Below are 57,671 nucleotides of genomic sequence, written 5' to 3'. Positions count from 1 at the left end.
TAATGAATGAAAATATCAACATAAAGAAAAAAGTGCTTCTAGACGACATTACATTGTAAATTTTTGACATATTATTTATTTTTAGTTATTTGCGTTACAAATTTGTTTAAAATTGTTGTAAAAACCATCATGGAGTGACATGGAAAAAACAAAAAACTATAAGTTTTAACAATAGTTTATACGTCTAGTATATTTATTCTAAATAGAAAACCTCTTTTAAGGGGATTGAAATAGGTGAATTATCTGGATTTACCTCCATAATATCCGCCATAAAATCCCACCATTTTTTTACAACAGGGTTGTTTGCTAAATCTTGAGAGCCGCCTTTACCAGACACTTTTTGAAACGCAAAGAGTGTACTAGTTTCTTCATCTAAAAATATAGAATATTCACTAACTCCATTTTGTTTTAATAACTCTTTTAATTCTGGCCAAAGTTGATCATGACGTAATTTGTATGCTTCTTTTTGTCCTGGGTTTAATTTCATTTTAAAAGCTAATCTTTGCATTTTCTTTCTTTTTTATTACTTTTTAATATATTTTAACGCCTAAAAGCAAATTAGGTACATTTATTTGACGAGACCTTATAGTTAGGTTTTTCTTTTATTCTTGCTTGTTAAAATAAATTTATATCATCTAAATTTATGATCTATTTTTTACGCATAAAAAAGCCTGTTAAAAAACAGGCTTTTATTATAACTATTTTTTGTAAAAATTATTCTACAACAATCTTAGTGCTGAAAAAACCTTTATCAGTTCCTATTTTTACGATATACATACCTGTAGATAAAGAAGATGTATTCATATTAACAGAAGATAAAGAAATACCTGATTCAGATAAAACATTTTTACCTAAAATACTGTAAACAGCAACTTCATTAATTTGTAAAGCAGCACTACTGATATTTAACTGATCTCCAATATTAGAAATTGAAAAATCACTTGAAGTTAAAACATTTGATGCTGTACTTAAAGCTTCAACAGGAATAAAATCAAAAGCTACTGGAGAACCACCAGAAAGAGAAACTACTCTACCTAATTCAAAGTTTTGAATTCTTCTTTTAGCACCAGCAGTAAAACCTTGAGCTTCGCTAAAAATTTGAGTACCCATTCCTCTAGTTGGATTAAAAATATCTATTCTATTCTCTTGACCTACTGCGTTACCTCTAAAGACTATGCTTGAATTATTATTTGTAATATCTTCAACTTCCATAGCTCCTTGGTTTCCTGCAACAGCTTCAAAACTCCATAAATTTGGAACTAACTCTCCAGTCTCATCATCTACAATCTCAACTGGGCTTATTAAAAATACTTGGTTATTATTATTCAAATCTACTGCTTCATAAGTAAGAGCCCACACTCCATCTACTGCTTGACTAGCAATAGTTAAGGTTAAATCTTCTCCTTGTACTTGCACTCTGTAAAGACCTGGTGCTGCTTCAAAAGCTTGCGCACTAATTTGTGTTGTTGAAATTGCAAATAATACAAAAGCAATTAATTTTAAAGTAATTTTCTTCATAATTTTAGTTTAATTGATTAATAATTGTTAATTAATTGACTACATAATAGTCGATGATAAAAATATATGGAATGTAGGTTTTTAGCATCCTGTGCTATCCTGCACTTCTAATACAGATACAACATTTCCATTCATAAAGCTAGCAAAGTTTATTCAAATAGAAAAAAATATTACTATATATTTTTAAAAATTATAAAAATATTTCTAACCTGTTTTAAAGTCTCCTAATTTCTCAAAATTTAATAGCAACGCATTTCTTTCTCATTTTTTAACATGTAACTATACCTTTTACCACTTTGAGATACCAAAACTCAAAAACCGAGAGTACATCTATAGTATCTCTCGGTTTTTTCATCAAAACATATTAAAAGTAAAGTTTAGCGGTATCCATTATTAGTAGGATCTGACTCTAATAATGCTGGATTTAATTCTAATTCTTGTAACGGAATTGGTAATTTCACATGAAAAGGTCTAATATTTTCGTTAGGCTTCCAAAAACGATATTCTAAGTTTTGAACAACATCCAATAAAATACCCCATCTTATAAGATCATATCTTCTATGTGCTTCACCTGCTAACTCCCATTTACGTTCGTCATACATAGCTTCTCTAAAACCTTGCTGACTTACTCCTGTAATATCCCATTCTGCTTGCGTAGCATAGGCTCTGCTTCTTACAGCATGCATAAAATTTAAAGCTTTAGATGTTGGTCCATTTAATTCATTTTCACATTCTGCAGCCATCAAATAAACATCTGCTAAACGAAATACCATTCTATTATCTGAATGATTAAAACGTGGAGACATCTCTAAAGATAAGTTCCAAAATTTTGCCATGTAGGGAAAAACTAGATCAAAGCCCAAATAATTATTTACAATATTAATTTCTCTTCTTAAATCATTCAAAGGAAATTTTTCTGCAAAGTCTTGTGATGCAACCTGTAAGCCTGTTCCGTTAAATGCCTCTCCTCTTGCTGTTAAAGCATCTCTTAAAGCACCTCTTTCATCAGTGTTTAAAGGCTCATCTCTAAGTCTTGGATTAAACATACTTGGTCTCCAATTACTGTTTCCTGCAAATGCTCTTCCTGGAAAAGCTGGATCAAATTGACCTGTAATATCTCTTGCAAAGTCTAATGACCAAATAATTTCTGCATTATACTCATTAGAAGGATCAAAAACGTCATTATAATTTGGTAATAAACTATGAGGAGATTGATTTATAATTTCTTCTGATTTTGCCAAACCTTGCTGCCAATCTTGTTGCTTCATGTATATTTTTGCCATGATTATAGCTGCAGCCCATTTTGATGCTCTTCCTCTTTCTGCATCAGGATATACAGATGGTAGATTATCTTGAGCAAATTGTAAATCTTGTAAAGTACCTTCTATAATTGTTGCCTCTGCAGTTCTACCTAAAGCACTAATTTCTTCTAAAGTTAACACTTCTGTATAATAAGGAGCATCTCCCCAAAGATTAGTAATGTGCCAATAGCACAAACCTCTCATAAATCTAGCCTCAGCTATAATTTCTGTGCGAACACTTTCATTTCCAATTGCTTCATTTCCTGTAACTCTATCAATTAATACATTCACATTTAAAATTACTCTGTACAAATCTTTCCAAGTATCTGAAACACTCATTTTTTGCACAGAAACATCAGCTAAAGCTTCATTCATAGAATAATTACCTATAGGTTCAACAAAATTTGCTGCCCTGTTTGGCTCTATAATATCTGCACCATTATCGTAAAAATGATCTAACCCAACTTGACCATAAATTGAATTATTCTTTAAGATGGCATACATTCCTTGAATAGCTTGTCTTGCATCATTTTCTGAAGCAAAAAAGGTTTCAGGAGATACCAGAGATCTAGGATCTTCTTCTAAGAAACTCTCACAATTAAAGAAAGAGAGAGCAACGAAGAGATATAAATATATATATTTTGTTTTCATTTGATTGTTTTTAAAATGTTACGTTTAAACCTACTGTTAATACTCTTGGATTAGGGTATTGACCATCTGCATAACCTTGCGCAATATTTCCTAAACCATTTCTTCCAAATCTACTTCCTTCTGGATCTATTAATCTAAAGTTAGAGAACAACAATAAATTGTTTCCTGAAAAATAAAGAGATGCTTTTTTAACACCTTTTAAACCTAACTTATCTACTGGCATATTGTAGGCAATTCTTGCTGTTTTTAATCTTAAATGAGATCCATCTTCTACATATTCTGAATTACTTGGTGTATTTGTTACAGAGTCTGCTCCTGCTCTTGGAATGTTAGAAGTTGGGTTTTCTGGCGTCCAACGATTTGCTAATTCTGCAAATTTTGTAGTTTCTCCTCGATTAAAGAAATGATTACGAACTCTTAAGTTATACACCTCATTACCTAAAGTACCCTGAAAATAGAATGAGAAATCCCAGTTTTTGTAGGTAAATGAGTTTTCGAAACCAAAAATTAAATCTGGTAAAGGACTACCTAAAACAACATTATCTAATGTAGAAGCAATACCATCTCCATTTAAATCTTCAAATCTAGGTCCTCCAACTACTTGTGGATCTGTTCTACCAGAAGCATCTATTTCTTCTTGACTTTTCCAAGTACCTAAGTAATTTAAACCTGTAAATACAGGAACTGATTCTCCTACAATTAACCTTGTATTTCCAGAACCTATTATTGGATCTACGATTAAATCAATAAACTCTGCTCCTCCTAAGTCTAATATTTTATTTCTATTAGCTGATAAAGTTAAAGTAGAGTTCCATGTAAAATTATCTTTAATAATATTTTTAGTATTTAACAAGAATTCCCACCCTTTGTTTTCTAATGAACCTACATTTTGAAGTTGACTAGTAAAACCAGTTTGTCTAGGTATGGCTACGTCTAATAATAAATCGTTAGTTTGTTTATAGTAGTAGTTGAATTCAGTAAAAATTCTACCATTAAATAACGATGCCTCAAGGGCTATATCAAAAGAATTCGTAGTTTCCCATTGTAAGTTAGGGTTAGCTGGCCTACCAATTGTTAAACCTGGTACTTCTACCCCGTTTAAGGTTGTATTTGCCTGTACATAAGTCTCTAAAGTACTAAAAGCGTCTATGGCCTGATTACCAGATCTACCATAACTTGTTCTTAGCTTTAAATCTGAAAAAAGATCTTGATCTTGCATAAAAGGCTCTTCAGATATTTTCCAAGCTGCAGCTACAGAGGGGAAAAAAGCATACTTATTTCCTTCTGCAAAAACAGACGACCCATCAGTTCTACCTACCAAAGTGAATAAATATTTATCTTTAAAACTGTAATTTAATCTTCCAAAGAAAGATGCTATTTGAAAACTATTAAAATCGCTACTTACTTTAGCTCTAACCGGATTAGAGTTCTGTAATCTATTAAACCCTGTAGCATCACTTGTAATCCCTTCTGCTTCTGCCAATGTAGTTTCTGCTACTACTTTTTGAAAAGAAGCCCCCCCAAGAACAGTTATACTATGATTTTCTCCAAGATCTGATTGATATTGTACTGTGTTTTCATTATTCCAACTATTTCCAGCAACCGTTCTTACACTTGCAAGACCTCCATCTGTTACTCCTACAAAAAGGTTTCCTGGTAATTGACTAGAAGTGAATCTATTTTGTTTTACATTGTTTAACTCTGGACTAAACGTAGAGCGAATAAACCATTTAGAAGAAGGTTTATATTCTAAATACGCTGTACTTAATAAGTTGTTTGTAAATGTCTCATTAATATTTAAAAGTCTATTTGCAACTGGGTTAGAAAAAGGTGCACCTACAACATCATCAAAACCATTGAAAGAGCCATCTGCATTAAACACTGGCTGCGTTGGTAAAATTGAAAAGGCATTACCAAAAGAAGCCAAACCATTATCTTGTTTAATTCTAGAATAATTTATTCTAAAACCTGCTTTTACTTTTTCACTTAAATTGATATCTATATTAGATCTAAAAATAAATTTCTCTATTCCAGAACTCTCAATAATACCTCTTTGGTTAAAGTAATTTAAAGAATTGTAATAATTTACATTGTCTGAACCTCCAGAAATTGAAATGTCTGCATTATGAATTGGTGCTGGCCCCAAAATAATATCATACCAATCATTATTTGGATAGGTTGATGGTGCATCTGGAAAAGGCTCTGCCGCATTTCTAAATCTCGCACTTTCATTTGTAAATGCTATCTGCTCTTCTTGCGATAACAACTCTGGTAATTCTGGAACTAACTGAATACTGCTAAATAAATTAACACTAATTTGAGGTTTACCTCCTACAGCTCCTTTACCGCTTTTGGTAGTCACCAAAACTACACCGTTTGCTCCTCTAGAACCATAAATAGCAATAGATGAAGCATCTTTTAAAATTTCAATAGACTTAATATCATTACTATTGATATTGTTTAAGTTGAAATTAGTACCCACAATAATACCATCTATAACCCAAAGTGGTTCATTACTACCAGTAATAGAATTACCTCCTCTTACTCTAATTACAGTTCCTGCTCCTGGAGCACCACTTGTTTGTGTAACTTGAACACCTGTAGCTCTACCTTGTAATGCTTGGTCTACACGAGAAACTGGAACTTGAGTAATCTCTGCTGCTTTTACAGATGATACTGAACCTGTTAAATCTGATTTACGTTGAGTACCGTAACCAATAACAACAATTTCATCTAATTTGTTGTCTGAATCTAAAGTTATGTTAATAACCTTTTGATTACCAACTACAACCTCTTTAGATGCATAACCCACATAGGAAAAAACCAATGTACTGCCTGCATTTGCTTTAATGGAATATTTTCCATCAAAATCTGTACTTGTTCCTGTTGATGTTCCTTTTATAGAAACTGATGCCCCAGGAAGCAATTCTCCTTCTGCTGAAACTGTACCTGTTACAGTTTGTGCATGTGCCATTGCTATGGATGAAAAAAACATAATAGCAAGAAAGTAAGCTCCTCTCAAATTCGGAGGAATTTGCAGTAAAATTCTTAAATTCATAAAATTTTAAGTGTTTAGTTAATATATACGCAAAATATATCTTAAAAAAATACACACTATCCTGCTCTATCCTTTACCAATAAATAAAAAACAATTATTCAAACTTAAATAACTGATAATAAGATAGCTTATAAAGTTATATTTTTTAGGGATTTTATTAAAAACTACTAGAAAACCTAAATATATACGGAACAATTATTCCTTTATTATTAAAAAAACAATAAAAATAAATGTGTTTTTTTAGCATAAACAAAAAAACCATGTAATATTTTTACATATTACATGGTTTTACACTATATTAGATAAAGGAATTATTTTGTATTTTACTAGTATACTTTTCTAAGTTTTACACCACTCAATCTAGTACTCCCTTCTAAAACTTCAAAATCAATTGTGATTCCATTTTCATCGTCTACAGAAATTAAAAAACGTTTTGTTACAGCTCTATCTGCTCCGTATTCTTTTTTTAGATTAATGTTACTCCAAACTCTTTTCTCATTTACAGTAATATTCATATAATTGCTATCTCTTGTTTTTAATTCTGCCAACAATAATGTTAATTCATAAGTTCCTTTAGAAACATCAAATTTATACTGCTTTATTCCAACTCTTTGCGTTTGATAAATCGGATCATTCTCTGTACCTTTTACACTTACATCTGTTCCAATAGTATTTCTTCTTTTGCTAGGGTGCCTCAACAATTCTCCTCCTACATATCCAAAACTTCCTTTTTTATATTCTTGATCTGGCATCCACAAATACGATACATTATGCTCTTCAATAAAATAACATGTAGACCCTACGTTTATTGCAATTTCATTAAAGGGGTTTGTTTTGCTCTTTAAATTTTTAGGTTGTAAAGTAAAGTCTATAGTTGCAAAATCTTTTAAAATCTTACCTTCTTGAGTAGATAGTATTTCAATTAAATTTATGCCATTTTTAAAAGGTACATTATAGACTGCTGTTGCAAAATCAAAATCTTTTTTTCCTAGAGACACACCATTAATTATGAATTCTACATCTTTTGTATTACCTACAAGAGTAATGGGCTGCGTAGCTACTTTACCATTAATTTCATCTGCTACACCTGCTCGTTTTTCCCAAGCTTTAGATGGTATTGTAATAAACGGAGTTTTGTTTAAAATTGCTTGATATAAATAATAGGCATCTTTCTTTTTTCTAGTTGATGAAACTAAACCTTTACTATTTATATGAGGCACTGCATCTTTACGATGTTCTACTTGAAAGTCTGCAAAATTCCAAACATTAGCACCTACAATTTGCGGCATATCTAAAATGGTTTTTAAATAAGTTTTATGCAAAAGAAATTGATATTCTACACTAAAATCAAACCTTGTTGGATTATAAGATCTAATTCTAGGATCTGCACCACCACCGTATTCACTTAAAATAAAAGGTTTGTCTGAATCTAAAGCTAGAGACCTTTCTACCAAACTTCTTAAATTTTTATCTATATCTCCTAATTCTTGCACATACCATCCATAGTATTTATTATAACCTACTATATCTGTAAATCGTATTCCTAATTTGTCTTGATATGCTGGTTCTCTAAAAAATACGGTATAAGAATATCTTGTAGCATCTTCTTTTTTTATAGTTTCAGAAAGTATTTTATGAGTTTCTACAAAATGTTTAGTGTATTTTTCTCCTAATTTGTCAGGTGCTTTCATTGTGGTTTCGTTTCCTAGATTCCAAGCTACAATTGCAGGATTGTTGTAATGAAAACGAATAGCTTCTTTAAGCATTGTAACTGTGTTTTGTTTTCCTTTTTCATTGGCTGCAGCTTTATCTACAAAGGGAATTTCTAAGGTTGCAACAAAACCATATTTATTACACATTTCTAAAATTGCAGGGTCTTGAGGATAATGTGCGATTCTTAAAAAATTTATTCCCATTTCTTTTAGCAATTTCATATCATTCCTATGAATTTCATCGCTTACAGCATTTGCTTTTCCATAAAAATCTTGATGTCTATTTGTGCCTATCAATTTTGTTTGTTTTCCATTTATAGAAAACCCCTTTTTAGCATCAAAATGAAACCACCTAAACCCAACTGGATTTTCTACACGATCTAATACCAATCCGTTTTTATCTACAACCTCAGATACTAATGTGTATAGATAAGGGTTTTCTGGAGACCATAAATTTGGCGACTTTATTTGAAATTTTGAAAAAACATCTTCTTTAAAAGTTGTTTTTGTTTTTATTGTTTTGACGCTACTACGTTTTGCATCTAACAAAGTATGCTGCACATAAAATCTACCTTTAAGAGGTCTTTTTAATTTGGCCTGAATACTAACTTCTGCTAAAGATTCAGATACCTTTGGTGTTTTTATAAAAATTGCGTTAGCCCCCAAATTGGCCACCTCAAAATGTACAGGTTTGGTAATAATTAACTGAAGATCTCTGTAAATACCTCCATAGAACGAAAAATCTGCTGCTTGGGGTACAATTTCATCATTATGTGCATTATTTACCTTTATCATAATAGTATTATTTCCTTCTTTAACAGCAGATGTAATATCTCTTGTAAAAGAAGTATAGCCTCCTATATGAGCCTCATCAATTTCTTTACCATTTACATATAATGTTGTTACTTGATTTGCAGCTTCAAATAATAAAAAAATCTGTTGATTTTCATATATCTTAGGAAAAACCATTGTTTTTTGATACCAGCCATCTCCTCTGTAGTACCCATCTTCATCATCTAAAATATCTTGAGTATTCCAAGAATGAGGAAGAGTTACTTTTTCCCATTTTACAGACCTCTTTTTTGAAATTGGATTTTCTATACTTCCTTTATAAAAGTTCCAATTATCATTGATTGTTTCTACGTGTCTTACATGTTGGGCACACATTGTTCCAAAATGCGCTATCAATAAAAAAACTACTATTTTTTTCATTTTATAATTTTTGTTTACTTTCTGTTAACAGGACCACCTCATATTTTAAAAAAGAAAATACTGGTAATTTATTACTAAAAACTACTGAAGATTTATCTTCATCTTCCTTCAGAGTATATGTTTCTATCCAGTTAGACCAGACTACGTTATTTTTTATTTTGTTATATTCAGCTATTCTATACTTAACTTTTGTTCCTTTTTTTATATTTACAAATGCTTTTATTTTTATAGTTTCCATATTGTTAGCATCTGGATTTGCACTGTAATTGTAAACCAAAACATTGTATTTATTTTTAACAGCATCCTTTGTAAAAATTGCATCGATATAGTTATTTCCCTCCCGCTGTTTCCCTTCTTTTTTGCTTTCAAAATACGTATTGCCTTGCATTGTCAACAATAAGTTACTTGCGGGTAAATAAGAAGAACCATCTCCCCATTGAAATATGTTTTGCATATTATTTTGATAAAACATTTTCATCAACCCAATCATAAAACTGTTTTGATGCGCTTCTGGTGCTTTCTTAAAAGAATTGCCTGCTTTACTTAAACTTTTAATTAAAGAATACTCATGCATTTCTAGTTTTGCATTTTTATTCCATTCTGGAATATCTTTAATTACGGCAAAATCCTTATTGTATACCTTATCAAAGTCGGTTCGTTCTGATCTTTGATAAAATGGATAAAATGAAACTCCTACGAAATCATAATGTACGTTATTAGCATTTGCCCATTTTACAAAATCAGTTCCCCATGCATTTTTAGACGAACCCCAAAGAAAATGGGTTCCTACTTTTGCTTTTGGAAGTACCTTATGTATAGCTTTTGAAGAAATTTTATAAAATTCAAAAAACTGCTCTTTAGTTCCAGACCAATGCGAAGGTGTACCAATTTCTCTACCAATATTAAATTGAATTTCTCCTATTTTTTCTGAACCGTAAGTACTAACCATAAACTTTATTACTTCTTTTAAGTAGTTAGCCCAAGCTTTATTATCTGCTGGTGGCTCTGCGTTTCCATAAGTAGACACTTTTAAAGAATCTCCAACTAATTTTCCTTTTGAATTTCTCTGAAAAGCCCAAGACGGATTGTCTAATACTATTTGATGAATTTCTAACCCTTTATCTAATATTCCGTCCACTTGTTTTTTTAGCAAGGTAAAATCTGTGTAGAATTTTTTAGACTTGGCATCCCATTTATAAGAATCTTTGGTTATATCTGCAATCCCTTTTTTAGCGATACCTCCTAAAGGTCTAACGATACAAAACTTAGCATTTTTATTATCTCCTGCTGAATTTACGCCGTTTACAGGGGTAATTCTGTTGTACACATTTAAGTGATAAGGCATTACTTGCTTTGTATGTCTATTTTCTGTAAAGTCTGCTTTAAATATAATTTGAGCCTGTATAGTTCCTAAAAAGCTAAACCAAAACAGTAAAATTTTTAAAAAAAAATTTCTTTTTTTATTCATTCTCCTCTTTTTTTCAACTAAATTTTGATTTAGTTATCCTATGCAAGTTTTTAAGATTTAGAAATTTCGAATTCCTGGAACTATTTTGATATGGTAGGCTTTTTTATCTTGCCCCCATTTTAAGACAATCAATTGTTGAGATTTCGGGTCCCAAATAAAATCTGATGGATTGCTATTTTTAGTGGTCTTGTACACTTCTAATCCAACATTTTTGAGCGGATTATAATACATTATAAAATCTTTATTAATGATGATTGAAAATCCGTCTGGATAATGTCTATTTTGACCAATAAATATTTTTGAAGCCCCCTTTTTATTGTCTGATATAATATTGATATCTAACGCTCTTTTAGCAAAATTAAATAGAAAAGATTGAATATCTCCAGCAATAACTTGCGGAAAAGGTCTTGAAATTACATCTGTAATATATTTACGTTCTACAGTACCTGCATCTGTTTTATCACTAAAAATAGACCAAGTAGATGGTCCTCCTGGTAAAAAATTTTGCATAGTTCTATTTCCTAAAAACCAAGCTTTTATAGAACCCACCCCCATTTGATCAAAAACTTCTGCAGTTTTAATATATAACTCTTTGTATTTTAACTGTCCTAAATTTCCTTGCATTAAGGTATCTGTTTTTGCAAATGTAGGAAACCCCCACTCTCCAATAAGTATAGGTGCCTTAATCATATCTGATTCCCTATCAAAACGATCCATATTTTTTTTAATAAAATCGATATTGTTTTGATAAATATGAGGTGCAAAAATAATGTTTTCACGATCTATAATAGATGTAATTTCTGCATATTGATTGTTGTCTATTTTTTCTCCTTTATTCATAAAAATAGACTGTAATAAGATTTTCTTTTTTGGATTTATCTTTTGACTTTCGTCTATTATTCTTTGATACAAAGGAATTAAATATTTATCAGTTAAATCGTTATACGAAATATCCATCTTAAGTTTTCTTGGTTCATTTACAACATCATACCCTAAAACGAAATCGTTATCTGCATATCTTTTCCAAATTACTTTCCAAGCTTTAATGTATGTTTTGTATTGTTTGTCTTTCTTGTTTTCCCAAAACTCTTCCCAAACAAACCTATCTACACCATAAACTGTCATTTTAAAAACCGTTTTAATACCATGGTTTTTACCTAAATTTACCAACTCATCTAACTTTAAAAGGTATTTAGGCTCAAGTTTACCTCCTGGAAATTCACTTAATTTACCTAGTTCTAAACGAATTACTTGTGTGTTAGCACCCATTCTAACCTGTCTTGCATAATCATCACTATTAAAAAAAACTTCTCCTTTATGATCGTTGGTATTTATAACAAAACCTCTAGGTATAACATGTCTCCCATGTTGATCCCTTAACCCATGCTTTATTTGAGAAAAACTATTAATAGTTACTAAGCTTACAAGCAATAATTTAATACTAATGTGCTTCATTTTTTATGCGTTTATGTTCTTTTTTACTTGTTATTTTTGATTTTTTACTTTTACAGTTATACTAGATAGATAACCAATTCTATGTGATTTAACTAATAACACATCGTTTTCATTTACATGAATAGGTTTGGTATACACAGACCACCTTTTTGATTTTGCATCTGTTTTATAACCAATTGAGGCACCTTCTGTTTCGCATGTAATTACTGCTTTATTAGATACAAATGCTACTTTTGGAGCTTTGGTTTTTGGTTTTGTTTTCTGATGTTTCCATAATTTTTCCACCAATTTGTCTTCAGGTAAGGTTGGGTCATCTTTTATATTGAGCAACCAAGTATCCATTTCTTTTCTTAATTCTATTAATTTGTCTTTATATTCTAGATTATTTGCCAAGTTATTGAGTTCATAAGGATCATTTTTACAATCAAATAATTCTTCTTTCGGTTTTTCTCCTCTAAACCATTGCATCTGAATATCATTTAGATTACCTGCATCTCTTAAACGTAATAATTCTTGCATAGCAGGAATTTTTTCTCTGTATGTTATTGGTAAATAATAGCCTTTTTGCGGCATATAATTTCTAATATATTTAAATTGAGGATCTCTTACTGCTCTAATAACATCTCTCTCTGCATCAAACCTATCTGCTGCTGCATGAATATATTTACGGTCTTCCTTTTTGTAATTTCCTAAAAAAGCTTGCCCTTGCATGTATGTTTTAGGTTGTTGATTAATTAAAGATAATAGTGTTGGCGCAAAATCTACAAAGCTTACCAATTTATCATCTTTTGTACCTGCTTTTGCTTTGTTTGGAAAGCGCACTATCATTGGTGTGTTTAAACCAGAATCATAAATCAATCTCTTTTCTTTTGGTAAAGGCCCTCCATGATCTCCGTAGAAAAAAATAATGGTGTTTTCTAACAAACCATCGTCTTCTAATTGTTTTAAAATTGCGCCTACTTGCTTATCCATTTCGGCAATATTGTTGTATAGTTTCCACATATCTCTCTGTGTAATATCATTATCTACTAAATAAGGTGGAACATCAAATTTTGTATCTTTTGGTATATGAACAGGATTCTCTGATTCTGGAATTCTATTTTTAGAATCTGGCAAACCATTTTTTTTCCACTCGTAAGTTCTATCTCCTGCATGATAGTGCCTTGTTTCAACTTGTCTAAAGCCATATGGCTCAAACAAACCAGACTCATGCGTTTCGGTAAAATTAAATACTGCAAAGAAAGGTTGGTTTTTATCTCTATTTCTCCAATGAGCATATTTACTACTTTCATCCCAAGCAGTAACAGGCGCTTTAAATTGATAATCTGTTTTGTAGTTATTTGTACAATAATATCCATTAACTCGCATAAGTTCGCTTATCATTTTAACTTGAGCTGGAGGTACAGCTTCATATTTTGGCAAACCTGTTGCTTCTGTATTAGAGGTTGTTCTCATATGATTTGCACCAATACTAGAAGGGTACATACCAGTAGCAATAGCAGCTCTACTAGGAGCACAAACACCTGAGGTAGAGTATAGATTTGGGTAAATAACTCCTTCTTTAGCTAGTCTAGTTAAATTTGGTGTTTTTACAGTATTGTCTCCAAAAGGAGGAATATACGCACCCATATCTTCTGTAACCAACCAAAGAATATTGGGTTTATTTATAGTGTTTACAATACCGTTCTTTTTTACTGTATTTTCTTTACTTGTTTGACATGCAAAAAAAAAGAAACATAACGTGCTTAAAATACCAAATTGAATTGAACAAAGTTTCATAAAGTTTTAAATGGTGTTAGTTAACTCAAAAATAACTAGAAAAAAGACTTTTCTAATCCTGTAGTGTCAGGACTTTTGTAATTATGAGTCTCATTTATTTCTATTTCAAATATTTTGGTTTCTCTTATAGCAAATCTGTTTTATAAACACACTGATTCTGCTGTAAAATGCTAAGTTTCTATGTTAAAAACAAAAAAGGTCGATTTTAAATACTTAAAATCGACCTTTTTTATAATTAGTATTACTATTACTCTGGAGTTAACTCTATCAATTTAACCGAATGGGGAGCTAAATCTACTTTTAAAGTTAATTGACTATCTTCTGTACTTACAATAGAATCATTTACAGTTTGTGCTAATTTAGAAAGTTCTTCATATTTAGATAAATTACTATTTAAAACATTAACCCAACCATCTTCAAAACGATCTGAAGGTCTGTTACCATATATACGTCCGTTTAGTTTTTCTCCTACACCTGCATTTCTAATATCACTATACAACTCATTCATTAGAACACTGTGGTCTTTATCTATTGTCCACTCGTTCATTTTCCATGTTGTGTTATTAGAAATTTGATTACCCTCTAATCTTGGGTATATTGTTTTAGCATTTGTACTACTTCTTGTGGTATTATGATTGTATGCAAACAAATAAATTTTACCATCTTTAGCTACTGGAATAACTCCTGTAAAACCTGATAAATTATGTGAAGCAAACATTCTCATTCCTCCTTCTAATTTTAAGAACATTTCTGTAACTGTTCTTCTACCAGTAGGTAAGTCACTATTCTCTAATTCTTGCCCCCAATCGTAAATTTCTGTAATGTCATATTTATATGCTAAGTCTGCAATAGTAGCGTACCAACTTGCTCCTAATTCTGTTCCGTCACTTAAACTAACACCTCTAACTCCATTATCCCCTCTTAAAATACCAAATTCTTGAATGTCAAAAGGAATATTACTAAACTGAGAAAAACTATTTAATTTATCTCTGTAGGGTTTTACAACCTCTTCAAACCTTAATTCCCTTTTATCTAATTTTTCATAATAAGAAAGCGAAAAGAAATCCATTTTAGTACCTCTTTCTCCTGTTGCAAAATTGATACCATTAGCACAATGATCAATTATTTCTGTAGTAAAAGTAGCTGCATTTTCTGTAAGCAAATTACCAGGACCAACTAAGGCATCTGGTACTACTTTGAGTACTTCATCTACTGTTATATCATAATGCCTAAAGAACTGATCTCTTGTTCCTCTCCAGTGATTTGGGGTAAAATTAGGCTCTGTAGCTATTCTAAAACGCCATGTTCTTACTTCATCTAAACCAAACTCATCTACTAAGGCTGTCATATATGCATTTACATATTGTCTCCATATTCCATAATCATTTGGCGGTTTAGAATTACCAAAAGCATCTTCTACCCTAGGCAAACTCATTTCCCAAGGAACATTATCTAACACTATTCTTGGTTTAAAACCCGTTAACATAAAGTTTTTCAAACTTGTAATTAGGCCTCTAAAATCAACGATAATGTTACCAGATTCATCTACTCCTTTGTAGAAATTATTTCTATTATCATTTCTACCTCCCATCATTCTTACCATACTGTAACTTTTTACATATGGTCTTATCGGGTCTAAAGAGTTTCTAAAATTAACACTGTTAAATCGTGTTTGATTTACCATAGGTCTAGTTGACCAAAAGTTGTAAAACAATCCTTCACCAGATCCTGTATTAATACTTACAATTTTATTTGGATCTATAGCATTTGGATCTTCTTCTTCCTCTTCCTCTTCATCTTCTTCATTTTCTATAACCTCTTCTATATCTTCTACAACTTCGTCTTTAGAACACGACTCTAGAGTAAAACTTAGCGTAAATAACAAAAAGAGAGGTATAATTATTTTGGTAACTACTTTCATAAACTAACTGTTTTATTATATTATTCTTGATTCAAATGTATATATTAAAACGCCTTTTAATGACCTGTAGTGTACTGATAAATTGCAATTTAACGTTACTTTAAGCTATATACTTAAAGTTTTTGTAAAATATTAAAACGTCTGTAAGGTTAATGTTTTTTTAGATACATATTTTTATACTCAACCTTCATTGGAGGACCAACATGTACCTGAACTCCTATAAAACCTTTGTTACTCCTGTTTTTAGTATCTAAATCGGTAACATCACTCATGAGCACACCATTTACAAAATGTTGCATACGATTGTCTTTTACAATTAAATGCATGGTGTTCCAATTAGTATCTTTAATAGATTTTTTTAACTCTTTTTTATCTCCTAAAGAAGCAACTACATTTCTTGTTTGCCAACAATTCTTTTTTACATTTTTTCTAAGGTTTGCTAAAGAAATCGTATCTGGCATAGATTCAATAATTACTTTCTCTCCAATGTAAGCCAAAGTGGTTCGCTTTTTTTCTTCGTAATTTTGACCTGTATACTTGTTTTTACCATCAATATCTGATTGGTACCCTCTTAAAGCAAAAGGAATCTTCTCTATTTTTTCGCTCCTATAATTAACCCCGCTATTTCCAGATTCTGAAATTCTATATTCTAATTTCAACTCAAAATTAACAGGCTGTTCTTTTTCATAAATAACAAAAGAGTTTCTTTTCAAAATTGTCTCTGAGGTAACCTCTCCAGTTAAAATTCCGTCTTTTACAGACCAGTATGTTACATCTCCATACCAACCTTCTAAGTTTTTACCATTAAAAATGGGATAAAACCCACTTTTTTCTTTGGTTTTATCTTGATGATTTTTGCAGGAAACCATTATTATAAATAGCATGCATAGCAGGTAATATTTCTGTTTTATAAAAGTGGTTTTCATTTTTAAAACTTTTTTATGGCTTTAGAATCTCCTTTTTCAACTACCACTTTTTTGCCTTGGTACGCTAAGTTTTTGCCGTCTCCTATGTACAGGGTACAGTTTTGATTGCCTCCATTTTTTCTAATTCTAACAATCGCATAACGCCCCTCAAATTTCAAATCTAAATCTGGTAAAACTATAGCTTCATTCACATCATTAGAAATGATATAATCAGTAATTTCTTTTCCGTCTATGTAGCTGAGTACTTTTGCACCTACCACTTTATTATTCACTTCTAAAACCTCAACAGATTTAACAGATGATTTTTCACCTATAGTTGGTTCAAAAACTGTAACAAAAGGTTTTTTCCAAGCTTCTCCTTTCTGACGAATGACAACTACTTGAGTCTTTTTTTTGTCATAACCGTCTTTAGCTTCTCTTGTTGGCGGAGCAACTGCTTTTGTATATTCTCTCTGCACACCTTCTGGAACAAACATGTGCATATATCTATTGGTTTTACTAACATCAAACCTAATGTGAATTTCATTTTTTATAGGTTGAGATACTTTTTCTTTTTCAAAAAACCTCCATCCAGGAGATTGTACTGGGTCTCCAATATCGTTTTGATACCTTTTTGTTTTTTTAAACTTTAATGTTTTAGCTTCAGAAGTTTGCAAAATCGTTTTGTCACCTATATTATGATAAACGTAATCATGAAATTTATTTTCTTCATAAGATTTAGAACGAAAGATATCTAAATAATACCCAGAAGTTTCACTTGTTCTAACAATACCTAATGTGCGTTGCTGTTTCGCATTATTAACCTCATCCTCTAGTAATTGCGTTGCAAAACTAAACTCTTTGGCAATAGGATCTTGTAAATGCTTGGGTTCTGCTGCTATATTCTTAGCCGTATTTTGCCACACGTATGCGTTTCCCTTCCAAGAACCTTCATCTCGTCCATGAGAAGTTCCGTTTACAATAACAGTGTTGTTACCCGCGTACAATCTAAAATAATTTTCATGCAACGGTACACGTCTTTGCTGCACTGTTTCTGGTAAGCCTGCATTGGGTGCCATTACATGACCAGCACCATACAATTCCATACTAATTCCTGTAACATGAGAATGAACGTAATGAGCACCTCCTATAACACCCGTTAAGCCATAATTAACATTATTTTTTTCTGAATCATTACGTTGCAATGCGATACCTGCATGCTCTATAATTACTGTGGGTTTTTGAAAATCTATACGTTTATTTATAGATTTTGGAATTGGATGTCCCCAAAATAATTGCAGTTCTCTAAAATTATCAAATGTATCGTTTGTCAGTTTTGGTTTGTAACCACCTTTTGCACTGTATGCTTGTGTAAGTGCTATTTGAGCTTTTTGCTCTAACTCTTTATACCCCCTTCTTGTAGCTAAGTCTAAGGTATATCTGTATAGTTTTTCAGTTAAATCTTTGTTTCTTTTAGAGTCTCCAAATCTTACAAAAGTTCTATCTGGGTATCTTAAATTATCAAACAAAAAATTTCCTTCAAAAATATAATTATACTCTTTGGTAATATTTAATTCTGGTTTTATACGGTCTACCACATTTATCATCATAGTAATTGCTGGCATAAAACTATAGCTTAAAGATTCTGGCCATATACCTTGTTTGCCAAATAATGGTAAAATTGTTTTTGTAAACGAGTTTTGATGTGCTGTTCCTTTTTCCCAAAAAACATGAAATAAACGTTCTCTTTCTACATCATCTTCTACACATAAAATAGCAAATAAAGCTCCAGGACCTGTTAATATAGGATGATTAGATACGACACTTCCATACTTATCTGGTTTTCCGTATTCTTGCAACATGTCTCCTATCATGTTTTTTATGGCTTTTTGAGCCTTAGCATTATTAAAAGGAACTCTTTTTTTATATTGATTATCAAAAACTGTTGCTTTAGAAGATTTTAAGTACTCATAAATAAAGTCATAAGCTAAAGCAAAATGAACATATGTTGTTCTTGGATCATAAAAAGCATTACCACTTATAGTTGTATTTTTAGGGTTTCTTTTTACAATTTCATTAATATATGGCATTAGGATATCTGCAGAAAATTTAGCGTACTTAACGTTCTGTGTCAAATAATACAACATAGCAGATTTAGATGCTAATGCTAAAATTTTATGATGCTTTGAAGTAAAAGGATGCGCCTGAAATTCTGTATGTTGTCTGCTATTTTTAGCAAATTCAGGAATTCTATCAAGTATTGCTCTAGGGTTTCTTTGATGACTACTCAGGTAAGGATCTACAAACAAGTGTAGTTGTAATTTAATACTTTTAGCCCAATCATACTTTTCTATGAGTTCTAAAATAGATTCCCTTTGATCTAACGTTGCAAAAATAGTAGGGTGTTGTAATGATTGTGATGAAGTAATTAATGTAAAAAAAGCAAAAATTACGAATATTATTTTTTTCATTTAATTTTTATTAATCTACAGTTAGTTTACTTTTCCACCAATTTTCATTTGGTTTAAAATCTCTAGACAAAACATCCAATCTATTTTTTTCTAACGATTTCATTTTTTGATTAGCCATTTGAAAAAGTCTTTTTGATGCTTTACTAGTGTCATATTCTAGGTCTTTTTTAGGGTATTTTGCATTAACCTCTTCTAACCAAGATAGTAATTTAAGTTTTAACTCTTTTGCTTTGTAAGGATACTGATTTACAACATTCTGGTCATCTTGTTCTTCTGATGGAAGTTTATACAGTTCTTGATGATTGTCTTCCCAGTAATGAATTAACTTCCAACCATTTTGTTGAATTATAGAGGAAGGGGATCCTCCTTGGTTTCCATAGTGTGGATAATGCCAATATAAAGGTCTATTTGTTTCAATTTGCTTTCCTTCTAAAATTGGTTTTAAACTTATACCGTCTATGTGTTGTTTTGGTTTTAGTGGAATGTTTGCAAAATCCAACAAAGTTGGATAAAAATCTGTATGAATTACCGGAAAGTCTGACGTTTTAATTTTAGAATTTAACCACGGAATTTTAATAAAAAAAGGTTCTCTTATACCACCTTCCCATTGATATCCTTTACCACCTCTTAAAGGTAAATTACTCGTTGAATAATTATCTCCTGAAGCTACCCCTCCATTATCTGAAGTAAAGATTACAATCGTATTTTTATCTAAACCATTTTCTTTTAACGCATTTAAAACAATACCTACAGCATCATCCATAGTCTCTACTAAACCAGCGTAAATAGGATTATCCTGTACTTGTCTAATTGGTAAAACACGTTCCATCTTGTAACCTGTTTTAGCAATACCTAAACTATCAGCTTTGTTTCTATACTTATTCCATTTTTTTTCTGAAGTTTGAATAGGTGCATGAACAGCATAAAATGATAGAAATGCAAAAAAAGAGCTATCTTTTTGTTGATTTATAAACTGTGCCGTTTCTTCTGCCAAACGAATGCTAAGATTTTCTCCTTTGTGCTTACTTTTTAGTTTTGGGTTTTTCCAAGGACTAAAAAATCCGCCAGCTGGCCCTCCCCTATGAAAACCACCTTTATTGATATCAAACCCATGATTCTCTGGATAAGATCCTTTATCACCTAAATGCCATTTTCCTGCAAAAAAAGTTTTGTATCCTGAATTTTTAAAAGCTTCTGCCATGGTTATATCTTCTTTTGGCAAAGCCATAACGTAATCTGCTGGTAACAATTTATCAAATCTTTTTCTTGATCTCCAATTTTTACCCGTTTTTGCTCCAATCCAATCTGTAATACCATGTCTTGCTGTAAACTTACCTGTAAAAATACTGGCTCTTGAAGGGCTACATACTCTACTAGCTGCATACCCTCTTGTAAACATTGTACTTTCTTTAGCTAGTTGATCTATATTAGGTGTTTCATAAAAATGACTTCCTGTAACACCTAAATCATGATAACCCAAATCATCAACCAAAACAAATAGGATATTAGGTTTTATATATTTTTTTACTCTCTTTTCTTTACACGAAAAAAAGGAAAATAATAGAAGAATTAATAAGCATTGAACAAGCTTTAAAGATTTGAAATTCAATAATTTAAAGAGTTATATTTTTATAATTTTTTTAACAAAACCATTCTTTTTATCAGAATTACTAATAAAATAGACACCACTTTGTAAATCGCTAAGATCAATTATTTCTGTTTCTAAAGTGGTTTGTATTGTACGAATTGCTGCTCCGTATATGTTAGAGATAATTAAAGTTGTATTTAACGGTAAGTTTGATATTTCTAATTTTCCTGTGGTTGGGTTGGGGAAAAATTTTGTAACCGTAGCTGATATTTCATCTGTTGATAATGAGGCATCAAAACATGAAGATTCTGGATTGTTTAAATTAAAAGCAGTAGAATCAGAAACATTACTTCTTCTTAAGACCATTTTATCAATAAAAAAGGAATTTGACCTAGCATCAACAATTACAGAATAATTACCAGGAGTATTAAAAGTTGCCCAAATAAATCTAAAAGAATCTCCATCATTAGCATTTGTTACAAAGCCCCATCTCTGATCTTCTGGGCCTGTTGGACTTCTGTTCATAAAAGCTTTAAAAAAACCTTCTGTACTAGAACCCTCTGGACAATTTCTATTTGGGTTATTGTTGCAATTAGGTCTTGGTTCTACAACTTCTGTTGAAGTAGGACTATTCTGCTTGGTAGCAAAAAAGTCATCTGCTTCAATACGCAACCATGCATCATTATGTTCACCCCTAGATGTACCTCTTCCAATACGGCCACGCCACGCAAATCTATAGGTACCAGAGTTATTAATTTTTATGTTATAAGTAATTGGTGCACCAGAAAGTCTATTAAAAGATTCTGTGCCATTCCAAAATATATAATCAATTGTAGCCCCTGATACATTAGGATCTGATTCACTTCCTTTTTGCCAATTTGATCCAGAAGGCAAAACACCAGATTCCATCTCTATAGTCAATAAACCATCTTTTTCTTCAAAAGGCAGTACACCATTACATGCAGATGTTTGAGAGAAAAGCGTACTGGTTGTTATAAAAAGAACAATTAAAAAAATATGATTTATCTTATTTTTATTCATCATTTTAATATTTGGGTTAATTGCTCAATATTAACCAATAACAGTTTTAGAAGTGTCCTGTTGTGTGAGGATATTTTATTTTTTTAACTTTTTTTTAGAATTCTTAAATTTCAATTACCTCGTTCATATTCAGTATCTATTCAAAAAATAAATGTTGTTAGTCTTTTTTTTGTTTAGTGTTAGATAGTTCAAATTGGATACCTAAAGAAACGCCGTATAATTGTTCTAACTCTCTTTTACTTCTTCTGAAGAATGATGATTGAGGTGGCGTTTGCAATGTATCCCAAAACTCAGGATGATATGGTAAATTTATGTCTCCCATATCAATATTGTAACCTCCAAAACTTTTAAATTTACTATTATTTTTATCAGTTTCTACATTTAATACAATAGCCTCATGTCTGTATGCTAAGTCTATTGTATCTGTTTGAATTTTTAAAATAGTTTTCAGTATTTTATTTATTGTTTTCTTAATTTTATATTCTCTGTTATGATAGCTTAAATATAATTTTCCTTCTGAATTTTTTTTATAAATATATACTGCATTTAAAGCTGACATGTCTATTTTAAAAATACCATAAGTATCCATACCTATATAAAATCTAACCCTTTCTGTACTTTTTTTTGAAGTTCCTTTTAAGATAATCACATCTTCACTATCATAAGTGGTAGTTCCAACTCTTTCCCAGGTATATTTTTTATCAAAATCTGCACTCCTTAAAGGGTTATTATCTGTCATATATGCTAAAGAATGTTTTCCTTGTTTCAGTTTCAAAAATCTATAATCTGCTGATTTTCTAATTTCTACAACTCCTATTTTTAAAAAATTACTACTTACAGGGCCTTTATCTAAAACCTTAACGTATTGCTCTACAAAAAAATGAGGTTTTTGATGTTCTATAGAAAAACGACGCGATAAAATAGCCAATTGGTGTCTACTACTTAATGTATATTTTTTAAATGTTTTTTTGCCAATTTTATATAATCTAGAGGCAACAATAGAGATATTTCATCTAAAGTTGCTACACTTTCAAATAAAACGATACTCTTTGTTTTTTTCTTTAAAAATGCTTCAACAGTAATTTTTTTTGTTTTAAAACCTAGACTAGAAATTTCTATAATTGCTTTAAAATCTGAGTCTAAAACTTTTAGGCTAAAATTTCCGTCTGCATTACTTGAAGTTCCTTTATTTTTTGCTGGTATACTAACAGCTACATATGGTAATCCTTTATTATTTTGATCTACAATAATTCCATTAAGGGTAAATCCTTTTTGTGCAAAGCTTGACAGAACTAGCATACATATAAAAACAACAGTAGTAATAGTTCTAATCATTTTAATTGTATGCTGACAAATTTAATCAAGCTCTTTAAGATTTAGAGTATACTACTAGATATTTTCCAGAACCTAATACAATTGTATTTTTTTCTATTTTGATACTATTCTCTTTTTGAAAATCTTCAAGAGAATCTCCATTGATTTTAACTGACTTTAACTCATCATCAGTTAAAATTACTTTCGCTTTTGTGTTAAAAGGAACATTAAAATCTATAGACAACACCTTATTTTTAAAAGACCAGTTACTTTTTATCGAACCGTAAGGTGTAGGAACTGATACTTTAGTATGCGTTACTTTACTTGGAAATTCTGGATTAACGGTAAACTCTTTAAATCCTGGTGCTTCAATTGACGATTTTATTCCTCCTAAAGATTCATAAAAATAGGTTGCAAAACCACTATGCATTGGGTGATTTAACGAATTTGTTGGTCCTTCCATTTCTTCCCAAACAAATTGACGCTCTGGCCATGTTGTAAAACCAGAGTTCATCACATACGTCTGACTAGGAAATTCTGGTGTTGTTAAGATTTCATGTGCTAAATCTCCTTTTCCGTTTTCGGTTAACACGGTATAGATATATCTATTTCCATGAATTCCAGTTGAGTGATGCCCACCTTTTACAGCAACAATATCATGTGCTAAACCATTAACCACACTTTCTATTTCATTTTCTGGCACAATACCAAATTGTAATGCTTGCACAGTAGCTGTTTGACTCTGATACCATTTGTAGCTGGTATTAGGAATACCTACTAAAAACTCTTTATTAAATGCTTTTTTTAATGCTTCTTTTTCTTGTTTCATGTGTGCTTCATAGCTAGCATCGTTATTCATTTTAGCAAATCTTTCCATAATACCTAACACGTCATAGAAGTAAGCATTTGCAGAAATAATTGGGTCACATTCCATAGCTTTCGGATTTTTACGTCTGTCCCATCTTGGTGGACACCAATCTCCCATACCATCTTGCATAATTCCATTATCCCCTTTGTAATTCAAATAGAAATCTGTTAACCCTTTCATAGGTTCGTAATAGTCTTTTACAATAGTTTCATCTCCATAAAACTTATAGTTATACCAAGGCAAATACATGGTAGCTACTCCCCAATCTATTTTTGCATAGGTAGATGTACGTTTTCCTGGAGCAATCATTGTTGGTACTAACCATTTTTTTTCTGGATTATTATGTCCTTTAGTAGGGCGCATCTGTGTTTTGATGTCTTCCATATATTTTTTGTAGAAATCGTACATATCATAATTATAAAGTGCATACTCACAAAAAGCATGTGCATCTCCTAACCAACCACACTTTTCTCTATGTGGGCAATCTTCTGGAATTCCATGTACATTATCTACAATAGTCCATTTGCTAATGCTATGCATTTTGTTTAACAATTCATCCGAAGAAGTAAAATTTCCAGTTTCTTGAATATCTGTAGCCACCAAAACAGCTTTAATCATATCTGCATCTGGTTTTCTAGAAATACCTGTAATTTTAGCGTATCTAAATCCATGATAACTAAATTTAGGTTCCCAAGATTCTAAATCATCTCCTTTACAAATGTACTTGTATATTTGAGCCATTCCGTTTGCTCCGCCTCCTGTAGATCCTTTAAAAATATCTTTTCCATTTGTTAACAAGGCTTCTGTAGTAACAACCTCTATTAATTGCCCTTCTTTTTCTTTAACATTTAGTTTTACCCAACCCGCAATATTTTGACCAAAATCTACAATCCAGTTACCATCTGACCCTTTAAAAACTTTTTGCGGTTCAAACTCTTTTAATTTTTTAATCGGTGGAATTTGACTTGCACTTATTTTTTTAACATCAGGTGATGTTACTTTTGCATTACCCCATTTGGCATCATTATAGCCAACAGTATTCCAGTTACCCAATTCATAACGTGCATCATAAGTATCTCCACCATAAATGTTGTTAAACACAATTGGCCCTGTAGCTTCTTTCCAGTTTTCATCTGTATAAAAGTCTGCTGAAGTTCCATCAGTAAAATTCAATTTTACCAAACAACGCACTGTTGGTTGCCCGTAAGAAACTCCTTTTTTATTCGATTCTGGATCTCTACTCCAAGAAATATTTTGTCCGTAAAATCCGTTTCCTAATATAATTCCGAAAGCATTTTTACCAGATTTTAATTGTTCTGTAATATCATAATTTACATAATATGCTTGCTTATCGTAGTTAGATGGTGCTGGGTCTAAGACATGATCCCCCACCTTATCTCCATTTAAATACAACTCGTAATACCCTAATCCACAAATATAAACTTGTGCATTTTCAACCTTTTTATCAAGCTCTAATTCATTTCTAAAATAACTAGCCGCAAAACCATTTACTGGCTTTGACTCTTTCATGTTACCTCTTTTATAATCTCTAAAACGATGCTCAGAAGTTCTCGTATCTTTATTTAAAGTAATCCATTTAGAATTTGCCCAGTTTTTAGAATTCAGTAAACCCATTGTAAATTCTTGAACGTCTGACCAGTCCGAAGATGCACTTTTTTCGTCCCAAATTTTTACTTTCCAAAAATACGTCTGTAATGCTTCTAAATCTTTTCCTTGGTATTTTACAAATGTAGATTTGGTACTTGCTACTTTATCAGAATTCCAAATATCAGCATCGTTATCATTTAATTTTCCTTTTGATGATGCTACTAAAATGTGATAAGCAGATTGTGATTTGTTAAAACCATCTACGTTAACAACCCAAGAAAACAATGGTTGTTTACTTTCTATTGAAGATGGATTCTGTTTTGTATTTAAAGATAGTTTCTCAAAAGACATTGAGCTACTAGAAGTAGTAACATTATTACAAGAAGTTAGAAAAACTGCTATAAAAAATATTGAATATAAAATTTGTTTGTTTATCATTTTAAGGATGTTTATTGTAATACCCTAGTAAGTTATCTAAAGTTTTCTTATTTACTAATTTAGTTTTGTTTATTTTTAATTTGAAATTTAAACTCTTTCAAGTTTAATAGGATACGCCTTATTTGCGTTCCATTGGCACACGTATAAATTTTCATCGTTATCAACACACACATCGTGGCAATGACGAAAAATTGGTTTTTCTTGAACCATACGTTGCAATTTTCCTTTTTTGTATGTTGGTTTTGTACCTCCAGGATTAGAAACAACTTTTCCCTTATCATCTAAAATAGTTACAAAACCTGATTTAGGGTTGATATTAAAAGGATGTGTATTTTTATCACCTTCTACATAATCGATATCTGAGGACCAACAAACTCCGGAATATAAGTTCTCATTATGAATTACAGGACGACAGACAAACGCTCCTGGTAAATCTATTTGCTCTATATACTTACCATCTAACGTAAAACGTTTGAAACAATTTGTTGCTCTAGATGTTATTAATAAAGTTGGTTCTCCTTTCCCTCTATAGTCTATACAAACACCATGAGCAGTTTGGAATTGATTTTGACCTGTACCCCTTCCTTCACCTATTTTTCTAATAAACTCCCCGTCTTTTGTAAACTGTAAGATGTAATTTGATCCATAACCATCTGCAATATAGATATCTCCATTAGGACCAATAGCACTTTCCGTAGGGTTAAATTTATCCTTTTTCTCGTAAGCCCCGTATTGAGAAGGATGTCCAATAATCATTAGCTCTCTTCCGTCAGTGGTTGTTTTTATCAGACTTTTTCCTTTTGAATCGCAGATAAATAAGAAATCTTCAGAGCCATCATTCCATAAAGACAAACCGTGTCCGCCTTTGTAACGAATACCCCAAGAATCTAATAATTTACCAGACTTATCATAAATTAAAATATTATTTTTAGTGTTATCTCCAACAACAATTAAACGACCTTTAGAGTCCATTACCATTTCGTGGCAGTTTTTAACAGGTGTTTTTGCTCTGTCTAAATCTCCCCAAGATTTATGTACTTTGTACTTAAAATTTCCATGTCCAATAATAGTATCGTACATTTTAGGTTTCGATTTTAATATATTAAAATGTGGTGTAACTAAAATACCTGCTGCTGCTTTAACTGTATTTCCTAAAAATTGTTTACGATTCATTCTTTTTTGTTTTTAAGCTTTCATTTCTTTTCCAAAAAGGTCTAATATTGGTTTTCCTTTTCCATCTGGAGTGGTATAAAAAGGTCTACTTTCTACGTTATAATGTGTTTGAGAATCGATACCCAAAGCATGATAAATAGATTGATGTACTTGATCGATAACTACTGGTTTTTCTATAGAAACACAAGGTCTTTCATCTGCAGTTTTACCATAAACCAACCCTTTTTTTACGCCTCCACCCCATAGTAAAATAGAGCCTCCATCCGTAAAATGACGGTGCATTCCATAATGTCTAATATGCTCAATTTTATCTGGTTGTCTTCTGGCCTGATCTCTTACTTCTTCCCCTGGTCTACCTTCCATAATAGCATCTCTACTAAACTCACTTGCCAAAATAACCAAGGTTCTATCTAAATGACCAGATTCATCTAAATCTTTAATTAATTGCGCAACAGGTCTATCTATAAGTTTTTTCATTTGTTTTACTCTAGTATGCCCGTTCGCATGCGTATCCCATCCTAAAAATGGTTCATACTCTGTAGATACAGAAATAAATCTTCCTCCATTTTGTGCCAAACGTTTTGCTAGTAAACAACCTAATCCAAAACGACCTGTATTGTATATATTGTATTTTTCTTTTGGCTCTAAAGACAAATCAAACACTTTAGCTTCTGGAGAATTCAAAAGTCGATACGACTGCTCCATAGAACGCATTAACGATTCTCTTTGGTAATCGCTTGCTTGCTCCATTACTTCGCTCTTGTTAGCCAATTCTTTGTACAGTTTATAGCGCGCTTCAAATCGTTTTAAAGACATTCCTTTTGGAGGGCGAACACTGTCTAAACCTTCTGAAGGATCTGGAATTAAAAACGGACCATATTCGCTACCTAAAAAACCAGCTGTATGAAACGCCTTTAATTCTTCTGCTTCTCCCATTGTAAAACGTTGCCCAATAGAAATAAATGGAGGTATTACAGGATTTGCAGGTCCTAATTCTTTGGCGATCCACGCGCCAATATGAGGCGCTTGTACAGATTGTGGTGGTTCGTAACATGTATGCCAATGAAATTGGTGTCTTGTATGTAGTATAAATCCTAAATCTGCTGCTTTGTATGACCTAATAATAGCTCCTTTATCCATTACATTTCCAATAGATTGTAAACCTTCAGAAAATTCTAAACCATCTACCGCTGTTGGGTGTTTTGGAAATGTACTTAACACACTGTTAGTTTCTAATCCTTTTTCAAAAGGCGCATATTTTTTTGGATCAAAGGTTTCTGTATGTGCCATTCCTCCTGCCATCCATAGTAAAATAACACTATCTGCAGACGCTGCCATTTTTTGCACTTCGGTAGAACAAGAACTTAAAAAACTTGCTACAGGAATGGTAGTTGTAGACGCAGCAATACTTGCTGCTGTCATTTTTTTGATAAAATCTCTACGAGACCTCATTTTAATATTTTTATCTTTCATAACTTAAGAGGAATTCTTTTAGTTAATAAATTGAAATTCTGGAGAAATTAAAACCGACCAAATTACATCTTGCAGTTGTTCTGCATTAGGCTGATTACCTAAAGAAGCTATTAAAATCTTTTGCTCATCAGATGAAGGGTGCCTACCTAATAACTTCTGATATAAGGTATCTACAATTACACCACTATCTGTACCATATTTCTCTAACCATTTTTCTGCTCCTTTTTCTAAAACTCCATTAAAATATGCTCCATTTGTTAGTTCTAATGCTTGTAATAAAGTAGCCTGTTCTTCTCTTTTAGAAACTACAATTTCTCTATTTGGTCTCCCCAAAGCTTTTAAGAAAGAATGTTGTTTTACCAAACTTGCTCTAGCAAATGTTTTTTCGTGCTCTTTAAATGTAAAGTCTAATAATTTAGCCCAATTGCTATTTCCATAATTCTTGACTTTTTTCCATTTTTTAGTATCAAAATTTAAATTGATCCAATTTTTATTAGGTGTTCTATCTGTACTTTTCCACGTTTCGTTAGAATATAATTTGAATGATTTGCCATCAGTAAAAACAACTTTCATGGCGAATAAAATACTGGCAGGATTGTCTATTTTACCAATATTATTTCCTTCTACAGCGATAATATTATCTCCTTTATGTAACAAATGTGTTACATCGTATTTCCCTACTTTCGTCCAATCATTTCCTTCTCCAACTTTTTTACCATTGATAAAAAGTGAGTAAGCATCATCTACAGAAATTAATACTGAAGCATTTTTTATAGTCTTTTTAGAAAGCTGAAATACTTTTCTAAAATAGCGTTTACCTGGTAATGGCAACACTGTATTTGTTAAATCTTTCTCATGATGCCAAATGCGTTGTGCTGGCATTTTTTCTTCATTAGGGTTGAAAGCAACTGCTTGATAAACTGGCGCAACAACCTGACTAATAGCATCTGAAAATTGTTCTGCACTCAAACGTCTTAAAACAGGACCTTTAAACACATAGTCTTTTTTTAAATCTTCCTGTTTTTTATAATTTACTGTTGGCATTTGGTACGCTTTAGACGTCATGATTCGTTTTATCAGATGTTTTAAATCTGTACCAGAATCTATAAAATCTGCGGCTATCCAATCTAACAATTCTGCATTCCATGGTGTATTGTCCATTTCATCTACAGGTTCAATAATACCTCTACCTATCAAACGCTCCCAAACACGGTTGGTAATGGTTCTATACAAACGTCCATTTTCTTTATTAATCATCACTTCAGATAATTTTAACAAACGTTCTTTTAATGTTTTTCCTGCTACACTACCCAATTCTGGATACAAGAAATTAACTTTTGCTATTTTACCTATTGGCTTGTCGCATCTGTTTAATTCTAATGGCTCATCAGCAAAAATAGATGCAAATCCGTAAGCTTGATCTAAAGTTAAATTACTAACAAAACTGTTATGGCAAGAGGCACATTTTACATTTACCCCCATTAAAGACTGCCCTATGTTTTGTGCGGCTTGCATTTCTGTTGATTGACTCGAATTTACAACACCTCTCCATTTGATTCCCCTAATAAATCCTTCTGAACTTTTATCAGGATTCATTAACTGACTAACCATTTGGTCATAAGATTTATTGTTTTTTAATGAGTTGTATAACCACTTTGTAATTTGAAATCTTCCTTTTGTAATAAAGCCTGTTCCGCTGTAATCATTTCGTAACAAATCATTCCAAAAACTTAACCAATGCTGTGTATAATTTTCTGAATCGTTTAGTAATTCATCTATCAACAATTCTCTTTTCTTAGGATTGCTATCGTTAACAAAAGTTGTTATAGCTTCTGGTGATGGCAATAAACCAACTATATCTAAATAAGCTCTTTTAATAAATTTTCTATCTTCAACTAAAGATTGCCAAGCAACATTATTTTTATCAAAATAAGTACTTACAATTTTATCTATAGGATGCGTTTGTTCTGTAACCTTTGGTAATTCTGGTTTTACCAATTTTAAAGGAGCTTCTGGAAAGACCTTAACTGCTTGGTCTGACCAATGTGCGCCTTCTGTTATCCAAAGTTTTACCAAGGCTATTTCATCTGCAGTTAGCAATTTCCCTTTTGTGGGCATTACCTTTTTATTATCTGCTGGAAGAATAATACGCTTGTATATTTCACTTTCTTCTGGTTTGCCTGCTACTACTGCTAATCCTGATTTTCCGCCTTTAAAAACGCCTTCTTTATGTTCTAGTATCAGTTCTCCTTTTTGCTTGTTTTCACTATGACATTGGTAACATTTGTGTGCAAAAAGGCCTCTTACTTCTAAACTCAGTTTGTCCTTTTGTAATTCAGACAATTCAGATGCTCCTTTTAATTCTGAGAGTAATGCTCCTGATTCTTTATTACTATAAACCTCTTTATTCCCTGGTAAAATTGCAGTCAAATAATCTTCACCATGTGTTAAATTAGCTCCCAAATGACCTGCTATAGTTAGCAAAATAACCGTTGTAAAAAGCATAAATCGGTATGCTTTTAAATTTAATTTCGCCTTTTTTATACTATTTTTTAAAATGATGGCTGTAACTAACCCCAAAATAGCAGTGGCTATTCCTGTATATTGGTGGTTGTCTACCAAATTTCCAGAATAGTCATCTTGGGTTTTTAGAAACCAACCAAAAAGTGCAGAAAAGATTGCAAAACCTGCGCCTATATAAACCATCCAGTTGATGCCTTCTCTAAGTCCTTTTCGTTTGCCTCCTATAGTTAGAAATTCTAGCAATAATGCAACCACCAAAAGACCTATTGGAAAGTGTACCAATAGTGGATGTAATCGTCCTAAAAATTGTAATATCCAATTTGAAGTATCCATATAATTTTAAAAAATATCCTTAAAAATGAACAGTAAATCTATTTTATTCTATTTTTTTATTCATCCTGTAGTGTCTCGTAATTTCAACAAGAATTCGATTAAGAAATCTTAGTTGATTTTCCAAACAAATCTAAAATTGGTTTTCCTTTTCCGTCTGGTGTAGTATAAAATGGACGTCCTTCTATTTCGTAGTGTGTTTGTGTATCTATACCCAAAGCATGATACACTGATTGATGGACTTGATCAATAACCACAGGTTTTTCTATAGAAGAGCAAGGTCTTTCGTCTGCAGTTTTACCATAGACCAATCCTTTTTCTACACCTCCACCCCACATTATAATTGAACTACCATCTGTAAAATGACGATGCATACCATAATACTTTTCATCTTCTATAATATCGGGTTGGTCTACTTGATTTTTAACAAGTTCTCCAGGTCTTCCCTCCATAATAGCATCTCTACTAAATTCGCTTGCTAGTATAATTAGCGTTTTATCTAAGTGCCCTGTTTCGTCCAAATCTTTAATTAATTGAGAAACGGGTCTGTCTATTAGTGCTTTCATATTTTTCGCCCTAATATGTCCATTTTCATGAGTATCCCAACCTAAAAATGGTTCGTATTCTGTAGACACACTAATAAATCTTCCTCCATTCATTGCCAATCGTTTTGCTAATAAACACCCCAAACCAAAGCGACCTGTATTGTAGGTATCATACACTTCTTTTGGTTCTTGTGATAAATCGAAAACCTTAGCCTCAGGAGAATTTAACAAGCGATACGATTGCTCCATAGAACGCATTAAGGATTGACGCTGATAATTGCTACCTTTTTCCATAATTTCGCTTTTATTCACCAATTCTTGGTAAAGCTTATAACGCGACTCAAATCGTTTTAAAGACATGCCTTTAGGTGGTCGTACACTGTCTAAACCACTTGATGGATCTGGAATTAAAAATGGCCCGTATTCTGTACCCAAAAAACCTGCTGAATGAAAGGCTTTTAACTCTTCTGCTTCTCCCATCGTAAAACGTTGTCCAATAGAAATAAAAGGCGGAATTACAGGATTTACTGGCCCTAATTCTTTGGCAATCCAAGCGCCTATGTGTGGTGCTTGTACGGATTGTGGGGGCTCGTAACAAGTATGCCAGTGGTATTGGTGTCTGGTGTGAAGAATATGCCCTAAATCTGCAGATTTATAAGAACGAATTATAGCTCCTTTATCCATAACACTTCCAATGCCTTCCAATCCTTCAGAAAACTCTAAACCATCTACTATTGTTGGTATTTTAGTAAAAGTGCTTAAAATACGTTTGCTTTCTACACCCTTTTCGTAAGGCACATAAGCCTTAGGATCAAAAGTTTCTGTATGTGCCATTCCGCCAGCCATCCAAAGTAAAATAACAGTATCTGCAGTAGCTGCTCTTTTTTGTACTTCTGGAGAACAAGAACTTAAAAAACTTGACATAGAAATAGTAGTTGTAGAGGCCGCAATACTTGCAGCAGTCATTTTTTTTAAAAATTCTCTACGTGAGTTTTGTTTTTCCATTTTCTTTGTTTTTAAAGCGTATTACTAATTTTAGAATTAATCAATAAATTGAAATTCTGGTGACATTAAAACAGCCCAAAATATATCTTGTAGTTGCTCTTTTTCTGGATTTGCACCTAAAACGGTGAGCATTACTTCTTTTTCTACTTTTGATGGATGCCTTCCTAACGCTTTTAAATACAAATCGTTAGTCATCTTATCGGTATCTGTTGCATATGTTTCTAACCAAAGTTGTGCTCCTTCTTCTAAAACACCATTAAAAAACGCACCGTTAGTTAACTCTAAAGCTTGCAATAATGTGGCTTGTTCTTCTCTAGAGGTAGTTACTATTTCTCTACTAGGACGCCCCAATGCTTTCATAAAAGGATGTTGTTTTACCAAACTAGCACGTGCAAATTTTTCTTCTTGATCTTTAAATGTAAAATTGAGCAACTTACCCCAGTTGTTAAAGTTACGTGTTCCGTAATCTCTAACTTCTAACCACTTGGCATCATTAAAGTGAATTGCTGTCCAGTTAGATTGAGGAAGAATATCTACACTTTTCCATGTAGTATCTGAGTTGATTTGCAAAACCTTTCCGGAAGCTAATTTTATTTTTAAAGCAAATAAAATCCCAGCCGGATTAGCAATAGTACCGTCATTTTCTCCTACTACTGCAATTGTATTTTTTCCAGCAACTAAATAAGTGCTTATGTCTACTTTACCAACTTCTTTCCAGTTGTTATTTTCTAAAACTTTTTGTCCGTTTATAAAAAGTTGGTACGAGTAATCTACCGAAATTAAAACTTTAGCACTTTCTACGTTTAAAGACTGTAAGTTAAAAGACTTTCTAAAATATCTTTTCCCAGGTTCTGGAAGCACAACTCTATTGAATTTAATTTCTTTATGCCATATGCGTTTGGCATCAATATTTTCTCCATTAGGATTAAATGCAACATCTGGATACATAGGCGAAACAACTTGACTTACGGCATCAGAAAATTGCTCTGCACTTAAACGACGTGATATAGGCCCTTTAAATACATAATTTACTTTGGTTTCTTCAATTTTATCATAATTAATCATGGGTTGTTGATAGGCTTTTGAGGTGACAATTCGTTTTATCAAATGTTTTAAATCAGAACCATTATCAACAAAATCTGCTGCCAACCAATCCAAGACTTCAGCATCCCAAGGTGTGTTATCCATTTCATCTAATGGCATAACAATTCCACGTCCCATTAATTTACTCCAAAATCGATTCGCTAAAGTGCGGTATAGCCTACCGTTTTCTCTTTGCACCATAACTTCAGACAATTTTAACAAACGGTCTTTTACAGTTTTACCTTCTACACTTCCAAGTTCTGGATATAAAAAATTAGGTTTTGCCATTTTACCAATAGGTTTATCGCACCTATTTAATTCTAAAATAGAATCTGAAAAAATAGTTGCAAAACCATAGGCTTGGTCTAAAGTAAGATTACTAATAAAGCTATTATGACAAGAAGCACATTTTACATTTACCCCCATTAAAGACTGTCCTATGTTTTGTGCGGCTTGCATTTCTTTTCTTTGACTTGCATTTACAACACCACGCCATTCTACACCTCTAATAAAACCTCCTGATCCTTTAACAGGGTTCACCAATTCTCTTACGATATCATCATAAGACTTATTACTTATTAACGATGCATAAAGCCAACTGGTAATTGGTCTTTTACCTCCAGCACTACTGTGATCGTTTCGTAATAAATCGTTCCAAAATGTAAGCCAGTGTTGTGTATAGTTTTTATTGTCATTTAATAATTTATCTATTAAAACTTCTCGTTTATTTTCGTTTTTATCATTAAGAAAAGTAGTAACCTCATCAATATTTGGCAATAAACCAATCACGTCCATATAAATACGCCTCACAAAAGTTCTATCGTCTATAACTTCTTGCCAATCTACATTGTTTTTAGTAAAATAAGCATCAATTAACTTGTCAATAGGATGTTCTTCTTTAGTTACTGAAGGCAATTTTGGTGTTATTAAAGCTAAAGGTGCTTCTGGAAACACCTTAACTGCTTGGTCTGACCAATGTGCGCCTTCTGTTATCCAAAGTTTTACCAAGGCTATTTCATCTGCAGTTAACAATTTCCCTTTTGTGGGCATTACCTTTTTATTATCTGCTGGAAGAATAATACGCTTGTAAATTTCACTTTCTTCTGGCTTGCCTGCTACTACTGCTAATCCTGATTTTCCGCCTTTAAAAACGCCTTCTTTATGTTCTAATATCAGTTCTCCTTTTTGCTTATTTTCACTATGACATTGGTAACATTTGTGTGCAAAAAGACCTCTTACTTCTAAACTCAGTTTGTCTTTTTGTAATTCAGACAATTCAGATGCTCCTTTTAATTCTGAGAGTAATGCGCCTGATTCTTTATTACTATAAACCTCTTTATTCCCTGGTAAAATTGCAGTCAAATAATCTTCACCATGTGTTAAATTAGCTCCCAAATGACCTGCTATAGTTAGCAAAACAACTGTTGCAAAAAGCATAAATCGGTATGCCTTTAAATTTAATTTCGTCTTTTCTATACTATTTTTTAAAATGATAGCTGTAACTAACCCCAAAATAGCAGTGGCTATTCCTGTATATTGATGATTGTCTACCAAATCTCCAGAATAGTCATCTTGGGTTTTTAGAAACCAACCAAAAAGTGCAGAAAAGATTGCAAAACCTGCACCTATATAAACCATCCAGTTGATGCCTTCTCTAAGACCTTTTCGTTTGCCTCCTATAGTTAGAAATTCTAGCAATAATGCAACCACCAAAAGACCTATTGGAAAGTGCACCAATAGTGGATGTAAACGTCCTAAAAATTGAAGAAACCAGTTTGTGTTTTCCATTTAATAAAGTAAAAAATAATTTATTAAAAATAATTTATATTTTGCTTTGTATTATCCTGTAGTATCAGGCTTAAGCAAAAAAAGAATTTGTAATTACAACGGATACGAAAGATAAAAAAAATACTATAATTTACTTACGTAATCCGGATTTATAGTTGTTGGTATTGGCGCGTTGGTATCTTGCCACCATTGCTTTAACAACGTTAATAATTCAGTTGCTTTTTCAGGATTTACTTCTGCAAGATTATGTTTTTCACTAATATCCTCAGACAAATTATACAATTCAATAGCATTGTCTTCAAAGTAATAATGTAATTTCCAATCTCCTTTTCTTACTACAGAACCTGGACGTGTTCTAAACAGAGGATCACGATTTTCATTATCATTTACGTTATAAGCTTGTAAATAAATAGGAAAATGCCAAAATAAAGGGCGATCAAAAACCTGTACTTCTTCTTCTAAAACGGGTGACAAATTATTTCCGTCTAAATGAAGTGCACTCGCATCTATTCCCGCATATTGTAATACCGTTGGAAAAATATCTAAATTTGTTATAGGAACTTCACTCTTTGTATTTGGTTGAATCTTACCGTTTAACACAAAGAAAAAAGGCTCTCTAATACCTCCTTCATAATAACTTCCTTTTCCTGCTCTTAATGGTTTTTGTTTGGTTATGCCATACAAACCGCCATTATCTGAAGTAAACACAATAAGTGTCTTTTCAAAAAGGTTTCTTTCTTTTAATTTACTGATAAGTAACCCTATATTTCTGTCTAAATTGTCTACCATAGAAGCATATTGTGGGTTACCTTGCCCTTTCCAAGGTGATTTTTTTTCGTATTTAGGTACAATACTGTCTACTGCCATTATAGGAACATGCACTGCATAAGGCGAATAATTCAAATAAAATGGTTTTTGAACTGTATCTACAAACTTTAAGGCATTTTCCATGACTAAATCAGTCAAATATTGGCTATTGCCTTTTTCTATCTTCACATTTTTATAGGGTGGATAATAGCTTCTAGGCAATCCATTGTGTCCTCCAGCAATATTTACATCAAATCCATATTCTAGAGGATTATCACTTAAATGCCACTTTCCTGCATGACAGGTTAGGTATCCGTTTTTATTCAAAACCTTAGGTAAAATGAGGTGCTTTGGTGATAAGGTATGGGTATTTTTTGTTGGAATTATTTTTCTATCTTCAGATTTACCTCTTGTTGAGGGGCTAACTGTATAAATTCCGTGACGCGGGGTCCACTGTCCTGTCATTAAACTAGCTCTACTAGGCGCACAATTGGAGGCTGATGCATACCCGTTTGTAAACACCATTCCTAAACTAGATAGGTAATCTATATTAGGTGTTTCATAATATTCGCTTCCCATAAAACCAACATCTTTCCAACCCATATCATCAACATTTATAATGATAATGTTAGGTTTAAAAGCTTCTTTTTCTTTTTGTGTGTTATTACAAGAACTAATTGTGGTTAAAATAATAACGGAAATAATGGACAGAAATCGCATGTAATATGATTTGTAGTTTAAAGTTTGATCTTTTCTATTTTCTCTTTAATATTCTTGTTAGAAAGGAAAATTCAGGATATTTTGTTCGTTAATTTTTGATTAAATATAATAACTCCTTAGCTTTATTAGGCTGTTGTTCCACTAAATTATTTTTTTTGCTAATATCATTATTCAAATTGTAAATTTTGATTGGTTTCAAATGAATATCTTCCTGGGTTTACCTTAAAAACAAAAGCTTTATTTGTTTTCCTTAGTAATTTTATATCCGAATTACTCTCAAATTCTACTCCATCTACCTTAATGCTTTCTTGTGTATTTCCTGGTACAAAAACTTGAGCTGTTGTATTTGGAGGTACTATTATATCTAAATTAAATTGCTTGCCGACTAGTTTCCAACTTGAACTTACTTTGCCATAAGGTGAATTGTAAGTAGCTGCCGCAGACGTTAAAGGACCACCCGGTATAGGAGCAATTTCAATTTCTTTGTAACCTACTTTAACAGGTTTAATACCCGCAATACGTTCGTACATCCAACGACCAATAGCTCCGTAAGCATAATGGTTGAATGAATTCATACCGCCTTTGTTAAAACCATCTTTATGGGTATAACTATTCCAACGTTCCCACATAGTGGTTGCCCCTTGATTTATAGAATAGAACCACGATGGGTAGGTTTCTTTAAACAAGATTTCATACATCAAGTCGATCTCGCCTATTTTATCAAGTACCAAAGGCAATAAAGGTGTACCTAAAAAACCGGTACGCAAATGGTTATCGGTTAGTTTTATTTGTTCTAATAAATGAGGTACTGCTTTTTGCGCTAATTCATCATCCAACAAATCGAACGCTAAGGCTAATAAATAAGCGGTTTGAGTTTCAGGACCTTCAATAATGCGTCCTTGAGTATCGAAAAAACTATTTTGAAATACATCGCGAATTGCATCAAATAAAAGCTCATATTCTTTGGCTTCAGACTCAAATCCTAGCACTTTTGCTGCTTGAGCAGTTAGATTAACAGAATGCGCATAGTGGGCTGTGATAATTAACTTGTTGGAAGTGATACCAAATCGCTCATCTCTTTTGTGTGTTGAATAAGGTTGCAACCAATCGCCATGAGTAAACATTTTAACAATATGATCTTTGGCATTTGACTGATAAAATCCTACCCATTTTTTCATACTTGCATAATTTTCCTTCAAAACACCTACATCACCAGTACGTTGGTAAGTTTCCCAAGGAACAATAGTGATCACATCACTCCAACCAGCTCCAGCTCTAAGTCTACCACCTAAAGAAGGCACCATTACAGGAACCGCACCATCTTCATCTTGATCGTTTCGTACGCTTTGCAACCAACTCATCCAAAAGGAATGCACATCACCTAAGAAAAACGAGGTGGGTGCAATTACTTGAGCATCTCCTGTCCAGCCTGCTCTTTCATCGCGCTGCGGACAATCGGTTGGTATATCAAGTGTATTACCTCTTAAACCCCAAATAATATTGCTTTGTAGTTGATTTAGTTTTTCGTGTGACGAATTAAACTCAACATTCAAATCATAATTAGAATGTTGTACAACACCTGTTACCCACGATTTATCTGGTGTAGCATTTGCATCAAAACCACTCAACTCTACATATCTAAAACCGTGAAACGTAAATGTTGGTTGATATTCAATTTGTCCATCTTCTTTAGCGGTATAATAGTCAGTTGAAACTGCACCTCGGTAATTTTTAGTATACATACGCCCATCTTGCTGAAGCATTTCGGCAAAACGTATTTTTAAGGTTCCATCTTTATCCATTGGTACTTTAATAAGCGGTACACCCACCATATTTTGTCCCATATCAAAAATCACGACACCCTTATCAATCTCTGTAATAGCAATTGGAGTTAAATCTTCTACAGATTTAACTGTATTGTGTCGCTTAGGTGTCAAACTAATTTGTGTATCTATATCTTCAGCAACCACCTTTTGCCAATTTGCATCATCAAATGATGTTAAAGACCAAGATTTTTGTTCTTTCCGTGCATCATATTGCTCTCCATCATAAATTCCAGCATAAACAATTGGCCCCTCTTGGGTAGCTTTCCAACTTTCATCAGTAATAAAGGTTTTAAAATTACCATTGGTGTATTTTACTTCAAGCTGACACATTACTTTGGGCGAAACTTTTGGATAGCCTCTAAGCATTAATCGACCTGCGTACCAACCCTCTGCCAGAGCAATCCCAATGGCATTAGAACCATCCTGCAAATGATCTGTTACATCATAAGTTAACGTTTCAATGCGTTTATTGTAAGGGGTCCAACCTGGAGCCATTACATCGTCGCCAACCTTTTTGCCATTGATTTCAGCTTCAAAAAGTCCCTTTGCCGTAATGTACAATCTAGCAGATTCAATTTTAGAGTCAAGAGTAAACTCATTTCGCAAATACTGGACTTTGTAAGAGGTTTTATTCGTTTTTGGCGACTTTGCTTTATCAACTTTTGGCAAGCTAATCCATTTGGCCTGCCAATCGGAGTTATGGAGTAGTCCTAACTCAAAGTTAGCTACCTCACTCAAAGCTGAAGCCTTTTTATCTTGATCCCAAAACTTTAACTGCCAATACACTTTTTGTCGCGAAGAGAGTTTTTTTCCTTTGTATTTGACAAATAGAGTTTGCTGACTTTCCACTTTTCCGCTTTCCCATAAATCAGCATTATTTGGTAGTAGTTCAGGTTTAGAGGCCACTACAATAGAATAAGCTGTTTGCTTTTTGATGTTTTTATCTTGTGGTAGTTTCCAAGAAAAAGAAGGTGTAGCATCGTAAAAACCTATTGGATTTTTAAATTGCTCACTTACTACCAACTCCTGTGGTGGAATAGTATTTTGAACTGAAGAACACGAAACCAAAAATAGTATTGCCAGTATGACTGTTGCCAATCTATTGCTAGAAATTATGTACATGTTATTTTATATTTGTGTGTATTATTTATTAATGTTTAATCATTTCAATACTTACTGGACCTAATAATCCTGAAGGCTGTAATTTTGATTTCGGTTTGATATCATCTATAACTAACCAAGTATATTTTTCATTTTCCGACCGTTGTTTGTCTTTTATCAATTGGTTTCGCCATAAATTAACCACTTCTATTTCCAATTGATTTTCTCCTTTTTTTAGTGCTTCTGAAATGTTTAAACGATAAGGTGCTATCCAAAGCCCTCCCAAATCTTTTCCATTTAGTTTTACCTTAGCCATGACAGAAAGCTTTCCTAAATTCAAATAAAACGCTTTATTTTTAGGGAGTTTATCTATTGTAAAAGTGGTTGTATACGTTGCTGTACCAGAATAATATTTAATTTGCTCGTTTTCTGATGTAGACCAATCTTCTAAAGTATTAAAAACGATAGGTTCTTTAGGACCGATTTCCTTATTTGAGAAATCTACTGAAAACGGATTTTTCAATTCGCTTATTGTTTCAAATGCAGGAAAATTTTCTGTACTTATTGGTTTTTCCAGTAACTTATTGTCTCTAGCAAATACAATAAACCAACTCTGAGCCGCTTTTAATTGTAAAGGTATTTTTACTCCCGTTTTCGTGATTTCAAACTCTGGTAATGCTCTGATTTCTCCACTAACTGCATCCCAAAGTTGTGGTTTCAAATCTTTACGCACTCTAAAAACTGGAGATAATTCTATGGTTTCATCACTTTGATTTGTGATAAAATAAATATCCTTTTCTGGCGTAGCTCTATGTGTCCATAACACAGGTGCATCATCAGAAACGTTCACATCTTCTGCTAATTTTAGCTTTTCAAAGACTTCAGATAATTCGTAACCGTCTAACACTTTACCTTTACCGAATGCTTTATCCATTTTACCTTGATTGTAGGTACCACTCCACATTTTGTTAGCAATGGTTTTAACGATTTCGTCGCTTTCTGGATAATTTTGTAAACTTGGCGATTTTTCAGGTTTTTGTCCTAAAATGACTCCTCCTTGTTGCACCAACTCTTCTATCTTTTTTAGCAGTTCTGGTCGCATGGTTTTAAAAGGTGGTAAAACCATAACTTTATAAGACATACCATCTGGTAACACAAAACGTCCATCTTTTACAGACAACCTGTTTAGAATTACTTCGGCATTGATATAGTCATACGAATAGCCTTTTGGAATTTCAGGAACACGACCGCCCGTCATTATTGGGGCATCTTCCCCAATAAAATAACAAACATCTGCTACATATTTACCTTGTTGTAACAAATGTTGGCAACGTCTTAAATAATCAAAATAAGTATCAGCTTGATTGAACCATGTATTATGGCGATTGAATTCTGTACCAAACCAAGCATTCATTCCTGGTTTACGATTATCGTCTGGTTGTTGAATGTATAAGTGCAAGACAAAATGATTGACACCTTCTGTTAACGACCAATCGCCTCGTTTTTTCAGCATAGCGGGATGCCTTAAGTAGGCTTTTCTAGAAGATGTAAATGCTTCTGCCGATGTTATTGGTTTTCCGTAGGTGTGTGCTGTTGATGAAGATGCTTTACATTCGATATTCCCTAATGTACCTTCGTTCCAAAATTCTCCAGAAATCAAATCGGATTGCCCACCATACATCATAAACTCTCCAGGAAAGCCCCAATGCCCATAATTTTCTAACCAGGTTTTCAAATTGTGTTTATTACTTGCTTTTTTTAGGCCTCCCACATACTCATAAGCTACATCGTCTGCAATGGCTCGACGCAAATCCCATAAAAAACGTTCTGATTGTTCTACACTTCCTACAATTCTACCAGATAATACTGGTAAAAACGGTACAGGATCATAGCCATATTTTTCTTTGAATTTCACTTCGTAACCGTCTGTCCAGTTTTGAGAACCTTGCTCATAACTATCGGCCACTACATATTTAAATGCCGATTTACTTTCTTCTGGAATGCGTTTTAACAATTCGCCTATAAAATTATCAAAATGGTATTCTGCCAAAGCGCTACTCATTTTATCAATTTCATAGCCTACGCCTTGTGGTGCAGCTGGTGCATTTTTTGTACCTGTTGGTGTCATTCCCATGCGCATAATCGTCCAGTTACCCTCTGGCGCATCCCAGTTAAGAACACCATTTTCATCTAATTTGTCACTCAAATCTATAACCTCATCTGGATTAACAACTAAACTCTTGTCTCTAAGTGCTTCTTGCATTCCAAAAATATAGGTATCCCATTGGGGTTTTGGTGTAGAGTGCATTTTGCCCAATTGTTTCTCTATGTATTTATTTAAAACTGGCGCTTCAGAAATGGTAATTTCTGCAAAACCAAAGCCTGTTTTTCTGTGTGTTCTAAAATTAGTACATTTTAATACAAACTGTTTTGCAGTGGTTTCTGGTAGTATTGTGGCAAAATCTGCTGTTTCGATTGAAGCTACATTTGGCGTAATGCGAAAACGATCGAACTCAAACTCTCTCACAAGTTCTTCTCTACCTTCTACAACTGCAAACAAATTCATTCTACATTTAAAAGCTCTGCTAGGAATTACAGTAATAGATCGTGTTGTAATGGGTTCTGACAATTGAAAATTAATGGCTAAAGTTTCTCCTTTTTGGAGTTCGAAACTCGTATCGTTTTTCTTGTCTCCATCGTTTAAAGCAGTAACATTAACATCTTGCCAATTGGCAGTTATTTTTGTTGGGATGTGTTTCGTATTCTTTTCTTCAATAGCTATTGTTTTAAAAGCAAAGGTATGGGTATCTTGAAATTTTGGTTTAGGTTTTTGCAGTGCTATGTTTAGTAATTTACCGCCTATAACCTTAGTTTCGCTAAAGGTTAAATAACGCATGGCTTTTTTAGAGTCTACCCAAGGCCCACCACTTTGGCTCCATCCTGGGCAGTTGAACACGCCAATATCTACACCTATACGCTTCCCTTCTTCTACTGCATGCACCATGTGGCTCCACCAATCTTCACTAAGCATGGGTACTTTTCCATCTTTTCTGGCGGGATTGATATTACCGATTAAAGCCCCTCCAATTCCTGCCTTTTTCATGGCTTCTAAATCTTTGGTAATCCCTTCTTTAGAAATATCGTCATTTATCCAATACCAATAACACCATACTGTATTGTCTTCGGTTGGATTTATGAATGCTGATGCTATTTGTTGGTAGTTTTGATTGCTAGTTTGATTTTTATCATTGCAGGAACTCGTCAAAAGAGCAGTTAAAACAACTACTAAATAATAATTTAATCCCTTTTGCAACTTCATATTTTCTAGTTATTTACACATCTTTCTAATTCATGACAACTATTTTTAGCTTACAATTATTGTTTTAATGTAAACCACAAAATAGCATGATTTTAAAAAACGCTTTCAATATTTTAACTAACTAAAATACTTATTTCTAAATCTTTACTTTCTTCAAAAAACATTTGTAAAGGTAATGCCTCAACTCCTGGCACCATATTAAAGGTTCTTTTTCCTGAAATTTCTTTTATTTTAATTGAAGTATTTGCTTTAATAGTTACCAACCCTTCAGGTTTTTGAATGGTAATTTCTGTATCGCTAATATTTGTAACTATCTCATTATTTGGTGATACAATTGGTAATACAAAAGCTGTTGGTGTATTAATTTCTTGAGATGTTTTTACAAAAATTACAGTTTCATTTGCATTGCACTGGTATGTAACACCAAATTTAGAAGCTGTTCCTTCTATCTCTTTTCTATCAACATTTTTTAGTGCAACATCTGCTAGTAATTTAATTGTTCCGTTAGTATCTTTAGTACTAACTGTTGCAGGCAAATCATACAAGTTTGTATACCAAACATCATCTTTAAAAACCTCGACTCTAGGTGTTAAACAAATATCTTTTCCTGGTTGTACTTGTTGATTGTTTTTTTCAACCATATGATATTCTGCCATACTTGCAGCACACAATAAACCTACTTTATTATGGTATAACACGCCTAAAGCACCTCCTGAAGCTTGACGGTAATCATATTTGTAATGATATTCTGCGTCGTAAGCACTTACAGTACCTCTCCAATCTCCTCTTGCAAAAAGATATACATCTAAATCTTTAAAATGTTTTACACCATCTGCAGTAACTCTAGGTAAATTGGTTTTTGTATTAATTTCTGGTAAATGGTTCCAGTGATCTAACAACGCTGCTAAAGGTTTTGCATGTGTAAACGTGTGGTGTACACAAGGCGGAATACCTGCTTCTATAAAACCAGGTCCTCCATGAATTAATCCGTCTGCGGTGCATTGTTGTAATAGTTCAGTATTTTTTACAGCTGCTGTTCCAAAGGCAGGGTTAATATGCGCCATCATACCAAATGCAGGTTGACTACCATCGCAAGTTCTACTTCCCCAATAACTCCATTTGTACATTCTGTTACCCCAACTGTTATCCCAAGCCCCATCTGGCAACATAAATTCTAAATGACTGTTTAATGATTTTGTTAAGATTTGTAATAACTCTTCATCTTTTTCTTTGAGCGCATACATTACCAAACTGTTTAAGGTTTCTTCTACATTGTATCCTAAATCTACACCATGTAATCCTTTTTCGCTTAATTTACTAGAACTCTTTTTACATTCTCCAAACAACAAACCTTCGTTTGCCGTAAAATATGCTTTTACTTGAGAAGCTAATTTTTTACTCTTGGCTTTAAAATCATCTCTATTTAAAACATTACCCATTAAATTTAAGCCATAAACAGCTGTACCTGGGTAATTTATATTGGTAAAGTCTATCGTAAATGTATCGTAAATATATTGGCCTGCTTTTTCTAAACGTATTATCCAGGCTTTACGAGTTTCTTCATCTAAAACATGACCATGATAATGCAATGCTTCTGCTAATGCTATTGCTCCAAAAACAGTAATTCCTTTCCAAGATTTTGGATTTTTAATTACTGTCCAAGCTCCATTTTCTTGAGAGACATTATTTTCTGCCCACGTCATTACCAATTTAGCCCCTTCTATGTACTTTTTATCTCCAGTTTTATCTGCCATGTATAAAAAAGGATATACAGCATCCATACATCGTCCATGAATATGAGAACAAGATGGGCAACCCAAAGCCCCGTGTTCATCTAAATTTGATGGATTATTGACTTGTACTTTTAACATACCATCACTCCAATCTTTTAATAAATCTGATATTAAATTTTTGAATTCTAAAGAATGTTCTGGATGATTTGTACAAGCATTTAACAATCCAGACATTGGTAATGACAAACCTAATCCTGCTACTGCAGATAGTTGTAAAAAGTTACGTCTTTTCATTGAATATTATGTATTTTGATGTAAGCCGAAGTTAGGAAGGTCTCTAACTTTAACCATCCTGTTTTGTCCTGCTATTTTATGCTAAAAATAACATCTATTTTTTTAGTGGAGCATCTTTAGCTACTACTAATTTATTTAATAACTAGTTTTTTTTGATCAGCTTTATCGTCATGAGTAAGTGTTTTTACAAGATATATACCAGCTGAAAATTCTCTCAAATTATCAACCTTTATACTTCCATTATTAGTTGTATTGTTATATATCAGTTTACCAAGCATATTGTATATAAAAACCTCAGCTTTACCAAATGTATCTATGGTAATTGTAAAACTGTTACTTGCAGGATTAGGATAAATATTTACAAAAGATTGATTGAAAATATTTTCTTTTAGACTTAAAGGATTACTGCCTGCTAGCTCTAATTGCCATAAACTTCTAGTATCTGTTTCTTCTGCAGGAAGGTTATAAAATAAACCATCATTTTGGTTGTATAAAAATCTATTTTGATCTCTAATTTCAAATCGATATGTTTTTTCGACAACGTTGTAATGTACAGTCCAAACTTTATCTACATCTGAGTTTGGTGGCATTCTTCCTGTATTGACAATAGCATGAGGTATTGTATTACCTGAGCCAGAAGCTCTTAATATTCCATTAATTTCACTATCAATATTATGGTAATCTTCTTCATTAAACTTGGTTTCTATAAATGTCCAATTTAGAGATTGATCTCCCTCTACATAATCACTTTCTAGTATTGTAGCTCCAGACGATTTTAAATATTTGCCCGTAGCAAGATTTCTTATTCTATACACATTACTAGAAATATCTGTTTCATCTATATCACTAACTTGAACTACAATCTCTTCTGATAGTGTAGTTTGGTTTTCTGAATTTGACGCTTCTGCTGTAAAACGATAAACACCCTCTGCATTAGATGACCATGTGACACTATATGGAGCAGTTGTGTCTGTCTCATAATCTTCTCCGTTGATTTTAAACACAACTTGAGAAACGGTGCTTCCTTCTTTTGCTGTTGCTTTTGCTTGGATAGTTATTTGCTGATTTAAATCAAATACTTCATTATTGGTAGGGGAAGTTATTGCTATTTCAAATTTTAATTCAGAATTGTCTCCTATATCTCTTTTTGTATTAAATGGCTCCATATCTAAAGGAAATCTTTCATACAACAAATTTGCCATACGCTCTTGCACCTGCGCTTGTTCTGTTTTACCTGCTAAATTTGCATCTGCAACTTGACTTACACCATGATAATACAGCTCTTTACTATTTATGGCTTGAGTAGTTGCATTCCTCCATTCTGTATACCTCCATTCACCATCTGTAACTGTAACCCCCATAATTGATCCTTTAGGATATAAAGAATACGCTCCGTCATTCCAATCTATATTTGGATTATCTAATAATTGTGCCATACTTTTACCATCAATTATTGGAGAACTTAAACCGCATACATCTATTATTGTAGAAAAAATATCTACGTTTTCTACCAAAGCTTCTGAGGACACATTTGTCTTACGGTTTGTATGAGAAGTTTCTCTACTGATAATCAATGGTACTTTAGTATCAATTTCCATATTAGAGTGCTTGTTCCAAGAACCATATTCTCCAATTTTATACCCGTGGTCACTCATAAAAATAACCATTGTGTTTTTACGAAGATCTAACCTTTCTAATTCAGCCATTACTCTTCCTACCTGGGCATCTACATAACTTACACAAGCATAATAACCTTGTATTAACTTTTTAGTTAACTCATCATTTAAATCTCCTTGAGCAGGCATATCATCATACCCTCTCAATTCTCCGTAGTTGGTTAATGCTAATCTATATATGTCTGTAGGCCTTTTTCTACTAGGAACTTCAATAGTATTGAGATCATACAAATCCCAATATTTTTTTGGTGCATTAAATGGCAAATGAGGTTTGCTAAACCCAAGTACCATCAAAAAATTGTCTTCTTTAATCTGATTTAAGGTAGTAATTGCGTCTCTGGCAACAGTACCATCTTTATAAACATCGTCATCTACATCTGCATCTTCATAAACTGCTCTACTCCCCTTATTTTCCTCTAATACATACTTGTTGTCTTTTTTACCAATATAAGTAGTCCATTTATCTTGATCGTCTATTCCATGATGATATACTTTACCGATACTAACCGTTTTATATCCATTTTCTTTAAATAATTGAGGCATAGTTACCACCTCTTTATGCACTGATCTTAATCTTGTGAAAATATCATAAATACCAATAGATTCTGGTCTTAACCCTGTTAAAATACTCATGCGAGATGGTGCACATATGGCTTGCTGACTATAAGCTTTATTAAATTTAACACCCTCCTGAGCTAATTTATCTATATTAGGGCTTTGTATGTGGGTATTTCCATAACAATTTAACTCGTCTCGCAAATCATCAACCATAAATATAAGCACATTAGTTTGCGATTGTATAAATGACGTAGTAAGTATTAAAAATAATATAATCGTGTTTTTGTTCATGGAATTAAGCTATTGTAGTTCTCTAAAGTACAATAAGTTATTGTTTTATACGTCCTGATGTATCCTGATACTATGATAATTTGTTGTATATTGTGATTTAAAATAGTTTCAACATATTAATTTTAAGTATTTTTTTTACAAAAACACTATATTAGGAGCTACTATAGAAGTTAACATTTTTATTCTCTATACGAATTACAATCATTTCAATCGTAAATTCACTCGAAATCAGATTATTACTGTAGTCCTTTAAGTTATGAAATAGCCATAAAAACAAAAGTCAATACTTTTTAAGTATTGACTCTTATTTTATAACGTTCTAAATTTTCTTAGTCTAGAATTAATTTTTGGTGAAATATTCGAGGTTGTGCCTCTATAGAAGTTACTTTAACAATGTATACACCTGCATTAAATCTACCATCTCTTGCTATTTGTAATCTATCTAAATTTGTTGTGGTTTTAAATACTGTTTTACCTAACATATCTATAACAACAACTTCAGACTCTCCAATATTATTCAATGCTATATTAAATGAACCACTTGCTGGATTTGGAAAAATATGTATTGAAGAAGCTTCAGAAAAACTGTCTGAAACACTTAAAACTTCACCTTCTGGTATTAATTCCCACACACTTCTTTCATCTGTTTCGTCAACTTTACGAGTATCTAATTTTTCATCTGAAATAGCATACAAATACCTACCTGTTTGGTTAGATTCAAACCTATATGTATCATTGTTTTCATTTCTATGCACTTTCCATATTTTATCAGCATCTGCTGATGGAGGAGCATTTCCTGTACTTACAACTACATATGGTCCTTCTTTAAATCCAGCACCTGGTGCGCGCAATATTCCAAATGTTTTACTATCAATATTAAAAAAGTTACCAGACGGAACTATTGCCCAATATTTATCATCTTCTTCTCCTGAATCACTCATTAGTACAGGTTTTGCGCTTTGACCATTATGTGTTAAGAACTTACCTGTAGCCACGTTTCTAAATCTACTAAACTCTGTATTTACTTCTGGGCTATACACAACTTCTTTTTTCTGATAAGTTGTATTTGCCCATCTTATCTGAGCTCTACCTCCTTTTACTCTGTAGGCTCCATATCTAATACCAGATTCGTTACCTTTTTCTGGCTCAGGTATATTCCAGTTAAAAGTTTCTCCACCTATAGTTGCATCAGCATAATGTATTCTTTTTGAAGGGTCATTTGGATCTTCTCTAAAACCTACTTCAAGCACTATATCTGTTGCTACATTTTTTTCTATTTCTGTTAAGAACACTTCTCTTCTACCAGAACTTCCTTCTCCTCCTCTAAAGTTAATTTGCTCTCTATATAATTTAAAGGCAACTTGACCAAATTTACCATTATCATCTACACCGTAAACAGGTCTAGCAATATATAAACAGATTGCTGGATCTGCAGAACCACCACCACCTGAATGTTTTCCTTTGGCTTGCATGATATAACTACCATCATTAGTAATACCTGTAGCATCACCAACTTCTAAAATTCTTACAGTACCTGTAAATCTTGCAAAACTTCCTACTCCTGTAGTTCTAGATCTAGATAAAGAACGCTCTATTCTTGGTTGTAATTTGGTTCCGTTAGCACGAACTTGATCTTGGTGATTTGAGTTCCTGGTGATGTTGTACACCCCCCAAACAGTATCATCTATAGTAACTTCTTTATAGTTTGCATAACAACTTCTATCATCTACAGTACCTACATTTACAGGGTTATCAACATCTTCTCCTCTAGAAGTATTTGTTCCCTCATCTGTACAACTTGTAATTTCACTAGTATCTTCATCTGATGCAGTTGATTGTGCTGCTGTAGATAAGGAGAAAATTAAAAAACTAAAAACTAACAAAAACTTTAAAGTATTTTTTTTCATATATATCTTATAACTGTTATTATTTATACTATTAATTACGCAAATTTCATTAAAAACAATCTTGTCTCTATCCTGAAGTATCCTGACATTGTGAAACTTACTTATTTTTTTTCTTAAAAAACTTTTTTTTTATTCTAAAACTAGTTTTTGATAAAATATTTTTGCCTGCGATTTCTTAGCGGTTACTTTTACAATGTAAACACCAGATGTAAATCTATGATCTCTTGCAACTTCAACTCTATCTAAGTCTGTTACTGTTTCATAAACTATTTTACCTAGCATGTCTGTAATTACAATTTCGGATATTCCTATTTTATTTAATGAAATATTGAAAGAACTCTTTGCCGGATTTGGAAAAATCTGTATGCCAGAAGATTGTGTAAAATCTTCTGCAACACTTAATACTTGGTTTGTAGGTATAGCTTTCCAGATGCTTCTTGCATCTGTTTCTTCTACGTCTTTAGTGTAAATGTTACCATCAACATCATGGTACATATATCTTTTGCTTGTACCTGCTTCAAACCTAAAGGTTTTATTGTTTTCATTATAATGTACTGTCCAAATTTTATCAGAATCTTCTACTGTTGGAGATTTAGTAGTACTTACTACAAGAAAAGCTCCTGCAGCAAAACCTGCTCCTGTCGCTCTTAAAACACCATTTTGTTTACTGTCTATATTATGATATTCTTTACCGTCTTTGGTAAGTTTAAAGAAATCCCAATGCCAATCTTCTTTCTCACCAGAATCGCTCGTAGTTACTGGTTGTGCAGTATTGGCTGCTACTAAAAACTTACCTGTAGCCGTATTCTGTAATCTATAGGTGTTTATTGTTAAATCTGATTCATCAATTTCATTAACTGCTATAGATACCTCTGTAGATGTTATACTTTCTCCGCTTGTTTTGTAAGCTACTGCTTTTATTTGATAAGTACCTGTAGTCTCTGGAGTCCAATCTAAAATATAAGGTTTTGTTGCATCTTCTTCTAACAACTCATCATTTACCATAAAGGCAACTTTAGTAATTTCTCCTTCATCTGCAGAAGCAATGGCATATAACTGCACATTATCTCCTTCATTAAATGATTGATTATCTGTAGGTGTTACTAAATTAACAGCAAAAGGTTTTGGACCATTTTCTACAGCTAAGTCAATAACTTGTAAATATGTTGTTCTAGTAGTAGTTGTATTGTTAGTTGCATTATTTTCTAACAGATAGTAGTATAGTTTACCATCTGCAATGTAAACCTGCCCTTTGCTAAATCTTCTACCAGAAGTTTGCTCGTATACTTTTGTAAAAAGATTAGTACCTCCTTCTGCTCTTTCTACAAATGGTCTTCCAGAAGAATTTAAACCAATTATATATACATATTCTCCTGAAGTATATAAAGCTTGTGCTCCGTTAAAATCTGTTGAAATAATAAATTCACTAGCTCCATTTGGCTTGTAACTATGAATATATTTAGTAATGTTATTTTCATTATCTTTTACTCTACTAATAATATGCACATCTTCATTATCTGTAACTGTCCAATCAAAACCACTTACAATATGCACTTTGTTTTGTGCTGTAGTTTCTACTAGATCTCCTGGTTCAAAAACTAAAACTTCTTCTGCTTTTACTAGAGGATATGTCATATCTTCCCCTTTATGGTTTTTCCATTGAGAAGCTCCTGAAGGATCATCTGAATAGGCATAATAAACACCATTTTGAAACTGATATTTATCTGACCCTGTATTTAATCTTCTTTGAAAACCTGCTCTAATTTTTCCGTTTGCGTATTTTATACTTCCATAAATACTCCAGTTGTTGGTTTCTCCTTTACTACCAGCACCAAGTGCATTAAAATGTGTAAACCTACCCCATTTTGTAGCATTTGCATCATATTTTATAAAAGCTTGTGCCCCATCATGTGAAGTTCCATCTCTGGCTGTTAAAAATAATTCGCCTTGGTTATTTAAGAAAAATTGAGGGTATGTAAATCTATCATAATGTGGAGCATCTCTAACACCATCCATTGTACAATGTTTGTAATCTCCATCTATAGGATCTTTTACAAATTTATCTAATGTAAATTCTTCATCAGAAAGTTCTGCTGCATTTGGTACCGAGTATGTATATCTAAAATAATCGTTAGTAAAAGCACCACTATTAGTATAGGCATGCATATCATACACCATATGTATGGTACCGTTTAAAGGGCTAATACCTATTGCTATTGTATTGTGGGTTTCTCCTATCCACCATTTTCCTTTCAATCCTGTATGCTGATGCGGAAACTCAATAGTTTTCATAGCACCCGTTTCTGTATTATAACGTGTTAACATTACATGTCTATCTAGTTTGCCTCCACGATACCAAGTCATAAACACATATTGCTTATAATTTTTTATACAGTCTCCATGCGGTGACAACGCAGGACCATATGCATAATCATATGCTTCAGTTCCACTCTGTCTTGTACTATTTTGATTTCTAACACCATTAAAATACATAGCTAAATCTGTAATTTTAACTTCTCTTTCTAATGTAACTTGTGCCTGTATAGTAACTGACACAAAGAATAAAATTAATAGTTGTTGTAATTTTAATTTCATTTTACTTGATAATTATTTTAGAATTAAATACTTTATTATTGCTAGAAATTATCTTTGTAAGATATATTCCCTTTGAAAAATCTTTACACTCTTTTAGTGTTAGTATCATTTGTATTTATGGAAGAGATGCTTTCATAGATTGTTTATCTAACTACTATTGTCTAACTAAAAAAAGATATGTTTTAGAGCCTATAATTTAAAACTACTATATATTATCTTTTTAATATACAATTTTAACCACAAACAAAGGTTTTCGCATCCTGATGTATCCTGTAACTAAAAACCTGAAATAGGTTTTTAGGTTTTTTTAAAATTCTAATTTTCAAATCATTAAAAAAATATTTTTAATTTTTGATATATTTGACAAAAACAGGTTTTATTAAATTTAATTTTATAAAATAAACACCTTTAGCTGTATCTACCATACTTAATTGAATTTTACCATCTATAACATTTTTAGTTACTGACAAAATTAGTTTTGAATTTACATCTAATACCTCAACATCAACATTTTCTATAGATTTAGGAATATTTATAATTAATTCACCAGAATTAGGGTTTGGGGATACTAAAATAGCTTCTTGTTGATTTTTATTTTTTAATATTGAGAGCACCTTATTTAACACTACCTCTTTGTAAGCTTTTCCTGTTGCATCAGCAGTAAGATTTTGATCCATAATAGAAAGTTGCTGCCCTTTACCAATATACATAGAAACCTCTGTAGTCGTCAATTTTGGCTGCACACGAACAACACCAAACCTACCCACAAACCTTATACCAAGAGAAGGTATTTGTATTGTCTCTTTATCTGATTCGTTAGAAAAAACATAATCTATTATAGTTTGTCTATTTACTTCTGAAGTTACTTTTACACCTACTATTTTATCATGTTCTACAATATGTTCTGTAGATTTTATAGTACTTTCTGAATTTGCTGACGGCTCATAAATAGCAATAAATGGCTTATTCCACGCTTCTCCATATTTACGCATTACAAACAACTGTGTATTCTTAGCACTATACCCGTTTTTCACTTCTTTAGTTGGTGGCGCCAACGCAGTAGTATATTCTTTTTCTTCACCAGCAGGAATATGCACATGTAAAAAATCATTGGTAACTTGTACATCAAATCTTACAGAAATTTCACTATTAGTTAATTCTGATGTTTTAGCATTAGAATACCATCTCCATCCTGGTTGTTTTCTTTCATCTCCTATATCATTTTGATATCTTTCTGGCGTATTCTTTAATAATAGCGTTTCATCTTGAGACTTTATTTGTACTGCGTCTCCTAAACCATGAAATAAGTAGTCATGAAAATTATTTTCGGTATTGGATTTTGATCTAAAAACATCAATATAATACCCAGAAGTTTTACTTGTTCTTAAAATACCATTAGTTCTTTGTTGATCTACATTATTGATATTGTCATCTAAAAATTGTGTTGAAAAACTAAAATTCTGTGAAATAGGGTTTTCGTAAGGTTTAGGTTCTACAGCTTGTAGCGCAATTGTATCTGTAATATTATTCCAAGTACCAGAATTAGGCACTCCTCTTCTAGAGCTACCGTTTACAATAATAGTATTATGTGCTGCATGAGAAACAGCATATTGTTCATGCAAATCAGACTCAAAAGCAGCAGCACCATAATCTGGTCCAATCACATAACCTGCTCCGTACAACTCCATATCTATTCCTCCTGCATGAGCATGTACATAAGTACCTCCTCCTGTATAATACATCAATCCGTTTTGTTCATTATCTATATCAGAATAATTACGCTGCATTACAACACCTGCATGAGTTGCTTTTACAGTAGTATAATTGTGTTCTCCTGCATTACTGATTTCATCACCTATATGAACTCCCCAAAATAACTGTAAAGGATCATTCCACTCTAATCTTTGATTTGTTATCGTTGGATTGTAACCTCCTTGTTCAAAATATATTTTTTGCAGCGTAGTAGCTGCTCTATTTTTTAGTGCCGTATATCCTTTTCTGTCTGCTATTTTTAAAATACTTCTAAAAATATGAGCATGATCTGTAAAAGTTCTACCTATATCTCCGTAAGCAATTGTTGCTCCATTTGGGTATAAAAAATTTTCGTAGATAAAAATACTTTCTATAATATCTTTATTATTTTCTACAATGTTAAGCTCTGGCTGATAGCGATCAACAACATCCATCATTTGAATAAATAATGCGTGCGTAAACTTACCATATCCTGCAGACTCTGGCCACAACCTATCTTCTGCACTAAACCTGTTTAACATCCAGTTTATTCCAGGTTGATTTGAATTTTCGACTCCATCTAATAATTTATCAAAAAAAGTTTTTCTTACTGCATCGTCTTCCATACACATTACACTATACAATGCTCCTGGTAATTCTAAAACGGGATGGTTAGAATTATTTGCTCCTACTTTTATTACGTTATTTGCCATAACTTCAAACGCCTTCTGAGAGGTATCAAAGTTAAAGTTAACTTGTTCTTCTGCTTGCAAATCAAAAACTGTAGTAGTTTTCTTAGCCAAAAATGGTTGTACAAAATCATAAATTATAGCCACTCTTGTAAAGAGTTCTCTTGGTGGAATAAGGTGATTAAAATTAACCGAATAAAATTGAAATGTTTCTGGGTTTTGAATACTCAACATTTTTACATAATGATGTAAAATGTCTGAAGCTATTTGCGCATATCTTTTGTCTTGCGTAAGATAATATAAAAAAGCACATTCAGCACCTACATTTAAACGCGTTCTGTGTGTTGTTCTGTCTCCTGGTATTGTTGGAATTAACGATAAAACTGCTTTTGGATTTAAAGCATGATTAGTATATATAGTAGCGTTTCTATTTTTTAATTGATTAAACAAACTAGAAGCCCAATTGTGTTGCGCTATATTAGCTAAGATTGCAGACCTATCTTTATTGGTAACCCATATATGAGGATGCTCTAACGATTGTGTTCTCTCTGCCACAACGCTATCTCCCAAAAGATCTGTCATTTCTATATTGTCAAAATCAAAAACTCCTGTTCCTGTTGATGATGTTGCTTGAATTTTAAAACCATTAATGTCTCCTTTTGGTGATGTTGTATTTTTTAATGAGAAATCATTTATTCCTCTCGTATCTCCTATCCAAACATCCATTTTACCTGTTGCTATAGTTTCTGAAGTACCATTTGGAGCAGTATATGTTTGTTGTTCTTGTGTATTGTTTACAATAAAAGTTAACGTTTGTTTGCCCGAAAAAACAGAAGTTCTTGGTGCGCCTCCTATATTATCTATTGTAGAAATTCTAAAATCGCCTTCTTTATCAACTGTGCTGATACCAAATCTGCTTGCGTAATTACCTGAACTACCTATGGAAGTACTCGTAAAATTAGCACCAACAAATACTGCAAAAATGTTATTTTTATTAAGCTCGTGCTTAGAGGCTTCAAAATCTAATTTAAATTGTACAAATCTTGGATTTTTCTCAAATAAAATATTTCTAAATGCATAAAGTGTACCATTACCAGATCTATCAAATCGTAATGCTTGATTGGTAATACTAGTTAAAAAGTTAGTTCCGTTTGTAGCAATGTCATTAAATTGTCCTGAATTTGGTGAACTACCAATATAATCAGCAACAAAATTTGAAGTACTAAAATCTTGCTTAAAAATTTGTGCTTCTGCACTATAAACTAGTAATACAAACCATACAAGTATTGTTTTTTTCATCCTATAAATTCATTGTTTTAAATATAAAACTAAAAATCACAAAACTTGTCATGCTGTATCCTGCAATCTAAAATAGTAATCATAAAAAAACCTTCAATTTACATTGAAGGTTTAAAATTTATCTAATAAAAAGTTTATTATTTTACCTTTAATACTGCGGTAAGTAAATCTTTTTCTTGAGAAGACGAACCTACTGAAATTGTAAAAGTCCCTGGTTCTACTACTTTTTTCATTTCTTGGTTTAATATATTTAACTCATTAAAACCTAAAGTAAAAGTAACTGTTTTTGTTTCTCCTGGTTGTAATGAAATACGTTCAAAACCTTTTAACATCTTGTTATAACGCCCCACAGAAGCAAAGTCATCTCTTACATACATTTGTACAATTTCATCTCCTGCTCTTTTACCTGTATTGGTAACCTCTATAGAAACCGTTGTGCTTCCATCTGTTCCAATAGTAGCGTTTTCAAATTTTGGAGTACCATATTTAAAAGTTGTATAACTTAATCCATAACCAAAAGGAAATAAAGGACTTTTATCACTATTTATAAATAACCCTTTACCAGAACCAATAAAATCTGGTCTTTCTAAATAAGTTACAGGAAGTTGACCAACAGATCTTGGAAAAGAAACAGTTAATTTTCCTCCAGGGTTTACATCACCAAAAATAGCATCTGCAATAGCATCTCCAGAACGAATACCTAAATACCAAGTCTCTAAGATTGAAGGAATATTTTCTGCTACATAATTAATTGACAATGGTCTACCATTAATTAAAACAGCTACTACAGGTTTACCTGTTTTGTGTATTGCTGTAACCAACTCTTTTTGTACTCCGTACAAATCTAAATTATCTCTATCTGCACCTTCACCACCAGTTCTTCTAGAACCTCCAATT

At 32.4% G+C, this 57,671-nt stretch carries 31 protein-coding genes (2 of these 31 only partly in view); all 31 read right to left on the bottom strand.

Annotated features, from left to right (window positions below; genetic code table 11):
* On the bottom strand, window positions 1–70 hold the start of the coding sequence (locus tag DUT90_RS13425) for a BNR-4 repeat-containing protein (RefSeq protein ID WP_181858207.1). 2,369 nt of this gene lie to the left of the window's left edge; 70 of the gene's 2,439 nt are visible here — the first part of the coding sequence; its start codon is at window positions 68–70; its stop codon lies off the left edge, out of view.
* 123 nt (window positions 71–193) lie between these two features.
* A complete protein-coding gene (rhaM, locus tag DUT90_RS13160) occupies window positions 194–508 on the bottom strand; it encodes an L-rhamnose mutarotase (RefSeq protein WP_114427632.1) in 315 nt (104 codons plus the stop codon).
* 206 nt (window positions 509–714) lie between these two features.
* Window positions 715–1,518, bottom strand: coding sequence for a T9SS type A sorting domain-containing protein (locus tag DUT90_RS13155; RefSeq protein ID WP_114427631.1), 804 nt, complete (start codon window positions 1,516–1,518; stop codon window positions 715–717).
* 377 nt (window positions 1,519–1,895) lie between these two features.
* Window positions 1,896–3,470 carry a RagB/SusD family nutrient uptake outer membrane protein gene (locus tag DUT90_RS13150; RefSeq protein WP_114427630.1) on the bottom strand — a complete coding sequence of 525 codons (1,575 nt, stop codon included), beginning with the start codon at window positions 3,468–3,470 and terminating at the stop codon, window positions 1,896–1,898.
* Between the two features lie 10 nt (window positions 3,471–3,480).
* Complete coding sequence (locus tag DUT90_RS13145; protein WP_258848564.1) at window positions 3,481–6,528, bottom strand: TonB-dependent receptor; 3,048 nt, start codon at window positions 6,526–6,528, stop codon at window positions 3,481–3,483.
* Between the two features lie 326 nt (window positions 6,529–6,854).
* Entirely contained in the window at window positions 6,855–9,452 is a 2,598-nt protein-coding gene (locus DUT90_RS13140) for a glycoside hydrolase family 2 TIM barrel-domain containing protein (protein WP_114427629.1), read from the bottom strand.
* 1 nt (window position 9,453) lies between these two features.
* The gene (locus DUT90_RS13135) at window positions 9,454–10,920 is read right to left on the bottom strand and encodes an alpha-1,4-L-rhamnosidase (RefSeq protein WP_114427628.1); all 1,467 of its coding nucleotides are present in this window, start codon (window positions 10,918–10,920) and stop codon (window positions 9,454–9,456) included.
* 57 nt (window positions 10,921–10,977) lie between these two features.
* Window positions 10,978–12,375 (bottom strand): cellulase family glycosylhydrolase, encoded by a 1,398-nt coding sequence (locus tag DUT90_RS13130; protein WP_114427627.1) that lies wholly within the window; start codon window positions 12,373–12,375, stop codon window positions 10,978–10,980.
* 30 nt (window positions 12,376–12,405) lie between these two features.
* The gene (locus DUT90_RS13125) at window positions 12,406–14,154 is read right to left on the bottom strand and encodes a sulfatase (RefSeq protein ID WP_114427626.1); all 1,749 of its coding nucleotides are present in this window, start codon (window positions 14,152–14,154) and stop codon (window positions 12,406–12,408) included.
* Between the two features lie 247 nt (window positions 14,155–14,401).
* Complete coding sequence (locus DUT90_RS13120) at window positions 14,402–16,075, bottom strand: GH39 family glycosyl hydrolase (RefSeq protein WP_114427625.1); 1,674 nt, start codon at window positions 16,073–16,075, stop codon at window positions 14,402–14,404.
* Between the two features lie 149 nt (window positions 16,076–16,224).
* Entirely contained in the window at window positions 16,225–16,944 is a 720-nt protein-coding gene (locus tag DUT90_RS13115; RefSeq protein WP_114427624.1) for a DUF1080 domain-containing protein, read from the bottom strand.
* Between the two features lie 59 nt (window positions 16,945–17,003).
* Window positions 17,004–19,451 carry a heparinase II/III family protein gene (locus DUT90_RS13110; RefSeq protein WP_114427623.1) on the bottom strand — a complete coding sequence of 816 codons (2,448 nt, stop codon included), beginning with the start codon at window positions 19,449–19,451 and terminating at the stop codon, window positions 17,004–17,006.
* A gap of 10 nt (window positions 19,452–19,461) precedes the next feature.
* Window positions 19,462–21,060, bottom strand: coding sequence for a sulfatase (locus DUT90_RS13105; protein ID WP_114427622.1), 1,599 nt, complete (start codon window positions 21,058–21,060; stop codon window positions 19,462–19,464).
* 12 nt (window positions 21,061–21,072) lie between these two features.
* Complete coding sequence (locus DUT90_RS13100; RefSeq protein WP_181858205.1) at window positions 21,073–22,080, bottom strand: T9SS type A sorting domain-containing protein; 1,008 nt, start codon at window positions 22,078–22,080, stop codon at window positions 21,073–21,075.
* 157 nt (window positions 22,081–22,237) lie between these two features.
* Window positions 22,238–23,008, bottom strand: coding sequence for a hypothetical protein (locus tag DUT90_RS13095; RefSeq protein ID WP_114427620.1), 771 nt, complete (start codon window positions 23,006–23,008; stop codon window positions 22,238–22,240).
* 14 nt (window positions 23,009–23,022) lie between these two features.
* Entirely contained in the window at window positions 23,023–23,415 is a 393-nt protein-coding gene (locus tag DUT90_RS13090) for a carboxypeptidase-like regulatory domain-containing protein (RefSeq protein ID WP_114427619.1), read from the bottom strand.
* A gap of 34 nt (window positions 23,416–23,449) precedes the next feature.
* Window positions 23,450–26,308: an alpha-L-rhamnosidase gene (locus DUT90_RS13085; protein ID WP_114427618.1), complete on the bottom strand. Its 2,859-nt coding sequence runs from the start codon at window positions 26,306–26,308 to the stop codon at window positions 23,450–23,452.
* Window positions 26,309–26,395: 87 nt separating this feature from the next.
* Window positions 26,396–27,481, bottom strand: a complete 1,086-nt coding sequence (locus DUT90_RS13080) for a 6-bladed beta-propeller (protein ID WP_114427617.1) — start codon at window positions 27,479–27,481, stop codon at window positions 26,396–26,398.
* Between the two features lie 12 nt (window positions 27,482–27,493).
* Window positions 27,494–28,933 (bottom strand): DUF1501 domain-containing protein, encoded by a 1,440-nt coding sequence (locus DUT90_RS13075; protein WP_114427691.1) that lies wholly within the window; start codon window positions 28,931–28,933, stop codon window positions 27,494–27,496.
* A gap of 39 nt (window positions 28,934–28,972) precedes the next feature.
* Entirely contained in the window at window positions 28,973–31,810 is a 2,838-nt protein-coding gene (locus DUT90_RS13070; RefSeq protein ID WP_114427616.1) for a DUF1549 domain-containing protein, read from the bottom strand.
* A 98-nt stretch (window positions 31,811–31,908) separates the two neighbouring features.
* Window positions 31,909–33,357 (bottom strand): DUF1501 domain-containing protein, encoded by a 1,449-nt coding sequence (locus DUT90_RS13065; protein ID WP_114427615.1) that lies wholly within the window; start codon window positions 33,355–33,357, stop codon window positions 31,909–31,911.
* Window positions 33,358–33,393: 36 nt separating this feature from the next.
* Entirely contained in the window at window positions 33,394–36,228 is a 2,835-nt protein-coding gene (locus tag DUT90_RS13060) for a DUF1549 domain-containing protein (RefSeq protein WP_114427614.1), read from the bottom strand.
* Between the two features lie 123 nt (window positions 36,229–36,351).
* Window positions 36,352–37,755, bottom strand: a complete 1,404-nt coding sequence (locus DUT90_RS13055) for a sulfatase (RefSeq protein ID WP_114427613.1) — start codon at window positions 37,753–37,755, stop codon at window positions 36,352–36,354.
* 167 nt (window positions 37,756–37,922) lie between these two features.
* Complete coding sequence (locus DUT90_RS13050) at window positions 37,923–40,703, bottom strand: glycoside hydrolase family 78 protein (RefSeq protein ID WP_114427612.1); 2,781 nt, start codon at window positions 40,701–40,703, stop codon at window positions 37,923–37,925.
* A gap of 28 nt (window positions 40,704–40,731) precedes the next feature.
* Window positions 40,732–44,001: a glycosyl hydrolase gene (locus DUT90_RS13045; RefSeq protein WP_114427611.1), complete on the bottom strand. Its 3,270-nt coding sequence runs from the start codon at window positions 43,999–44,001 to the stop codon at window positions 40,732–40,734.
* 113 nt (window positions 44,002–44,114) lie between these two features.
* Window positions 44,115–46,028, bottom strand: coding sequence for a hypothetical protein (locus DUT90_RS13040; RefSeq protein WP_114427610.1), 1,914 nt, complete (start codon window positions 46,026–46,028; stop codon window positions 44,115–44,117).
* 131 nt (window positions 46,029–46,159) lie between these two features.
* On the bottom strand, window positions 46,160–48,553 hold the full coding sequence (locus DUT90_RS13420; RefSeq protein WP_181858204.1) for a sulfatase-like hydrolase/transferase: 2,394 nt from the start codon (window positions 48,551–48,553) through the stop codon (window positions 46,160–46,162).
* A gap of 329 nt (window positions 48,554–48,882) precedes the next feature.
* The gene (locus DUT90_RS13030; RefSeq protein WP_114427609.1) at window positions 48,883–50,460 is read right to left on the bottom strand and encodes a T9SS type A sorting domain-containing protein; all 1,578 of its coding nucleotides are present in this window, start codon (window positions 50,458–50,460) and stop codon (window positions 48,883–48,885) included.
* Between the two features lie 129 nt (window positions 50,461–50,589).
* Window positions 50,590–53,055 (bottom strand): BNR-4 repeat-containing protein, encoded by a 2,466-nt coding sequence (locus DUT90_RS13025; protein ID WP_114427608.1) that lies wholly within the window; start codon window positions 53,053–53,055, stop codon window positions 50,590–50,592.
* A gap of 344 nt (window positions 53,056–53,399) precedes the next feature.
* Window positions 53,400–56,774: a T9SS type A sorting domain-containing protein gene (locus DUT90_RS13020; protein WP_114427607.1), complete on the bottom strand. Its 3,375-nt coding sequence runs from the start codon at window positions 56,772–56,774 to the stop codon at window positions 53,400–53,402.
* Window positions 56,775–56,911: 137 nt separating this feature from the next.
* On the bottom strand, window positions 56,912–57,671 hold the 3' end of the coding sequence (locus DUT90_RS13015) for a beta-xylosidase (protein WP_114427606.1). Its footprint extends 1,415 nt past the window's final position; only the last 760 of its 2,175 coding nucleotides appear in the window; its start codon lies beyond the right edge, outside the window; its stop codon occupies window positions 56,912–56,914.

Source organism: Polaribacter sp. WD7 (assembly GCF_003335085.1).
In the GTDB taxonomy this organism is placed as follows: Bacteria; Bacteroidota; Bacteroidia; order Flavobacteriales; family Flavobacteriaceae; genus Polaribacter.
Note: the sequence above shows the minus strand (reverse complement) of the source record. Positions and strands in the feature narration are given on the sequence as shown.

What these genes read in the sequence shown, in the direction of transcription:
- DUT90_RS13060 (WP_114427614.1), bottom strand. Translation starts at nt 36,228, where the DNA reads ATGGAAAACACAAACTGGTTTCTTCAATTTTTAGGACGTTTACATCCA.
- DUT90_RS13025 (WP_114427608.1), bottom strand. Translation starts at nt 53,055, where the DNA reads ATGAAATTAAAATTACAACAACTATTAATTTTATTCTTTGTGTCAGTT.
- DUT90_RS13135 (WP_114427628.1), bottom strand. Translation starts at nt 10,920, where the DNA reads ATGAATAAAAAAAGAAATTTTTTTTTAAAAATTTTACTGTTTTGGTTT.
- DUT90_RS13090 (WP_114427619.1), bottom strand. Translation starts at nt 23,415, where the DNA reads ATGATTAGAACTATTACTACTGTTGTTTTTATATGTATGCTAGTTCTG.
- rhaM (WP_114427632.1), bottom strand. Translation starts at nt 508, where the DNA reads ATGCAAAGATTAGCTTTTAAAATGAAATTAAACCCAGGACAAAAAGAA.
- DUT90_RS13155 (WP_114427631.1), bottom strand. Translation starts at nt 1,518, where the DNA reads ATGAAGAAAATTACTTTAAAATTAATTGCTTTTGTATTATTTGCAATT.
- DUT90_RS13420 (WP_181858204.1), bottom strand. Translation starts at nt 48,553, where the DNA reads ATGAACAAAAACACGATTATATTATTTTTAATACTTACTACGTCATTT.
- DUT90_RS13100 (WP_181858205.1), bottom strand. Translation starts at nt 22,080, where the DNA reads ATGAATAAAAATAAGATAAATCATATTTTTTTAATTGTTCTTTTTATA.
- DUT90_RS13125 (WP_114427626.1), bottom strand. Translation starts at nt 14,154, where the DNA reads ATGAAACTTTGTTCAATTCAATTTGGTATTTTAAGCACGTTATGTTTC.
- DUT90_RS13020 (WP_114427607.1), bottom strand. Translation starts at nt 56,774, where the DNA reads ATGAAAAAAACAATACTTGTATGGTTTGTATTACTAGTTTATAGTGCA.
- DUT90_RS13085 (WP_114427618.1), bottom strand. Translation starts at nt 26,308, where the DNA reads ATGATAAACAAACAAATTTTATATTCAATATTTTTTATAGCAGTTTTT.
- DUT90_RS13050 (WP_114427612.1), bottom strand. Translation starts at nt 40,703, where the DNA reads ATGTACATAATTTCTAGCAATAGATTGGCAACAGTCATACTGGCAATA.
- DUT90_RS13140 (WP_114427629.1), bottom strand. Translation starts at nt 9,452, where the DNA reads ATGAAAAAAATAGTAGTTTTTTTATTGATAGCGCATTTTGGAACAATG.
- DUT90_RS13120 (WP_114427625.1), bottom strand. Translation starts at nt 16,075, where the DNA reads ATGAAAGTAGTTACCAAAATAATTATACCTCTCTTTTTGTTATTTACG.
- DUT90_RS13150 (WP_114427630.1), bottom strand. Translation starts at nt 3,470, where the DNA reads ATGAAAACAAAATATATATATTTATATCTCTTCGTTGCTCTCTCTTTC.
- DUT90_RS13075 (WP_114427691.1), bottom strand. Translation starts at nt 28,933, where the DNA reads ATGAGGTCTCGTAGAGATTTTATCAAAAAAATGACAGCAGCAAGTATT.
- DUT90_RS13145 (WP_258848564.1), bottom strand. Translation starts at nt 6,528, where the DNA reads ATGAATTTAAGAATTTTACTGCAAATTCCTCCGAATTTGAGAGGAGCT.
- DUT90_RS13110 (WP_114427623.1), bottom strand. Translation starts at nt 19,451, where the DNA reads ATGAAAAAAATAATATTCGTAATTTTTGCTTTTTTTACATTAATTACT.
- DUT90_RS13130 (WP_114427627.1), bottom strand. Translation starts at nt 12,375, where the DNA reads ATGAAGCACATTAGTATTAAATTATTGCTTGTAAGCTTAGTAACTATT.
- DUT90_RS13055 (WP_114427613.1), bottom strand. Translation starts at nt 37,755, where the DNA reads ATGCGATTTCTGTCCATTATTTCCGTTATTATTTTAACCACAATTAGT.
- DUT90_RS13080 (WP_114427617.1), bottom strand. Translation starts at nt 27,481, where the DNA reads ATGAATCGTAAACAATTTTTAGGAAATACAGTTAAAGCAGCAGCAGGT.
- DUT90_RS13070 (WP_114427616.1), bottom strand. Translation starts at nt 31,810, where the DNA reads ATGGATACTTCAAATTGGATATTACAATTTTTAGGACGATTACATCCA.
- DUT90_RS13040 (WP_114427610.1), bottom strand. Translation starts at nt 46,028, where the DNA reads ATGAAAAGACGTAACTTTTTACAACTATCTGCAGTAGCAGGATTAGGT.
- DUT90_RS13115 (WP_114427624.1), bottom strand. Translation starts at nt 16,944, where the DNA reads ATGGTTTCCTGCAAAAATCATCAAGATAAAACCAAAGAAAAAAGTGGG.
- DUT90_RS13030 (WP_114427609.1), bottom strand. Translation starts at nt 50,460, where the DNA reads ATGAAAAAAAATACTTTAAAGTTTTTGTTAGTTTTTAGTTTTTTAATT.
- DUT90_RS13045 (WP_114427611.1), bottom strand. Translation starts at nt 44,001, where the DNA reads ATGAAGTTGCAAAAGGGATTAAATTATTATTTAGTAGTTGTTTTAACT.
- DUT90_RS13065 (WP_114427615.1), bottom strand. Translation starts at nt 33,357, where the DNA reads ATGGAAAAACAAAACTCACGTAGAGAATTTTTAAAAAAAATGACTGCT.